Below are 44,930 nucleotides of genomic sequence, written 5' to 3' on the forward strand. Positions count from 1 at the left end.
GATCAGGAAAATATTTCTTAACTGATCGGCATTACACTTAGGTGCGGTTTTTTATTACTCGCTGACAGCGGTAGACTCGCGTACCACTAGCTCTGGAATAAACACTGGTTGTTTGTCTGATAACGTCTTGGTAGCGTTGGGCTTGGTATGACGAAATAACAACTCGGCAGCTTGTTGCGCTATGGTAACGTTTGGTTGGTGTGCCGTAGTTAGAGGTGGCCAGGTTTGGCGCGAAAACGGGCTATTTTCAAAGCCGGCAATAGCCAATTGCTGTGGTATGGCAATATTCATCAGCCTGGCACTAAACAAGGCACCTGCGGCAATTTCATCGTTACAGGCAAAAATGGCGCTGGGCTTTTTACTCAGTTCCATCAGTTTTTGCGCGCCTTTCACACCCGATTCAAATGAATAGCTACCCGGTACAATAAATTTAGGGTTAGCGGCAATGCCTCGCTTGGCCAGTGCGGCCTGATACCCGGCTAAACGTTCACCGCTGGAGCTATGCTCTTCGTCACCACATAAAAAAGCAATTTCGCTGTGGCCCAGCTCTAGCAAATGGTTAGTAATTTTAAATGCTGCAGTAAAGTCGTCTATTAACACGCAGTTACTCAGCTTGGGCGACGGCGTAGAGCCGGAAATAATGCGTACAAAATGCACACCAATTTTTTCCAGCGCCGCTGCGATTGAGGGCATTTCTGAGAATGGCGGTGTTAATACCAGCCCAGCTAAACGAGAGTGCTGCACTAAATCGATAACTTCCTGCACGATATCGGGTGATTTAGCATTGGTGGGGTGAATAAGGAGTTCATAACCATGTTTACGGCAGGCATCTAGTAAGCCTCGCTGCATATCAATAACGTAATAGGCGTTCGGGTTATCGTAAATATAACCAATACTGAACGAGCGACTACTGGCCAAATTGCGTGCTGCCGCATTCGGTTGGTATTGCAGTGCATTAACGGCAGCCATTACCTTATCAATAGTGTCTTTTCGTACTGAGGGCTCATTGTTCATTACCCTGGATACCGTTTTAATGGACACGCCGGCGTGGCGTGCGACATCATTGATGGTTATTTTCATGCTGTTAGTTGCCCCCCGAAACTGACGGTGCTGTATATAACTACGCTGTTCGGCCTTTAACTTAGAGAAAGTATGACAGCGCTAGTCAATAATTGTATCGTTTTGAACTAATGGATACCTTTTTTTTGTCTAAACGGCAATTACTAATTTTAAAAAAATACGTTAGCTTATACAACCTGACACTCCAATATGGCTTGGCTATGACTTAAATTGTTGATTTTTATGACTTAATTTTTAATTTGTTGAGTGATGTCAACCTGTGTTAATTCTTTGGCCGCTTTTCTTACCTTATTATGATTGTTCAGCTTCGCTTACAATTTTCGTTTAAAATTTCGTCGTATTTGGTTTGCAATGGTAATTTTTTTTGTGTATGTTGACTTCCAATGACAGCGTTGTCATAGGGTGTCCGGGAAGTGAAACATCAAAATTACAGATCAGGAACGGGAGAAGCATATGCAGCACAATAAAATAAATAAATGTGCCTTAGCAGTGAAACTGGGTTTGTTGGTGGGCAGTGCAGCATTATCAATGCCAGCATTTGCCGCCGATGAAGTTGAGAAAGCACAAGAAGTTGAAGTAATCGAGATACGTGGTATTCGTGCATCACAGGAAGCCAACTTAAACGCTAAGCGTTTTAATGATGGCACTGTTGATATGATCACTGCGGAAGATCTGGGTAAATTTCCAGATAAGAACGTTGCGGAGTCACTGCAGCGTATTCCAGGTATCACAATTCAGCGCCAGTTTGGTGAAGGCGCGGGTGTGTCGATTCGTGGTGCAGGTCTTGATTTAACGCTTACCACTCTCAACGGCCAGAATGTGGCTTCTACCGGTTGGTTTGTTTTGGAACCGGCAAAACGTAGCTTCAACTATGAATTATTACCTTCTGAATTAGTTGGCGATTTGGAAGTTTATAAAAGCTCTCAAGCTGACTTAGCTGAAGGTGGCGTTGGTGGTACGGTTATTGTTAACACCCGCAAGCCACTTGATCTGGACGCGCTGACCGCTTATGCGTCGGTTGAAGCTGCATATCAAACGGATTCAGGCGAGACTGACCCAATGTTTTCTGGCTTAGGTAGCTGGAAAAACGATGACGAAACCTTTGGTGTGTTAGTCGCAGGCGTTTTACAAAACCGCAGCCTGCAGCGCCAGGGTAATGAAGCTTTCTGGCAGTGGGGCGCAGGTCCGGTAGGTTTTGAACAAGACCGTGAACGCACCGCGCTAACTGCAACCTTTCAGTATCGGCCAACAGATGCTTTGAACATTGTTTTTAATGCCATGGATATGCAAATGGCAGCAAACAATACCAATTTCGCCTTATGGCTTACCCAGGCAGATACGACCTGGGGTGATACTTCAGCGACTGAAGCGTGGACAACCTACCCAGGTTTAGATACCAGAACACCGGTTAAAGGCCCATTAAATGTGGCATTTTGGCAGGCTCGTCCGCGTGAAGCGACAATGAAATCGAAAGTTTTCGATTTAAAAGTAGATTATCAGGGTGAGAACTACTTACTTGAATTCCAGCTGGGTGATACCTCTTCTACCGGTGGTACTGATTTTGAAATGGTGTTGGAAGATGGTACTGGCGGCACACCGATTCCAGGTGGCTCATACGACTTTACCGGTAATGTACAAACCTGGGATGTGAATGGTTTCGATTTAACAAACTATGATCCGGGCACGTTAGCCATGGGGACAGGTGCCAACTTTAATCGTACACCAAAAAGTGATGAAGAAACCTATGCTCAGGCAGATATCACTTTTGACGTAGATTACGGCCCAATAAATGCCGTTAAATTTGGCGCCAAGGTATCGCAACACAATACCTGGAGTCGCAAATTTGATTTTATTCAGGCTGATGGTTTTAACCCGGTTATTTCTACCGACGGTTTAAACACCGGTACGTTTGACATTGGTACGGCAAACTACCAAATGATACGGTTTGATCCTGATGCGTTAAAAGCGTGGGCTCGTTCTAGTATTGTTGGTGAAACTGAAGATTTAGGCGCGTACAGCGAAATTGATGAAGATAATTTCGCGATGTACGCGATGGCGAAATTCAGCACTGAAGGTATCCGTGGTAACTTTGGTCTGCGTTATGTTACAACCGATGCGAAATCGACATACTTCGTAGATGGCGTTCAGGGTTCAAGCAGCGCTGACTACGCAGAATTCTTACCAAGCTTTAACATCGCGTTTGATGTTGCGCCGGACGTAATTGTGCGAGCGTCGGCAGCTCGTGTTATGGCACGTCCACAGTATGCTGATATGTATGTAAACCCAAATGTGATGGGTATTGATGATGATGTGCCAAACAATCAGCGTTGGATTGTAGGTAACATTGGTTTAAAACCGTTCGTTGGCGACCAGTTCGATTTGGGTATTGAATGGTACTTTAATGCCAACTCGCTGTTATCAGCAGCCTTGTTTGCAAAAGATGTGAAGAACTTCGTTAATATCAGCACGAGCACCGCAACACCCGATCAGATCCCATTTGAGCTGGTACGTGAAGATGAGGGCGGCTTTGGTTGGATAGTTGAAGAGAAAGGTAACGGTAAAGATGCTCAAATCACGGGCATGGAATTACAATATCAGCAAGACTTCGGCAATGGTTTTGGTAGCATAGTTAACTATACCTATACCGACACATCAACTGATGCCGACACCTTTGCCGATTTAAACCCGGTACTGAGCGACAGCTCGCGTCACTCATATAACCTCAGTGGTTATTATGAAAATGACGTATTCCAGGCCCGTTTGTCATATAACTGGCGTAGTGAATATATGATCCGTGAAGCCGGCTCATATGGTAACCGCTTGCACGATGATTATGGCTCGTTGGATATGAGCATTGTTTGGTCAGTCACTGACAATATCGACATTAAAGTCGATGCGGTTAATTTACTGGAAGAAGGGTCTAAGCAAATTGGTCAGAACCGCAGCGCTGCAGGCAACAACTACAATGGTTTTGCCTGGCAGTTCCCTGTGTTTCAATATGACTTAGCGCGCCGTATTTCTGTAGGTGCAAGTTTCCGTTTTTAACGGAAACTGCTAAGTGAATAACGAGGGAAGTGCATGCACTTCCCTTTTTCATCTATACGCAACAGTGTATGTTATTCATACCTGTGAAGAACAAGAGCGCGAAGTATGAACGCTATTACCCCCTTAACAAAAGAAGTGCATGGTACGTTTAAGCTGGCAAGCGATACACGTTATCCTCAGGTTAAAACAGAACATTTATTGCCTGTGGTCGTGCATGAATTTACAGCTTTGGCATTAGAGTATGCCATTGTGTTTGTCAAAAATGCGGAAACTGGCGCATTTCAGTCGGTGTTGCTAACAGGGCTAAACACAGGGCAAAATCTCTATTTTAGTGAGAAGGGCTGGCAAGCTGATGCCGTGCCTCTGGTGGTGCGTAATTATCCTTTATTGCTGATCCAAGATCCTAATGATGAGCAACAATTGCTGGTTGGCGTTAACGAGAGTTCTACCTTATTGAATGCCAGTGAAGGTGACGCCTTGTTTGATGCTGACGGTAACGAAACACACTTTTTACAACAACGTAAGCAAAAACTAGCCGACTTTTTAAAATTCACCCAAGTTACCGCTGCCTTTATAACCAGCCTCACCGAACTAAACTTGCTCGCGCCACAGAAGCTAACCGTGACAGTGCAACAAAATAAGCAGGAATTAAACGGTCTGTATTTGCTAGACGAAGATAAGCTTAATGCGTTAGACACAGACAGCTTTTCAAGTTTACGCCAGCGTGGCTTTTTAGCGCCAATTTATGCGCATTTAATGTCGCTACGTAATATTGAACGCTTGGTGAAAAAGGCTGCCAAGCAAGGCGAGTAACCATGACAACATCTGCAAGCGCTGATGGCGCCGTAAAGCATATTTTAGTGGTTGGCGGCGGCACGGCAGGTTGGTTAACCGCGTGTCACCTGGCAAAGGCGCTTAGCTGTAAGGAACACACTGCGGTTCAGGTGACATTAGTTGAGTCACCTGACATTCCGACCATTGGTGTGGGCGAGGGCACCGTGCCCGCTATCCGGCAGAGTTTGCAGTATCTTGGTATCAGTGAAACCGATTTAATTCGCCATTGCGATGCCACTTTTAAGCAAAGTATCCGCTTTGTCGATTGGATGGCACCTACCGCAGGAAAAACGCATTACTACCATCATGTATTTGATTACCCTGAGCGGCAAGACTTTAAACTGACACCTTATTGGCTGCTGTCCCAACGTCAGCAGTCTTATGCTGATACTCTGGGTATCCAAAGCCGGATTTGTGATCTTGGTTTGGCTCCCAAGCTGATTACCCAGCCAGAATATGATGGCGTAACTAACTATGCGTATCATTTAGACGCAGCAAAGTTTGCTGCACTGCTTACCCGACATGGCACTAACGTACTGGGTGTGCACCATATTAAAGCCAATGTAAAGCAGGTTGAAACTAGCGCAGATGGTGCTATTGCAGCTATAGACACCGACACAGCGGGCAAGCTAACAGCCGATTTATATGTTGACTGCAGCGGTTTTCAGGCCTTGTTAATTGGCCAGGCGCTGGGCGTAAAATTTATTGCCAAAAACGACGTGTTGTTTTGTGATAGTGCGATTGCGGTACAGGTACCTTACACCGATCCCTCGGCGCCCATTGCCAGTAGTACATTGGCAACAGCACAATCTGCGGGCTGGATTTGGGATATAGGCCTGCCTACACGCCGTGGTGTGGGATATGTTTATAGTAGTAAATACTGCAGTAGCGCTGAAGCGGAAACGGCTTTACGGGCTTATATCGGTAAAGGCGCCGATGCACTAAGTTACCGGCAAATCCCAATGCATGTAGGGTATCGCGAGCACTTTTGGCAAAAAAATTGTGTGGCGATTGGTTTGTCACAAGGTTTTGTCGAGCCGCTAGAAGCGACGGGGCTATTGGTGTATGACGCCTGTGCCCGAATGCTGGCCGATACCTTACCCGCGCACTCTCAGCAGTTTGGCCTCGCGGCGGCGCGGTTTAATCAGCATGTGCGCAGTGCCTGGGACAATGTTATTGATTTTATTAAACTGCATTACTGTTTATCTGACCGACAAGACAGCGCATTTTGGCGTGACAATCGTGATGAAAATACCATTCCGCTTAGTTTGCAACATAAGTTAGCGCAGTGGCGGTGTCAGGTACCCAGTGCTTACGATTTCCCAGGCCGGTTCGATATTTTCCATGTCGACAATTATTTGTATGTGCTTTACGGCATGCACTTTGATACTGACATTAGCATGCTGCGTCACCGGTTAGTGCAACATGAACGTGCGTCGCAGTTAGTTGCCAGCAATCAACAGTATTTAAAGCAAGCCCTGCAGGTATTATTGCCACATCGCCAATTAATTGAGCGCATTAAGCAATATGGGCTGTCTGCTATCTAATTAAGGTTGCATTGGGAATAACTTGGCGATACGAACAATAAACTATGCGAAGAACAAACTAAGCGAAGAATAAAATAACTATGCAAACAGCAAAAAAACTCACCATTGTTGGCGGCGGCGCTGCAGGCTGGATGACGGCGATCTATCTGAATAAGTACTTTAACAGTCAGCAGATAAACTTTGCTATCAGCGTAATCGAAAGCCCTGATATCGGCATTATCGGTGTGGGTGAAGCTACGGTGCATAGTATTCGTTACTTCTTTGCCGCCATGGGGCTGGACGAAGCGGAACTGATGCGGCGTTCACATGGTACGTTAAAAACCGGTATTTTGTTTCGCAACTGGATGCAACCGGTGCAGGGGCAGATGCACGAGTATTTTCATCCGTTTGAGCAGCAGCAACTGGGACAAGATATAGATATCTCAAGCAGTTGGTTACTCACCGCCCGTTACAAACAAGAGCGTTACGATGAAGGTGTGAGCTTAAGTGCTCACCTGATTAAATCGCTAAAGAGCCCTAAAGCTGAGCGCTCGCTACCTTATCAGGGCGTTGTACCTTATGGCTATCACCTGGATGCGGTTTTGATGGCTCGCTATCTGCGTGAACATGCCATCGATGCCGGCGTTAACTATATCGAGGATACCATTAGCCGCGTTATTACCTCTGATGGCAATATATCGGCAGTATGCTCTTGCAGCAATACTTACACCGCCGATGTGTTTATTGATGCTACGGGCTTCTCTGGCCTGTTGATTGAATCGTTACAAAAGGATAATTGGCAGAGCTTTGCCGATGCCTTGCCTTGTAACCGTGCTGTGGCGTTGCAGCGCGAACATGGCGAAGGGTATACGCCTAAGCCTTACACCACGGCAACCGCGTTGAGCAATGGCTGGGTGTGGCAAATTGATTTATCGTCACGTCAGGGCACCGGTTACGTCTACGATGGTAACCGTTTAACCCCAGAGCAAGCTGAGCAAGAGCTAAGGGAGTTTTTAGGGCCAGAGTCAAAGGTATTAAAAACCCGCCATTTACATATGAAAGTAGGGTGTCGTAAAGCGTTTTGGCTGGGAAATTGTATTGCGATAGGCTTGTCAGGTGGCTTTATTGAACCACTGGAATCAACTGGCTTACATTTGATAAATTTAGGGGCGCGTTTACTTGGCACACATTTAAACACCGGGGTTATTGCACAGCCTGTGCGTGATGCTTATAACAAAACAATGAACGGTTTTTATGACGATTTAAAACAGTTTATTGTGCTGCATTATTGTTTGACCAATCGTGACGACACCGAGTTTTGGCGCAACGCTGCCAAGACTGCCGCAACATGTGATGGTTTGGTTGAAAAACTGGCGCTGTGGCAACACAAAATATGTGAGTATCATGACTTAGCAGGCGGTTTTGCCACCACCTTCACCGATGAAAATTATCGTTTTGTTTTGTATGGTATGCAGCACTATCCCGCATTGCAGATGCAGTTGGGTGATGCGGCACAAAAGCCGTTCAGTCTGTTGCAGCAGCGGGTGCAGCAAGCCTTGAATATGACCATGACGCATCAGCAATATCTCGCCGGTATTGGCGGATAGTGCGATATTGCTATTCGTGTTTTAACTAGCTTTGTGTCCGGTATTGCACTAGTGATGCGCCTTTTTGCCGCAGCTTTTCAAAACCAAGCAAGCATAGCAATACCGCGATTAACGACAAGGTAATACCCACGGCGCCAAGGCGTGAAAATTCCGCATACATGGTCCAGATAAATTGCAGCACACATAAAAATGCCACTACAAGTAATGTTGGTTTTCGGCCAACCAGCGCCACAATATACACGCCCAGGGGAGCACCTAGTGCCACAACAGGTGCTGCAGCCAGCCAGTTATCAAATACGCCCGGTTGCATGCCGGTGGTCAGGTTTTTTACAATGACACCCAGTACTGAGGTGAACGCCATAATAATTACTGAGGTGGGGATGGCGATTTTAAGATCTGTGCGACATAACAGTACCAGCGCAGTGTAAAGCACCATATCAATACCAACCCCCGTTACGGCTGCAACTGTACTACCCGCTAATAAACCAATCCAAATGCCGGCACGAAAATCCCAGCGCTCGTTAAACTCTGTCATACCATGGTGCCGGGCAATTTCTTGTAGTCGATATAAATGCAATAAGCCAAAACTGGCCCAGACAACAGCAAACACTAGTTTAATCAATAACTCAGGTATATAAGGGGCAATAAACCAAATGCCTAATGGTGTGCCTATTAAGCTGCCGAGCATAGCGCCTTTAAGCATGGCCCAGGCAATGGGCTGCCGCCGGGCCAGGATGAAAATGCTGGCGCTGGTCATGCCGATAGCTTGTACCGCAAAACTAAAATCACGTCCTAAGGTTGCCGGTAAGTCAAACAGCAGTACCAGCACAGGAAAACCTACCGTACCGCCACCCATAGGCGTGGACCCTGCGGCATAGCTACCAATTGCCATTGCAAGCGCAATGGGCCAATGTGCTTTAGTTTCTTGCCAGTAACCCAAACCCAACACCAAATACAGCCAAACAGCATAAAAAACGCCTAAAGCAAGTAGCCAGGGAAGTAACGGTTTTAAAGCTTTAAAGCGCATAGCTTTGCTCATAAATGTCAATAAGGTCTTGCAGTTGCGTTGCCGCTGGCTGCAGCTGCTCAGCATAATGCTGCCAGTATCCAATACTCTGAGAATACAACGGCTTACGAACCTGAGTACTGCTTACAGTGTACACGGCACGACTATTTTTATGAAATTGCAGGCAACTTGGATCCCACGATAGCCCTAAATGACACAATAACTCACGTGTTTCACGTTCTTGATGCCTGACTAATTGCTCATAGGTCACCACAATAATATCGTTTGGATATAGCGCTAGCCAGTGCTGCATTAAATTGTGATGCGATCTGTAGTAGCTTGCCAGTTCATCCAGTTGATAGCTAAAAGCGATGCCGTCGGCAAATAACTGCTTATAGCAACTGAACACAGTGTCCATCGGGTGGCGCTGGCAGTATACAATTTTTGCTTGTGGTAAAGCCTGACGAATAACGCCTATAGCTTTGTAATTTAACGGCATTTTATCAGTAAAGTAGGGCGTTTTTTGCAAACGTTCAGTTAACTGCAAATAGCGCTGTCCTATTGTTTGGTAAACGGCAGTATCTGCATGTTCTGCCCACAATGGGAATTTAATCTGGTTCAATTGTGCCGGTAGGCTATCAGCTGTCGCTTGTGCTAGTTCAAATAGCTCATCACCTGCGCTGACATCCGGGTGGCTTGACAGTATCTGCTCAACCAAGGTGGTGCCTGAACGTGGCAGGCCGCAAATAAACACCGGGGTTGAAATCTGCCGCGAGTTTGCTGTTGAGGTTATTGTTTTATTAAAAACACGGGCAATATGCTGATGTTCAGCAACATCTGTCTCGATGTTAAAGCGTAAGGTTCGACGTTTGGCATTAGCACCGCGGGTTAAAAAGCTAAAGATTTCACTGAAATCTTGGTTTTTTTCAAACGCTCTGGCAAGCGCATAGCAAAGCTGTGCATAACCGCGATCATCGGTGCAATGCTCCAGTTGCTGTTGCATCTGGTTAATGTCGACCTTGGAGGGTTTATTCAGGGTGTCAGCACGCAACCAATAGGCCTCGTATAATTTTTCGTCAAATGATAATGCCTGATTAAAGCTGACAAGTGCCATTGAAAACTGACCAATTTCTTTAAGTAATAAGCCTTTAAGCATAAACCAATCGGCCTTTGGCGCATCAGTTTTTAGCAGCGGGGCTAGTGCTGCGATGGCACGTTCATGCTGTTGCAGCGCTCGCAGGCAATTCACTTTCGCTAAGGTTGCTGCAATAAATTGTGGCATCAGGCTATTGGCATGTTCTGCCAACGTCAACAATGCTGGATACTGTCGTGCAGAACCTAGTAAGGCAAACATCATTTCATAGGCTGGCTGGCAGTATGGGGCTTGTTGCAGCAGTGTCTTAAGCTGTTGTTGTGCTATGTCAGTCTGCCCGCGGCGCCATGCCAATTGCGCGGTGGCGATAGTTGCTGATTCTTCTGCCGAAAGCGATGCAAGCATAACAACGAAATTCCTACAGTAGGTAGTAGTGTGTTGTGTTTATATTCGTAGTAACGAGTTGTATAGCGATATGACAACGTTGTCAAACGTAATTGCATAAACAAAATATTATGCAAACTCAATGTATTGTTGCGCGCAAACCCTGTGTTTATAATGCAGTGGTTGATCCTGTTTCCGACTTAGCGCATGATAAGCCCGCACTGCTGGTGGCTTAAGGCGTATGGAATTAGAACCACATTATTGCCATCAGCACTTTTCAAATCCTAGAACAGAATAATGAGCAGTTTATGACTTCAACACAAAAAATAGTGCCGTTAGACAAAAATCATCACGCAACGACTAAAATTAATAATACTAATGTCTTTTCTCATATCAACGATGAGCACATGTTGCCAGTTGTTGTTCACGAGTTTGCTGTTGCCGGTGCTGAGTTTCCAATTGTATTTATTAAAAATAATGATACTTATCAGCCAGTTGCTATGTTGGGCTTGGCGGCGAAGCAAAACTTGTTCTTACAAGATAATAAGTGGCAGGCGCTTTATGTACCACGTGCAGTGCGTCACTACCCGTTATTGTTGGTCAGAGATCAGGCAGATAATGAGCGCTTGTTAATCGGCTTAGACGAGAGTTCTGAGCGTGTTGGTTCAGACGAAGGATTCGAGCTGTTTAATGCTGATGGTAGTGAGAGCGAATTTTTAACTCAGCGTAAGCAGCAGATGGCTGAATATGTTGATATGGGACAGCGGACCCGTACCTTTGTTGAGCGACTGGTGAGTTTAGAGCTGATTCACGAACAAGTGCTTACGCTGAATGTTAATAACGAAGATCGTCGTATAAATGGTATTTTTCTAGTCGATGAGAAAAAGCTGAACGAACTTAGTGATGATGTGTTTTTAGAATTACGTAAAAACGGCTATTTGGCTGCTATTTACGCGCAATTGATGTCGCTACAGCATACTCAGAAACTGGTTAAGCGCATAGCTGAAGCGGGTTAATGCTCCTATCAGGCAGTAGTACTTCACTGCTGCCTGCTCTTACTTAATGATTGGCAGTCAAATTTAAACTTTTTATTGACCTGGTTAAAATACAATCATATCATCCCAAATGACAGCGTTGTCAGTGACTGCTTTGTCCGGTTATGTTTTAACCGTAGGGCCGCAGGAGGATTGCTGGATCCTGTAGATCTCTCCCCGCATCTTGGGTTATTTCGGTAGTTGTAATAGCTCGAATCAGCTGACAAGGATGTTGTATTTTATTTGCCAATCTTTTGGGTATGTTTGCCAGCTAACTTAGGTTAGCTGGCTTTTTTTGTGAAGGTTTAACCCTGAATGCTGACGATACGACTGACGATGTTGCCATGGCGGCTGCGTAACCATAACGTGCTCTGTTGTAAATTCGATGACGTACAGCTATGCCAGTTTTTTCCTTGATTAACTGAGCATTCTATTGTTAGGAAAGGTAATGCAGTATTTAATTGCCAGCCGTTGTTTGTTTTTGTTGCACCAGGCGGTGGTAAGTAAAAGCTGCTGTTGTTTTTGGCTAAGCGGTGTAATTCCACTTTGCCAACACGCGCCGCGAAACGTTGCCAGTCTTGCTTTCGTTTACTGGCATTGTTGGTTGTTTCCCAATCAGCTTTATGCCAGGCACGTTCTGCTAATGCCAATAGGCGAGGGTAGATCATTTGCTCCAATTGCTCTGCAGTCCTAATGGTCTCACTCCATACCTGTCCTTGAATACCCAGAATATTTTCCGGCCGGTGTAATTCGGGTAACTCTCTGCCAAGTAATGCAGCTAAGTCAGTAATGGGGGCTCCACTTCGGGTTGTGCTGGCATTGGCATATAAGTTATCTGGCATAAAACCAAACACTTTATCAATACCAATAAAACGCGTTGCCCAGTAATAGCCGCGTTCGTCTGGGTGGGCTTCATGTGGGTGGTCAAAATATAAATGGGTACCGGGCGATAAAACGACCTGATAGCCGTTATTTGCTAAGCGGTAGGCACGGTCAGCAACGCCCCATTCCCAAATATTATCCCAGGCATTAGCAATAACGTTGTTGTTACTAAACTGACTGCGGTCAAAGGTATTTTGCTGGTCATACATTAAACCATCTTCCCATCCAGCTAGCGCTAAACCCCGTTGCCTGGTGATAGCAGCAACTTTGCTGACAAAGTAAGGTTTTAAATCGTCTACGGTATTAATGCCATTACCTGATTGGCTAAACAGTAACTGACACGCCGGCGATCCTGACCACGAACCTTTAGCTACTTCATCGCCACCCATATGGTAGGTACTAAAGCGCACTCCAGCCTGTTTATACATATCTTGCAGTTCATGCAGGACTTTCTCAACAAAGGCGTAGGTTGACGGCAGGCAAACATTTGCTGAGTTGTCATTGTAGTTCTGCACGCTAAGGTAGCTGGAGGTGTCGGCGGCATCAGATAACAAATATTGCTCTGCCGCTTCGCGTTGGCCTTGTGCCATTAATCGGTTATACCGGGCTTTCATCGACACTATTGCTGCGCGGGCATGCCCTGGTAAATCTATTTCCGGGATCACTTCAATGTGACGCTCTGCCGCATAGCGTAAAATGTCGATAAAATCGGTGGTGCTGTAGTAACCGTTGCCTGTTCCATCAATATTTGGGCCGGTGCCTAACTGAGTCAGCAAGCAGTGCTGTTCGGTTAAATCAAAACACCGTTTTGCACCAATATCGGTAAGTTCAGGTAAGCCCGGTATTTGTAATCGCCAGCCTTCATCTTCTGTCAGATGCACATGCAGCTTGTTTAATTTATAGCGTGCCATCTGGTCAATTAGCCGCATCGTGACATCTTTGCCATGAAAATTCCGCGCCATGTCGTAGTGCATGCCTCGCCACGATGCTCGTGGTTGGTCATTAATTTTGCCAACGGGTAGCGTCAGTTTATTTTCAGAGTGCTGTGCTAACGATAAAAGCGATTGTATCGCATAAAAAGTCCCCGCTCGGTCTTTGCCGTGGAGGTTTATTTGGGCTGGTTTTATGCTTAATTGATAGCCTTCAGCACCTAGTTTTAAGCTCTTATCCAGTTTGAGAAATAACTTTGGCGTAGTGTCATTTGCATCAGCTTTTGCCGTATTAAGTGTAACGCCCAGTTGTATTAACTGCTGCTGTAAATAAGATGCTTCTGCAGCCAGTTCAGAGTCAAATTGTAGCTGCCAAGTGCTATTAAGCTGTATGGTCTCTCGGCTAAAAGAAGCGCTTAGCGGCGTTGGTATAATGGCTGTACTGACGTCAATATCTAACGTAGCAGGGGCTAATGTCGTGTTGTAAGCAAACCGTGAGGCCGCGTTGACTATTGGTACTTGATCAGGTTCATCAAAGTTACGCAGCAACTGCTGGGGTTCTGTCAGAGGTTTTACGAAATGACTAAAATCCTCCGTATTGGTATTGGCAAATACTTCTGCCTGCAACTGATCTGCAACAATAAATGCACGTGGCATAAAGTCACTGTAGCTGACTAACCATGGTGCCGAGCTAAAGGGTAGATTTAGCTGCTGGTGAGGCGCCAACCCCTTAAAGCTTTCTGTCGGGCTTATGCGATGTAAATCGCCTTGCACGTGTTCAATTTTAACGCCCTCGAGTTCTACCGTTTCAATGTGGCGAATCAAGTGGAAGTAAATGTGCCAGTCTGATATCCCTGCAGGTAATGCCTGTTCAGAGTTATTATCCAACGTAATTTTGGCGTTGAATCGCATGGGTTGATCCAGCTGATTGGACACCACCGAAAAATTTAAGGTGCTTTTACTGGCAAAATCAGCCAGTGCTTGTTGACTAAAGTGGGTGGCAGCCAAAACAGACTGACAATATAGCGCCAGCAGCAAAATAATATATCGCATTAAACATGTCTCCTCATCTAATACTGGCTTAGAAACCGCTACTGCCAGCTGGGGGGGGCACCCTACCGTGTTGTTATACAGTACAACAACTCTGATCTGTCATTTAACTGCATGATTAAAATAGTTTTTATCACTATTTTTTGAATGAAAAAACAAAAAGTCAGCTTGATTTTTAAACAAGATACTTGTTATTTGTCAGAATTATTATATGCTGAATTTCAAAAATGACAACGCTGTCAATTTTGTGGTAAAACAAATGCAGCAATAATAATGACTGCGTAAAGCGAGCAGGCTCAGGTCAGGCACACTTTTGCAACAGGATTAGAAGGATGAATAGTATGCTGAAGGCTGATACGCCTTTGTATTTGGGGATTGACGGAGGAGGCAGTAAATGTCGCGTCGTCATTGCGTCGTCAGATCAGCAAATTTTGGGCGAAGGCTTGTCTGGCCCGGCCAATCCATTGCGGGGTATGAAAATTGCGACAGATTCTATTCTTGCCGCGACTCAGCAGGCGTTAACCTGTGCCGGTTTGTCATTCAATGACATGTCACGTTTAATTGCTGGCGCCGGCTTGGCAGGTGTTAATGTTCCCAAGTATTTTCAATTGTTTAGTGACTGGCAACATCCGTTCCAAAGCTTATATCTTACCAGCGATTTACACATTGCTTGTGTGGGCGCGCATCAGGGACAGGATGGTGCTGTTGTCATTGTTGGAACCGGGTCTTGCGGTTTATCGTCTGTCAATGGCGTGCTCACTGAAATGGGTGGCCATGGTTTCCCTTATGGCGACAATGGCAGCGGTGCCTGGTTTGGCATGATGTTATTACACACGGTGTTACTGAGCATGGATGGGCTAGCTCCACCAACAATGATGACAAACTTGTTATTAAATGAGCTGGCAGTTTACGACAGTATGGGGCTGGTTTCATATTTTATGCACGCTACACCAACCACTTATGCAAAATTTGCTCCTCTGGTGTTTACAGCTGCCGAAGCAGGGGATGCTTCAGCCTTAAAGCTTGTGGAGCAGGGCGCTACATTTATTACTGCTATTGCACAGCGGTTATTAGCAACTAATCCTCCCCGACTGTCATTTATTGGTGGGTTAGCAGTAAAAATATTGCCCTATTTACCTGCAAAAGTGCAGCAAAAGGTTACTCCGGCCTTACAAGAGCCGGAACTCGGTGCGATCTGGTTTGCTCATCAGCAAAATCAGGCGCAATCTATCGCCAAGTCGTTATAGGTATTGATCAATGAACAACAGTATTATGGCGTTGGAAGCCACAGAAGCCCCTCAACGTATTGCAGAGCAACTTGCGGCTAATGCAGCAACGGTGCAACAGGTCGTGGAACACATTCGCCAACGCGCGCCTAAGTTTGTCTATATGGTTGGCCGGGGTTCGTCAGATCATGCTGGCGTATTTGCCAAGTATCTTATTGAAATTGAGGTAGGTCTGCCGGTCGCAGCAGCGGCTCCGTCTATTGCCAGTGTGTATAATAAGTCTTTGCAGTTACAAGATGCTTTAGTCTTGGTTATTTCTCAATCAGGCCGCAGCCCCGATATTTTAGCCCAGGTAGACATGGCCAAGCGCAGTGGTGCCATGGTGGTGGCACTGGTTAATGATACAACATCGCCATTAGCCGAGCAGGCGCATTTTACTTTACCGCTGCATGTTGGCGCGGAAAAAGCTGTTGCGGCTACAAAAAGCTATCTGGCAACCTTAAGTGCCATTTTGCAACTGGTTTCGGTTTGGTCAGGCAATGTGGCATTGCAACAAGCGGTGGCGCAGCTACCAGATAGTCTGCAGCAGGCTATCGCTTTACCACAACAATTAACAGCACATGCGCTAGAGCGGGTTGCCCACTTGGTCGTCTTGGGGCGTGGTTTGGGTTACGCTATATCGCGTGAAATTGCGCTAAAACTGAAAGAAGTGTGTGGTATTCATGCCGAAGCCTTTTCCAGTGCGGAGTTTTTACATGGCCCGGTAACACTGGTAAAAAATCAGTTTGCGATAGTCGATGTTACCGTTGAAGACGAAAGTCTGACGGCGCATCGTAATCAAATAGATGATGTTCGCAGCCGGGGGGCTGCTATCGTGCAATTGCATCATAGCGGTATTGACGCCCATGCGCGGATCTTACCGCTGTTAATATTACAGCGTTTTTATTTAGATGTAGAAGTTGTTGCGCGTAGCCGCGGGATAAACCCTGATGCCCCTCCGGGCTTAAATAAAGTAACTAAAACGGTGTAATGCAGATGCAGCAGTTAAGTGTCAGCCGGCTATTTGACGGTGAGCAATGGTTTGACAACGTCAGCGTTAATATTGATAACGGCATAATTCACTCGGTGGTACCGGCAAGCGGTAACGTGCAGCCTGGGTTGTTAGTGCCGGGGTTTATCGATGTTCAGGTTAACGGTGGCGGTGGTGCGTTGTTCAATACAGCACCAAACCGGCAATCGTTACGCACCATGTTACGTGCTCATGCGCGTTTTGGTACTACGGCCATGTTACCAACGGTAATTACTGATAGCGTCAGCGTAATGCACCAAGCGGCGGATGCCATTGCCGCGGCTATTGCTGACAATGAGCCAGGTATTATAGGTGTGCACTTTGAAGGGCCGCATTTATCGGTACCCAAGAAGGGCGTTCACCCACAGCAACATATCAGGCAGCTTACGGCAGCAGAATTAGCGATATATTCCCGTAGTGACTTGGGTATCAAGCTGGTTACGGTTGCACCAGAAAATATCAGTGCTGAGCAAATTCGCCAGCTGGTGGCACTTAATGTCATTGTTTGTCTTGGGCATTCAAATGCTGATGCCGCAATGGTGCAAGCAGCATTAGCGGCTGGAGCAACCGGCTTTACGCATCTATACAATGCAATGTCACCGTTAACATCACGTGAGCCGGGTATGGTCGGCGTCGCATTGGCTGATCCTGACAGTTGGTGCGGCGTCATTTTCGACGGACATCATATACACCCTGTCGCAGCCAAAGTTGCATTAGCCGCTAAGCCTAAAGGCAAGCTGCTGATTGTTACCGATGCGATGTCTCCGGTGGGAACTGATGACACCGAGTTTGATTTTTTTGCCGGTAAAGTGATGCGTGACGGTAGCAAATTAACCAATGAAGCTGGCGCGTTGGCCGGGTCGGTATTAGACATGGCAGGCGCAGTGCAATATGCCGTGCAGCAACTCGATGTCAGCCCGGACGAGGCGTTACGTATGGCGTCGTTATATCCGGCCCAGTTTTTAGCCCGTAGCAACAGTGGACGCATTATCGCTGGAGCCGCGGCAGATTTAGTACTTCTTAATAATAACTGGCAGGTAGAGGCAAACTGGATTCACGGTGAGCCAATATTTACTGCCGAATAAAAAGCGAATAACAACGGGGAAGAAACATGGAAATGACAGCTGAACAGGCGAGATCACGCAGCAGCGTGTTACCTATGGCGATTGTCGCCATATTGTTTTTTGTACTGGGCTTTGCAACGTGGCTAAATGGCTCGTTAATGCCTTATTTAAAGCAGATGCTTACGCTTACCCCCTTTCAAGCTTCTTTGGTGTTGTTTTCTTTTTATATCGCAGTAACGTTTACCGCACTGCCCTCGGCCTGGCTAATCCGCAAGGTGGGCTATAAAAACGGTATGGCACTGGGTATGGCAACGATGATGCTAGCCGGTTTGTTGTATATCCCGGCGGCGCAAACGCAAACCTTTGCCTTGTTCCTATTGGCTCAGCTGGTTATTGGTACTGGCCAAACGTTGCTGCAAACTGCTGTTAACCCTTACGTAGTTAAAATAGGGCCAGAGGAAACGGCAGCTGTGCGTATCAGTATCATGGGAATATTAAATAAAACGGCTGGTGTTGTAGCACCAATCGTGTTTACGGCATTAATGGCGAGCAGCTTTGTGGCAACGCCAGACACCGCGTTAACAACCGCACAAATTGACGAAATGGCGGCAGGTTTGGTCTTACCATACCTGGGGTTAGCCGCTTTTTTGGGTTTGCTGGCATTAGCGGTAAAATTTTCACCGTTACCCGAGTTGGCAAAAGAGGCGGACGATAATAGTCATGCCGGGCAGATTAAAGCGGCGCTGGCAAAGCCCAGTCTGGCACTGGGTGTCGTAGCGTTGTTTGTATATGTTGCAGTAGAAGTTATTGCTGGAGATACCATCGGCTTGTTTGCCTTGTCGCTGGGCGTAGAGCGCTATACGGTGATGACGTCCTACACTATGGGGTGTATGGTTTTGGGTTATGTGCTGGGTATTTTGCTCATCCCGCGGCTACTGTCGCAACAAACCGCGTTAGCGATTTCTGCCGTACTGGGCTTACTGTTAGTAATGGCTATTGTACTGGGTGACACCTCTTCCTACGCTATTGCCAATACCGTACTGGTGCCTTTCGGGGGTACTGCGTTGCCGGATACGTTGTTATATATCGCGATACTAGGCCTGGCGAATGCCATTGTCTGGCCAGCTGTTTGGCCTTTAGCGTTATCAGGTTTAGGCGCGTTAACCAGCACCGGTTCGGCGTTGTTAATAATGGGTATTGCCGGTGGGGCTTTTGGCCCGCTGTTCTGGGGCTTGGCCAGCGGCACTGGGTTGGGCCAGCAAGGGGCTTACATCGTTATGCTGCCATGCTATTTGTTTATTCTGTTTTATGCCGTTAAAGGTCATAAAATGCTCAGCTGGAAATAAACATGACGGCACAACGCTTTGTTGCGCTGGATGCGCTGCGCGGCCTGGCTATTGCGCTAATGATCCTGGTGAATACACCAGGATCATGGCAGCACGTTTATCCCAGTTTGCTGCATGCTTCCTGGGACGGTTTTACTTTTGCCGATATCGTGTTTCCAGGGTTTTTGTTTGTTGTCGGCGCAGCCATGTTTTATGCCTTACGCCATAGCACCTTCAACGGAGCCACATTGGGGCGCATTGCCAAGCGCAGTGCTCTGCTGTTTGCCATTGGCGTGTTGCTTAATTGGTACCCATTTACCACTGATATTTCCGAGTTGCGCATTCCCGGCGTGTTACAGCGTATTGGTTTGTGTTATGCCATAGCTGCGATATTGGTACTGCTGTTGCGAGGCCGTTATCTGCTGTTTGTTAGTACAGCTATTTTGGTCGCATATTGGGTATTACTTACGTTGTTTGGTAATGCTGAACCCTTTAGTCTTACCGGCAATGCCGTACTTAAGCTGGATCTGTTGTTATTGGGCCCGGCGCACTTGTACCAGGGCCTTGGTCTTGCGTTTGACCCGGAAGGATTGCTCAGCTCGTTACCCGCGGTAGTGTCGGTATTAGTAGGGTATTACGTTGCACAGCAACTTAGTCAGCACAATGCAAAAGACGGTGCGCGTTGGTTGCTGCTGGCGGCTTTCGCTTTACTTGCTTTAAGCTGGGTTTGCGCTGGTTTTTGGCCACTGAACAAAGCACTATGGAGTGGCAGCTACGTTATGTTATCCAGTGCTATTTTAATGGTGTTGTTGGCCGTGTTAGTTGGCTTGTCAGATGTTCTTAAGCAGCACCGTTTAGTTCAGCCGCTGGTAACCTATGGGACTAATCCGCTGTTTATTTACATTTTGTCCTGGCTTTGGGCTGCCACACTGATGCGTATCCCGTTTGCAGGCAGCAATGTGTATCAGGTGGCATTTGAGTTTATAGCGACAATGATGCCCGCTAAACTTGCCTCACTTGTTTTTGCGTTACTACATGTGGTGTTATTCTGGTGGTTATCACGTTTACTCTACCGGCGTAATATCATAATTCGCCTTTAACATAGCCTGCTTCTAACCTTGTTAGAAGCGGTACTCCCATGTCGCGGCCAAACTGCCACGTTTTATGTTGAGCTCAGGCTGGGGTGACTTATCAAACACCCGGCCTTCAACACTTAATAATCCGTCCAGCAGGGGTTGGCGATATTCCAGACGTAACTGCCAGTTTTTTAAATCAGAACTGGCAGCCAAAAACTCACCGCGTAACACACTTACCGCCCAGCTAACACCATCAAAGGTTTGAAACCGGTAGCCTGCGGACAGTACTTTAGCATCGGCACCGTAACCACTGCCTATAACCCTGTCGTAACGTCGGTAGCCTTGCGGATATATATTGCCTTCATAAGCACAATTTCCCGCCAACGTAGCTCCCTCGCAACGAATGTAGGTATCTGACCACTCTAGGTTAAGTGTGTGTATGGTACTGTTATTCCCCAAAAAAGTGCGTATCCCATATAGCTGCAGGGGCTTACTCAGGTTGTCGCTGCTGTTGTCGTCTGCCAGCTCGGTGTAAAGGCTAAACGGCATATCAAACATATTAAAATGCAGGGTTACATCTATTGCAGCCAAATTGTCAGAATTAGAATCGGCCTTGTTATTAAGCAGTAACATGTCAGAAAAAGCGGCTAAGCCGTTATCTAAGCTGTCGCCACCCCATTGGCTAACGCGGGATAAGCCAAGTTCAAGTTGCGGTAACGGCCTGGCACTAAAACGGGCGCCAAAGTGTTTTATTTGTCGGGGTATGCTGCTGTGTTCACCCTGGCCAACAAAGCTGGTAAAGCTCCATGGGCCAAGCCAGTTGAAAAACATGTTCTCGCTTGCTTGCCAGCTATGCCGACTTAACCGCAGTGATGGTATGGGTCTGGCATTATTGCTAATTAGTAAGGCAGTTTGCTGGCCCGGGCCCCACCATAATGGCTGTTGATCCACTGCCAGCACCCAGTTGCCCAGGATGACAGCCATATAGCTGCCATCAAGGGTTATTTTTTGTTCGTTACTGCCGTCTTCGCGATTACGGTAATTAATTTGTGTTTTACCTGCCCAATCGTCGCCAACATACTCATCAAATACCGATACGCTGGCAGTTTCAAAGTAATTTTCACCAAAACTTTGAAATAGCGATGGGTCACTACTGGCTTTGAGCTTTACACCTGAAATATACCCTTGCTTGTTCGCGCGAATAGCAGAACGCACATGAGCAAGAGCAAAGCGTAGTTCTGGCGTGCGTTGAGCCTTTGCCCTGGCTAAATCAGCAATAATATTGTTCCACATCAGTGGGTAGGTATTAACCGGGCCGGTAATGACGCCGGCATGAGCCAGTGTTTGTAATGACTGGCGCAGATAATTATCCGTTGTATCTACCCATGGTGCTGCACTGGCAGGCAAGGCTAACAGTAGTGCAGCTATAACGCTTAGTTTAAAGGTCATAAGTTAAATTTGGCTCTTAACGCAAGTTCAACATGTTCAGGGACAAAGCTGGAGATATTGCCACCATGGCGGCACACTTCTTTAACTAACGTAGATGAAATAAACGTGTTTTTCTCAGACGGTGTCATAAAAATACTGTCCAACGCCGGGTTTAATTGCCGGTTCATACTAGCCAGTTGAAATTCATACTCAAAATCAGCCACGGCACGAACACCGCGGATCAGTATTGCTGCACCTTGATCCTCAGCAAATTTTGCCAGTAAGCCTGAAAAACCAATAACACTGACATTGGTAATGCCAGCAAAAGCTTGCTGTGCCAATGCAACACGTTCTGGCAAACTAAACAGCGGTTGTTTACTTGGGTTAGCAGCAACACCGACGATGACAGTGTCAAACATACGGGCGGCACGTTGGACTAAATCGGCATGGCCGTTGGTAAGGGGGTCAAAAGTACCTGGATAAATAGCTTTATTTTTCATTATGTTAATAGCATTCCTGGGCGGCTTGGACCTACCGCTTGCACTGCGACTAGAGTTTTTAGTCAATTTGGCGTTACTATAGCAAATTAATTTAGCTAACCATAAGCCTGTTTCGCAGATGGAAAAGAAGTTAAGAACAAAAGATAAAATTCTGCAAGCCAGTGTCGAATTGTTTAATCAAGTTGGAGAGCGGCAGGTTACCACCAATCATATTGCTGCTCATTTAGGCATTAGTCCGGGTAATTTGTATTATCATTTTCGCAATAAAGAAGACATCGTCCGGCAAATATTTAAAGAGTACGCCAAACTACTAGAAACGCGTATTAAGCCACCCACGGATAAAGCCGAAGCATTAGATGCCCTGGCCAGTTACCTGGACGCCGTGTTTGAGTTGATGTGGCGCTTTCACTTCTTCTATGCCAATTTACCCGATATTTTATCGCGTGATCCGGCGTTGCAACAAGACTACCAACATGTACAGCAAGGTGTGTTGGCGCGTGTTACCGCGGTGCTCAAGGCGCTGAAACAATCGGATATTATTCAGATTGAAGATGAAGACATCACTGATCTGGCGCATAGCATAAAATTGCTGGTGACCTTTTGGATAAGCTACCTGAAAACGCAAGCACCGGACAAAGACATTGATCAGGCCAGCGTGTATCAGGGGGTATTAAAAGTTCTGTTGCTCTTTAAACCTTATGCTACAGCACAAGCCCAACCTCGCATTGCGCGCTTACAGCAACACTATGCCGCTCTGGCTGGCGATGCAACGTTGGTGTAGGCCGATATTTACACTGTTCAGGTCTGAACAGTGCTTTCTATTTTGCAAAAGCACTGCAGGCCTTGCCCATTCACTATACAATGGCGCCGTTTTTTCTATTCTCTTACCTCAGTAATAGGAGGCTTTATGCGCAGCAGCGCTTTTCTGCAACACCTACAACAACAAATAGATGATGTCAAAGCAGAAGGTCTATACAAAGCAGAACGTATTATTACCTCTCAACAGCAGGCTAGCGTTAACGTCGCGGGTGAGCAGGTACTGAATTTTTGTGCGAACAACTATTTAGGTTTGGCAAACCACCCTGATCTTATCGCGGCGGCACAACAAGGTTTAAGCAGCCATGGTTTTGGTGTGGCGTCTGTGCGCTTTATTTGCGGTACCCAGGATATTCACAAAACGTTGGAACATGATATCAGTGCATTTTTAGGTACTGAAGACACTATTTTGTACTCGTCATGTTTTGATGCCAACGGCGGGTTATTTGAGACATTGTTAGGCGCTGAAGATGCCATTATTTCGGACGCATTAAACCACGCTTCTATTATTGATGGTGTTCGGCTGTGTAAAGCCAAACGCTATCGTTATGCTAATAATGATATGGCAGAGCTGGAAGCACAGTTAAAACAAGCTGATGCAGATGGTGCCCGCTTCAAGCTTATTGCTACCGACGGTGTTTTTTCCATGGACGGCGTTATAGCAGATTTAAAATCAGTCTGTGATCTGGCTGATAAATATGGCGCTATGGTGATGGTTGATGATAGCCATGCGGTTGGGTTTGTCGGTAAAAATGGTCGCGGTACGCATGAATACTGTGACGTATTGGACCGTGTCGATATTATTACCGGTACTTTAGGTAAGGCACTGGGCGGCGCATCTGGTGGCTATACCTCGGGTAAAAAAGAGGTTATTGAGTGGTTACGTCAGCGTTCGCGGCCTTATTTATTTTCAAACTCTCTGGCACCCTCAATTGTTACAGCCTCTATTAAAGTATTGCAAATGCTGCAGCAGGGTGATGCCCTGCGGGCTACACTATGGGAAAACGCCAACTACTTCCGTGAAAAAATGTCTGCCGCTGGTTTTACCTTGGCCGGCAAAGACCATGCGATTATTCCGGTTATGTTAGGCGATGCTAAAATCGCGGCGGAAATGGCCAAACGCATGCTTGAAGCAGGCATCTATGTTGTAGGATTTTCTTTTCCTGTAGTGCCTAAAGGTCAAGCGCGGATCCGGACACAAATTTCTGCTGCACATACCAAGGCACAGTTGGATAAGGCTATCGATGCCTTTATTCGTATAGGTAAAGATATGGGCGTGATCGCATAAGGGCGGGGCGTTAAAATGAAAGCATTAGCAAAGTTAAAAGCAGAACCAGGTATATGGCAAACTGAGGTTGAGAAACCGGTAGTTGGGCCAAATGACGTGTTAATCCGCATTAAAAAAACCGCGATTTGTGGCACTGATGTACACATATACAAGTGGGATGAGTGGGCACAGAACACCATTCCACATGGTATGGTTGTCGGCCATGAATATGTTGGCATTGTTGAAGGTATGGGCTCTGAAGTGCGCGGTTTTAATGTTGGCGATCGTGTGTCTGGTGAGGGTCATATCACCTGTGGTTATTGCCGTAACTGCCGTGCAGGTAGAGTACATTTATGCCGAAATACTATTGGCGTAGGGGTGAATAGACCGGGGTCTTTTGCCGAATATTTGGTGATACCGGCCTATAACGCTTTTAAGCTGCCAGATAATATTCCGGATAATATTGCCGCAATATTCGACCCCTTCGGTAACGCAGTGCACACGGCATTGTCATTCGATTTAGTCGGTGAAGATGTACTCATTACCGGTGCGGGTCCCATCGGCATTATGGCTGCGGCGGTAGCACGCCATGTAGGTGCCCGTCACGTGGTCATTACTGACGTAAACCCTTATCGCTTAGATTTAGCGATGAAAATGGGCGCGACGCGAGCGGTAGATGTTAGTAAGCAATCACTTAAAGACGTGATGAAAGAGCTTGGCATGACAGAAGGCTTTGACGTCGGGTTAGAAATGTCAGGCGTGCCTGCTGCATTTCGGGGCATGCTAGATACGATGAATCACGGTGGCAAGATTGCCCTGTTAGGTATTCCACCATCAGATATGGCCATCGATTGGAATAAAGTTATTTTCAAAGGCTTAGTCATTAAAGGCATATACGGCCGTGAGATGTTTGAAACCTGGTACAAGATGGCCAGTTTGATTCAATCCGGGCTCGATTTAACGCCAATGATTACCCACGAAATGCCCATGGCAGAGTTTCAGCAAGGTTTTGACATCATGTGTTCTGGTCAATCAGGTAAAGTAATACTGAACTGGTCGTAGTTGAGCACGGATAATAAAAAAAGCGAACTTAGGTTCGCTTTTTTTATGTCGTCATCAGTCGCAAGACAGAAATAATTTTTCAGTGTCATATTACTGCAATAAAAATGCAGCAAACTATGCCCGTACATTAATCGGATGACCGAGGAATTAAAATGAAACTGAATAAAATCTCTAACCTGTTGCTGGCCACTACCATTGCATTAACGGTATCAGCTGCTGCTCAGGCGCAAAGCCGTGACACGATCCAAATTGCGGGTTCATCAACTGTACTGCCATTTTCGTCAGTAGTAGCAGAAGAGTTTGGTAATAACTTTGCTCAGTTTCGCACGCCGGTAGTCGGCTCTGGTGGTTCTTCTGGTGGTTTGCGTCAATTTTGTCAAGGTGTTGGTGCCAACACCATTGATGTCGCTAACTCATCACGTAAAATTCGTCCTAACGAAGTTGAAGCATGTAAAGAGAACGGCGTTAAAGAAATCATTGAAGTAAAAATTGGCTACGACGGTATTGTGTTTGCTTCACGTACTGATGCTGCATTATTTAAATTGGAGCCTCAGCATGTCTTTTTAGCCCAGGCAGCTGAAGTACCACAAAACGGTAAGTTGGTGGCTAATATATACACCCGTTGGAATCAAATAGATAAAAACTTACCAGATCAAGAAATCTTGCTAGCCATTCCGGGTTCAAACCACGGTACGCGCGAAGTTTATGAAGAAAAAGTCGTCATTCCTGGTTGTGAAACGTTGCCACTGGTGCAAGCAATGGAAAAAGACGCCGCGAAGAAAGTCTGTACAGCTATGCGTACCGACGGCCGGGTGGTTGAAATCGCGGGTGATTACACTGAAACGTTAGCACGCTTGACGGCACAAAAAGATGCTATAGGCGTATTTGGTTTAAGCTTCTACGAAGCTAACCGTGACCGCATCAAAGTTGCAACTGTGTCAGGTGTTGAACCTAATCTGGATACTATTATATCTGGTGAATACCCGGTATCACGCCCATTGTTTATCTATGTTAAAGGCGCGCATATTGGTGTGATCCCAGGTCTACAGGAATATGCTCAGTTCCATGTGAGTGAAGGCATGTCAGGCTTCGGTAGTGTGTTGGAAAGCGCAGGCTTAATTCCATTATCTGACGATGAGCGTGCTCAGATGACACAGAACATTAAGTTGAAAAAGTCGCTATAATAAGCTCCGAGCTTTTAAAGAGAACCTGGCATGGTTCTCTTTTTTTGCTTTGCCTTTGTCATAAAAGTGAAATATAAGTCGCTTACACTGCGCTCTTTAACTAGCAACAACGTGTAAGCCGATTACGGAGCAACCATGAGTAACTTTTCGTTAATTGTAGTGCTGTTAGTGCTGTTGGCACTGGGATACCAGCTTGGTATGACCCGCAGCCGCAAAGTGGCTACAGTTAACTCCGATTTGCGCATGCATTCCAGACCACATCATTACGGCATGATGGTGGGGCTCTGGGCGGTATTACCAGCCTTTTTAATATTGATACTTTGGTTATGGCTATCACCGGCAGTGATCAATGCCATGATGGTGTCACATCTACCGACAGAGGTGAGTAGCCCAAGCACAGAGCAGCTTCGCGTCGTATCACAACGTATAAGCAATTTGGCAGATAATTTTGGTGTTGTCGCTGATGCTGAAGCCTGGGAGCTTAGCGCAGCCGATCATCTACGCCAGCTTAAAGCCAACAGCGCCATTATGTTAACTGCGCTGATGGCAGTGATTGCTGCCGTTGGTATGCTCATTAGCCTGCTGAAAATTACACCCCGGTTAAAAGCTCGACATCAGGTAGAACGTGTGGTTAAAGGGCTGCTGGTGCTCTGTTCTACTGTTGCTATCCTTACGACCATCGGTATCGTGTTATCGATGGTGGGGGAAACATTAAAGTTCTTTAGTTACATTCCGCCGACAGAGTTTTTCTTCGGTACTACCTGGAATCCGCGTTTTTCTACTGTTGGCGTGGGTGAGCAGGGTGATTTTGGCTTGGTACCATTACTGGCCGGTACGACTATGATAGCCGGAATCGCAATGCTAGTGGCCATACCGCTGGGGTTAATGGTTGCTGTGTATTTGGCAGAATATGCGCCGGTAAAATTGCGCAACACGGCTAAACCGTTGATTGAAGTGTTAGCGGGTATTCCTACCATTGTTTATGGCTTCTTTGCTTTAGTCACCGTAGGTCCATTTCTGCGCGACCTGGGGGCCTCTATCGGGTTGGATATTAATGCCACTTCTGCATTAACCGCTGGCGTAGTGATGGGTATTATGATTATCCCGTTTATCTCGTCGCTGTCAGATGACATCATTACGCAAGTGCCAAAGTCGATGCGAGATGGCTCTCTTGGTCTGGGTGCAACGAAATCTGAAACCATTTTAAAGGTTGTTTTACCTGCAGCCTTACCGGGTATTGTTGGCGCGGTACTGCTTGCTGCCAGTCGCGCTATTGGTGAGACGATGATCGTAGTGCTTGCAGCCGGTAACAGCCCTGCACTAACAGCTAATCCGTTTGAAGCGGTATCAACCGTTACCGTTACCATTGTTAATCAGCTTACTGGCGACAATGACTTCTCCAGCCCGCAATCGTTGGTAGCCTTTGCCCTGGGCTTAACCCTGTTCGTTATTACCTTGCTACTTAATGTGGTGGCATTGGTAATCGTGCGTAAATATCGTGAGCAATACGAGTAAGCTATGACAATTATTGCAGAAAATCCGATTAAAGCGGTTGCTACACCCAGCTTGGTGCAGCAAAAAGTGATCGCCTCGCTGTCGAAGCGGCATCGCAAAGAAAAGCTGTTCCGTCGTTTAGGGCTCAGTGCAGTATTGATTAGTCTGGGGCTGGTTGCAGTGCTGTTTATCAATATATTTTCTCGTGGTGTACCAGCGTTCTGGCAGTCTGCTATCACGCTGGATATTTATTTTGACCCGGCAATAATTAAGATCCCGGCTAAACCAGAGCAGCAGGCTGAGGAGTCTGATAACGATTTTCGTCAACGCTATCTGGCATGGCAGACCGACGTGGGTTTTGTTAACTTCAACCGGTTGATTACAGACAGCTTGCAAACTATTTTGCCTGATGCCAGCAAACACAGACGTGATTTAGCGCGCTTTGTGACGTCGGGTGAGCGTTTCGCCTTACGTGATATGGTGGTGGCTGATCCCAGCATTATTGGTCAGCGTCGCACACTTCATTTACTGACAGATGCCAACATTGATGTTTGGTTAAAAGGTAATATTGACCGCAGTTTGCCAGATGAGCAGCAACAGCTAAGCCCAATTACTCGTCAGTGGGCCGATAAATTGTCGGCAGACGGCATTATTCAGAATCGCTTTAGCTTCGCCTTGTTTATGAACCCTGACTCACGCAGTTCACTCGCGTCAGCTGGTTTGGCAGGTGCCTTTATGGGATCGTTTTACATGATGCTAGTGGTGATTTTGCTGGCGGTACCAATGGGTGTTGCTGCGGCAATCTATCTGGAAGAGTTTGCCCCACGTAACAAAATTACCGATTTGGTTGAAGTTAACATTAATAACCTGGCTGCTGTGCCGTCTATTGTATTCGGTTTGTTGGGGGCATCGGTGTTAATTGGCTGGTTTAATTTGCCGATGTCTGCACCTATTGTTGGTGGCCTGGTGTTGTCCTTAATGACGCTACCCACAGTGATTATTGCTACTCGCTCTACGTTAAAAGCTATACCCCCTTCCATACGTCAAGCTGCACTGGGATTGGGAGCGTCAAAAATGCAGGCTATCTTCCACCATGTACTGCCACTGGCGATACCCGGTATTTTAACGGGGGCTATTTTAGGTGTCGCGCAGGCGTTGGGTGAGACAGCACCACTGTTGCTTATCGGTATGAAATCCTTTGTTGCTTCGGTGCCGGCATCGCCGTTTGACCAAGCCAGTGCTTTGCCAGTGCAAATTTATCTGTGGCAAGGCAACGAGCTACGTAACTTCTTCGAAGCGCGTACATCGGCAGCCATAATCGTATTGTTGATGATGATGATTAGCTTAAATGGCATGGCAATTTGGCTACGGAAAAAATACGAAAAGCGTTGGTAACCTTTTGCCAGTAGGCAGGCTACGCTAAACAGATTTAATTTTTAAGGTAACGGATAAAAGCATGAGTAACTCAGCCCCGGTTAAAATTAGTGCGACAGATGTGAAGGTGTTTTATGGCGACAATCAGGCGCTGCATGGCATCAACATGGACGTATATCAGAATGAAGTTATCTCTTTTATCGGCCCGTCTGGCTGCGGTAAGTCAACCTTTTTACGTTGCATGAACCGGATGAACGATACAATTGATCAGTGCCGGGTTAATGGCAGCATTTTGCTTGATGGGCGTGATATCCATGACCCTTCGCTGGATGTTGTGCAGTTGCGGGCACAGGTTGGCATGGTGTTTCAAAAGCCTAACCCGTTTCCCAAGTCGATCTACGAAAACATCGCTTATGGCCCTAAATTACATGGCTTGGCAGAGCGCAAAGCCGATCTGGACGATATTGTTGAGTCGAGTTTACGCCGTGCCGGCTTGTGGAACGAAGTAAAAGACCGTCTGGATCAACCCGGTACCGGATTGTCAGGTGGTCAACAACAGCGTTTGTGTATTGCCCGCAGTATTGCGGTAAGCCCGGAAGTTATTCTGATGGATGAACCTTGTTCTGCATTAGACCCCATTGCAACCTCAATTATTGAAGAGTTGATAGATGAATTAAAGCAGAACTTCACCATTGTTATTGTGACACACAATATGCAACAGGCGGCGAGGGTATCGGATCGTACTGCATTCTTCCATCTGGGGAATCTCATCGAGATTGGTAATACCAACGATATTTTTACTAATCCGCAGCAAAAACGAACCGAAGACTATATTACCGGTCGTTACGGTTAATAGTATTGCCGTCCAGGGTGCAGACAATTTCAGGAGACTGGCGTTATGCCAAATAATAAAATCGGCGGCCATTATTCACAGGCTTATGATGAAGAGTTACAACAAGCCGTTATGCGCTTATTGCAAATGGCGGGCTTAGCACAACAACAACTGAGCGACGCTTTAACGGCGTTTACCTCGGCAGATCTTGCTCTGGCAAAGCAGGTAAAAGCGGCTGATCGCAAGGTAAACAATTTTGAAGTCGACATCAGCGAGCATTGCCTGGATATATTGGCCCGGCGACAGCCCGCTGCAGGTGATTTACGCTTAGTATTAGCTGTGCTGAAAAGTATCAATGATGTCGAGCGAATAGGTGACCTTGCTAAGCGCATTGGTAAGGTTCTACTAAAAGAAGAGCCGGGTAACCGCCCACAGCAATCTCAGTTAGATGAGCTGGCCGTTATGGGACAAAAAGCCCTGCAAATGCTACAGCGCGCCTTGGTGGCATTTGAAAAAATTGATGCTGATGAAGCCTTAGATGTTCTGCGTGAAGATAGATCCATTGATGACGACTATGCCCGCATTATGCAGCAAAGCCTTACTATGATGATGCATGACGCACGTCAAATTAGTATTAGTCTGCAGGTGTCGCACGTTGCCAAAGCGTTGGAGCGTGTTGGCGATCACGCACGCAACATTTGCGAGCACACCATATTTTTGAGTAAGGGACGAAATGTTGCTCATCTTAGTGACGCTGAATTGCAGCAAGTCGTCGACAAGAAACGTGACTGAGTAGCAAACAATGAAAAAGGAGCGAAAGCTCCTTTTTTTATGCGCTTTTTTTACGAAAAACTGGCTATCCCATTATTTTAGTAGATACTTTTCGTTATTAAGACAAGTGCTTAGCCGTGCGGGGTCATAAAAGTATCATTTAATAGTCACAAAAAATCCATGTTGTCATTTTAGTGTCATAAATTAGCCATATTATGGCGCGGTCATCAACAGCATAGGTCGTAAACGGCCACAACGAATAACGGTAATTACTCAGGTGCAGAATATGAAGAAATCAATTTTAGTTTTAGCGGTAGCGTTGGCCAGTACAAGCACATTACAAGCGAAAGAGTTGGAAGTGTACGGCAAAATTAATGTTACTGCACAATCTAGTGATGATGGCGAAGGCCGCTTTACCGAACTGAAAAGTAATGCCTCACGTTTTGGCCTCAAAGGTGATTATGCACTTGAAGATGGCTTAAGTGTGACGTATCAGCTGGAATGGGAAGTTGATCCTTCAGATGAAGCAAATGAGAAAAATATCAAAGCACGTAATCAATATCTTGGTTTGGCTGGCAGTTTTGGTGAAGTGCGTGTTGGGCGCCATGATTCTGCCCTTAAAATGTCGCAAGGTAAGATTGACCTGTTTAATGATTACGAAGCCGATGTAAAAGTGCTGTGGAAAGGCGAAAACCGTGTGAGTAACTCTATCAGTTACTTTACGCCATCATTTTCTGGCTTTAGTGCTCAGGTGACCTATGTAGTTGAAGATAGTCAGGCTGGAGAAGATGGTATTTCAGCGGCGCTGATGTATGGTGACGACGGTTTAAAAAACAGCAACGTTTATGCAGCGCTGGCGTATGACGCAGAAGTAAATGGTTATGATACTGTGCGGGCTAGTGGTCAGGTCAAAGTGGCTGGTTTTAAATTAGGTGCTATGTACCAAACACAGGAATCAACCAGCACCACAGTTGAACGCGATGGTTATTTGGTGAGCGTTGCTTACCCTATGGGTAAGGCTGAACTTAAAGGCCAATATCAGGTGATGGAAGATGACAACGGTTTTAGCGCCGGCGTGGACTACAAACTGGGCAAAAACACCAAAGTATTTGCTTGGTATTCTAGCTTTGATTTCGACGAAGCCTTAGATAAAGACTATCTAGCCGTGGGTTTAGAGCACAAGTTTTAATGCTTAATTAAATGAATTAATAAAAAACGCCGGTCATTGACCGGCGTTTTTTTTATTTGGTTAATCGGTGTTAGTACTTATACGAGAAACTTAAACTGTAACTCTGGCCTTCAATACGCTTTTGCAGCACTTCACCCTGCTGCAAAATTTCCACGTCTTCGTCCAGTAAGTTTTTCAGCCCCAGTTTTACCGTCATACTTTCCTGCGGCATGTAGCTGTAGGTGAAATCCAATGAGTGGAACGGCTGCTCAAAGGCGTCATCTTTGTCATTCACACCGGCGAATGCAATACGTTTACCAAATACGTTATAGGTTAACGTTGCATTATGCTGGTTGTTGTCTGAATCAAAACCTAACTGCAGGTTAGCAACATACTTAGAGTGACCGCTTAAACTGCGTTTAAGGTTAGTCAGGTTTGCGCCAGGAAAGCGCTGTATATTGATTTCTGATTCACTTACCGTCAGGTTACCGGCAACAAAGAAGTTATTTGCCAGCTGACCAAAGTCGCCGCCAAACATGTCCAGTTGTTGCAGGAATTCAGCTTCAGCACCATAGACTTTGCCATCTTGTGCATTACGGAACGACATTAACAGGTTACCGTCTGAGCCCGACAACTCTACAGCTTCTATTGGGTTTTTTAAATCTTTGTAAAATAAACCCAGACTGTAATTGCTGTTATCGTAGTACCACTCTAATCGCACGTCAGCACTGTTAATATCAGTGCTTTGTAAGCCAGAGAAACCAGTTACTTTAAAATCAGTTAATGGGTCGACATAAAGTACTGGCGTAACTTCACGTAAGTCAGGGCGAACTACCGTTTGGCTGTAACCAAAGCGGGCTTGTAAGTCATCAGTAACAAACCAGGTAAGCGACAAGGCCGGATAAAAACCATCTTCCAGCAGCACCGAATCGGTAACTTCACCGCTTAACTCACCTTCTGCGGTTAGTGGCAGTGAAATTTGTTTAAAGTCTTCATAGCGTACGCCCAGATTCAGGCGGAATTTGTAATCGTAGTTTACTTCCAGCGCAGCGTAACCGGCGTCAATCATTTGCGCAGCCAGATAATCGTCGGCCTGTGTTGTCACGTTTGATATTTTAAAGCCATTTGCGGCATCTAAAATATTGCTGTCTGAGAATATCTCTGAGAAGCTGCCCGATAACTGCTCCAGGCTGTATCCGACAGTGTCAAAGTTAAAACGGTCAGTTTGCGCATTGCGGCTACGTTCAAAGTAGGCATAACCGCCGCTTAACGTCATTTCTGCTTTGCCCAATGTTAGCGGCAGTTTGGCGTTCCAGCTTAGGTTTTCAGTGTTATCTTTCATATCACCGAAACTGTAGTTCACCGCATTTTGGTTACGACGCAAAAATGAGAATACCGAGCCATCGCTCTGCGTTTCGTTCAGATAACGATACTCAATTTCTCCCGGCGCATAGCGGCGTGCTTTTGCGTCGGTGTACTGCCAGTCTAAGGCTAAGTCCATTAAGTATGGAAAGTTGTGTCGGCCACGTAATTGATTGCTGAGCATGGTGCGCTCTTCATACGTGATGCTGGTATCAGTGTTTGAACGGTTGTTTTCGTTGATGGTTTCTATACTATCGCCGTTCTTTATTTTAACTTCGTCTTTGGTATCGCTAAGGTAAATGGTTGAGCTTTCTATACGGTGATCAACACCAAGCTCTAAACCAAAGTTCAACATGCCAGACATTTTGATCTGATGTTCTGTGCCTTTGATATCGTCATAACGGTTAAGTGGCACCAGACTGTCGCCTGATACAGAGTAGTAACGCTCTTGCTCTTCGATATTCTGCGTTGAACGGTCATAGCTCAGGCCCGTCATTACGCCAAACACTACATTTTTCGCTAAATCAAAGCGACTACCAAAAGACACACTGCCATCAAAATCTGGTTTTACGCTGTCACGGCTAACATCAACATCGCGGTTAAACGCGGTGCCAAGTTCACGGACTATGGTTTCAGCCTGTGCCAGGTTGCCCGCATTGATGCCTCCAAGGGCTTCGGCAATATTAACCGGTGTTAATATGCCGTATTGCTGCTGCGCTGCAGCCAGTTCAGGTGAAATACTACGACGGCCATCATCTTTGCCGCGCCAATCATCACCACCACCTGCATAATCAAAACCATCGTCGCTATTCAGGCTGCTATAGCCTGTGCCAACGGCGACGTTAAAGCTGGTTTGCAATGGAATTGCCGTAGTGCGGATATTAACGTTACCACCACCAAAGGCCGCGGGTAATTCAGGCGAATACGCTTTTTGTACTACCAAACTTTCAATAATGCCGGCGGGAAACATGTCCAGTGGAATAACATTACGCGTAGGATCCGGGCTTGGCACCTGAGCGCCATTGAGTAAGGTGCTGGAGTAGCGCTCACCTAACCCGCGTACATAAATAAATTTGTCTTTAACCAGCGTCAGGCCGGTTACACGACGTAGTGCGGTGGCGGCATTACTGTCACCAGCGCGTGAAATTTGCTCCATACCCAGGAGTTCGGCAACATAAGGTTGTTCGCGGCGCTCTGCGGCTGCAGAGGCGGCTGAGCTCATCAGACGGCCGGATACAGAAATACGTTCAACATCGGCTTCACTCTGTGGTGCTGGCTCAGTGGCGTCTTGCGCGACGGCGCCCAATGACACCAAGGCGGTTGCCGTGCTCAGGGCCAGCAACACACTGCGGCCAACACGACTGAAATTAAACTTTTGCATGCTGCTCATCTGAACTTTGTCCTATCAGCTTAATTCTGTTACATCTGCGTAGCGTTAAGCGGCAACGCGGCGCTTAACCTGGTGAAATAAAAAAAACACTGCCAGCTCGCACCGGCAGTGTTGATATGGCTTAGTCGTCTAAGCCAACAGCCCAGCCTGCAGTCCAATCGTTGCCAGCTTTAATGGCACCGATAAAATCAACTGCTTCAAAAAAGCTGTCTTGCGCTGACATGTCTTTTGGCGTGGTGGTGTCGATGGTAAAAATACCATCTACTACGTCTGACATACTGGCTGCGGTGCTGTTGCCTGTTTGTGCTAAGAACCACTGTTCTGTGGTTGTGCCGTTGCCTAAGTCACCTTTAAAGGCTTCAGGGCAGGCAATCACAGAGTGAGTCATGGTTAAGGTGCCGGCTGCTGCCAGTGCCTTGGTTTCTGCCGAGTCGAATTCTAAACATTCACCCATGCCGGTTGGGCCAGTTACCACAAAGTTTGCCAGCTGGGCATTGGTACCAGCACGTAACAGTAAGCCTTCAGAATCATCATCACCGTCAAAGGTGTTACCGATAATGGTCATGTTAGAAATCATTGGGTTAGAAACAGGCAGTGCTGTAAAGTTACCTGACTGGTTGTCACCTTCAATGCCGCGGTTGGCTTTAGCGCCATCAGCTGCATGCTTAACCAGTACGAACTGTAACTTACCGTTCCAACCGTCAGCCCAGTCAACTGAGTCATCACCGTTGGCGGTTAACACCACGTTTTTACAGCTCACGCTGCCACCGAACATTTCGATACCGTCATCCACGTTCTGGTGAACCTGAATGTTTGAGCACTTAGTGCCTGAACCCACACCTGCGAAGGTAATACCGTTTAACTCATTGTCAGGAATAACTTCAAAACCAGCATGTTTTACTACGACATAATTCAATGTGCCGCTGTTGTCAGCCGGGTTAGCACCACCGTAGTTACCTGCGTCACCTTCTGCGGCTACCTGGCAGTTAGCTAAATCAGCTTGGTCACATTTGTTTGTTGGTGCCTTACCCAGTAACACTAAACCACCCCATTGTCCGGCAGCGGTAGGTGAACCAATGATGTCCTGTACTGATGTCATGACGATTGGGTTAGCAGCAGTGCCGTTAGCTTCAATTTTTGAACCACGGGTAACAACCAGGAAATCTGCACCAGATTTACCGTAAATGCGCACGCCAGGTTGTACTGTTAAGGTGGCGGCAGTGGTGTTATCTATCCCCACGCGTACCCGGCCATTTAATACGTAGTCAGCACCCGCTAGCAGGGTAACATTTGAGGTAATATCACCGCTTAATTGACAATTTAACCGGCCAGACAAGCTGTTAACTTCGCTGGTGCCGGCAGGGCAGGCCGCTAAGTCGTCTTCTGGGTGAATACCTACTGTCCAACCTTCAGTCCAGTCTGTTGTGCCATTGAAAGCCCCCACGTAGTCAACGTTATCAAACCAGCTGTCTACATTGTTTGCTACGTTGTAACCGTTACCCAGCGCCGGTGAGTTTGGTGCGGGGATATAACCGCCCAGCAAGGCATCGGTTACCATGTTGCCCGGTTGTGCACGGAACCAAACGCCCGCATCCAGCGTCACGTTATTGTTGCCATCTACGCTATTTTTAAACGGCTCAGCACAATCGATAATAGAGTTGCGAAACACGATTTCGCCATTACCGGTGTTGGTAACCGACTCATCGCTATTGATTTCAAAACACTCACCCATGCCAGCAGAGCCGGTGATGATCATGTTGTACAGTTCGCCAGCGGTACCTGCGCGTAACAACACACCCTCTGAGTCGTCTTCGCCGTCAAAGTCGTTACCAATAATCGTTACGTTAGCGATTTGTGGCTTACTTACCGGCTCAGCTGTGAAGTTGCCAGACTGGTTATCCGCTTCAATGGCGCGGTTGGCTTTGCTGTTATTTGGGTTATGACGAATAAGTACGTGTTGCATACGGCCAGTCCAGCCATCTGCCCAGTCTAAAGAGTCGTCGCGGTTGCCGGTTAATACCACATACTTGGCATCAACCGTACCGCCGAAAAACTCAACGCCGTCATCCAGGTTATTGTGTACCTGAATGTATTCAACGGTAGTGCCACGACCAACACCCGCAAAGGTGATGCCGTTTAATTCATTGTCCGGAATAACTTCGAAACCGGCATAACGCACTTGAACATATTTCAACGCACCGCTGTTATCATCCGGGTTATCACCGCCGTATGGGCCGGCTTCACCTTCAGCTTCTACCTGACAGCTGGCTAAATTAGCCTGATCACATTTATTAGTAGGTGCTTTACCCAGTATTACCAGGCCACCCCACTCTGCAGATGACTCTTCGTCAGATAATCCCAGCATATCGTTTACTGATGTCATCACGATTGGCGCAGTTTCAGTACCTACTGCCTGAATTTTTGAGCCGCGGGCAACAACCAGATAATCAGCACCACTTTTACCGTATACATAAGTACCTGGTTCAATTGTCAGCGTAGCGCTGTTGCTGTTGTCATTACCTACCGTAACTTTACCGTTTAACGACCAGGCGATGTCAGCTGTTAACCGCGTGTCGCTGGTAATGGTACCGGTAACTTCACAAACGGCTTTACTTACACCGGCCAGGCTAGCACCTTCTGTTGCAAAGCTAGGGCACTTACTGGTTACTGGTGGCGTACCACCGCCGTTATCTCCACCGTCGCTGCCAGAACCAGCATTAATGACTAAGTCACCACCACAGCCAGCCAGCGCTACCGCTGACGCTATTGCGCTTAGTTTTAACAGTTTGCGTAAAGCCATTACCATCTCTCCGTTGAGTTGTTTTAGGTCGTGCGAATAAGTTGCACGCACCCTAACGCAGAGAAATGACGCTTTTATTACATTGATGTGGCTGTAACATAACAGTCATGTTTACCCTTGATAAGACTGGGGTTGCAGCGTGGTGTGTCAAAAAAAGTTCACTGTACTGTCATAAATTAGCGGCCTGCAAAGGTTTAAATCTGGTAAATGATGTTGCGTAAATGTGTGTTTTTATTTTGGGTGCAGGCCAAAAAAAGATTAACCTTACGTTTTCATAAAAATGTCATAAACTGCAGCAATACTTTGCGCAGTAAATAGTTACAGTAGCCCGGCATCCAAGTCGGAAAACAGAATGTGGTGAGTGCTATGGCAAGAAAAATCCTGGTAGTTGAAGACGAAGCGCCGATTCGCGATATGTTGTGTTTTGTGTTGGAGCAAAATGGTTATCAAGCCACAACGGCAGAAGATTACGATTCTGCTGTTAATGCTTTAATGGAACCCTATCCTGACTTAGTGTTGCTGGATTGGATGTTGCCCGGTGGTAGCGGCATTCAGGTAGCGAAAAAAATGAAGCAGCATGAACTGACGCGTAATATTCCCATTATTATGATTACGGCGCGCGGTGAAGAAGAAGATAAAGTACGGGGTTTAGAAGTAGGCGCTGACGATTACGTCACCAAGCCGTTTTCACCGAAAGAGCTCATGGCGCGTATTAAGGCGGTAATTCGCCGTGTATCGCCGACCAGCCTGGACGAAGTCATTGAAGTGCAGGGTTTGAAACTGGACCCAGTGTCACATCGCGTTATGGCGCAAGAGCAAGCGCTGGATATGGGGCCGACAGAATTTCGTTTGCTGCATTTCTTTATGACACACCCAGAACGGGTATATAGCCGGGAACAGCTATTGGACCACGTATGGGGCACGAATGTTTACGTAGAAGACCGTACAGTGGATGTGCATATCCGCCGCTTACGTAAAGCGATTTCTATCGCCGGTCATGATAGATTAGTGCAAACCGTGCGTGGCTCCGGCTACCGTTTTTCTGCTAAGTAAGGTTAATTGCCACTGCTATGCGCCAGCTGCTATCAAAAAGGAAGGTATACACCAGACTCTTCCTTTTTTACTGTTTTATTGCTCTGGTGGGGCTAATTTCCAACAGTTTACTGCTGGCATTGCTTATATTCACCGTTGCGTTATTGCTTTGGCATTATCACCATTTATTTTTAATGGATAAATGGTTATGGCGTGACCGTAAATTGTCCCCGCCCATTAGTGAGGGTATTTGGGGTCATTTATTCGAAGGTATTTATTACCTGCAACGGCGCGACAGACGCAAGCGCCGTGAGTTGCGTAATGTGGTTAGGCGTTTTCGCGATGGCGCAGAAGCATTGCCAGAAGCAGTCGTAGTGCTGCGCGATGATTGGTCTATTATCTGGAGCAATAAGCTGGCACAAATTCTGGTTGGCTTGCATTGGCCGGCAGATGAAGGCTTGCGTTTGGACAACCTTATTCGACACCCCGACTTTTTAAACTATCTTCATGCCGCTCAGTTTGACATACCTATAGAGTTACCGTCACCGGTGAACGACCAGCTCACACTGGAATTTAATATTATGCCGTACGGTATTGAACAGTATTTGTTGATCGTACGCGATGTTACTCAGCTAAAACAGCTGGAGCAAATTCGTAAAGATTTTGTCGCTAATGTGTCTCATGAACTGCGCACGCCGCTTACTGTTTTGCAAGGCTACCTGGAGGTGATGGACGATGAGAACCTGCCTGACAAACTAATGTGGAAAAAAGCCCATAACGTGATGCTTGATCAAACTAAACGCATGGATGCTTTGGTACAACAGTTACTTACCTTATCCCGCATTGAAGCCTCGGCGCGGGTACATTTTGATGATGCAGTCGACGTGCCAGCCATGTTGCATAAATTAGAGCAAGAAGCGCAGGCGTTAAATCGTGATAAACAACATAATTTAACGTTTGATATTGACGCTGAGTTAAAAGTGACGGGTGTTACAGAAGAGCTGCGCAGTGCATTTTCAAACCTGGTTATTAACGCAATTAAGTACACGCAAAATGGCGGCGACATTCAGATCAGCTGGCAGCGTCAGCACAAAAAAGCGGTATTTGCGGTAAATGACAATGGGCCGGGGATCGCGCCGCAACATGTTAAACGGCTCACCGAACGTTTTTATCGTGTTGATGAAGCACGCGCACGCAATACCGGCGGCACAGGCCTTGGCTTGGCGATTGTTAAGCACGTATTATCGCGCCACAACAGCCGGTTAATGATTTTCAGCGAGCCGGGCAAAGGTAGTAGCTTCTCGTTCACATTGCCACCTGAATTGGTGTTGAGCAACACTGCCAAACGAAGTAGCAAAAAAGCTGCAAACTAAGGGCAACGCTGATCAATTACGCAGAGACAATGTGTTGATTTTAGTAGGGTGCATAGTTATTTGATATTGCTGTACAGCAGATTTACCCTGCTTCTCTTGTTCTTGGCGTTCACGATTGCCATTGGCTGCTTCTATCAATCCTTGTAGTGCTTCGCCAAATTGGTCTATTTTGGCATCCAGCGCAGTTATTTTATTATCACGCTCCGAGCTTGGCGGTAGTTGAGTCAGACTGTCTTTTTCAGCCATAGCTTTTTCAATTTGCAATAGTATTTCATTATACTTTTGTCTATCTAATCCTAAACGGTTAGCCAGCATCTGGTCCATTAGGCTGGTTAAAAAAGCGTCTTGGTTTGCGCTGTCTTTGTCTATCTGTTGCGCAGGTGGTCGTGTTGCCGGTTTTACCGTTGATTGTGCCGTAGCGGCAAGTTCTTGCCGGTGCGAGATGTCATTTGCCGTTTGCTCAGATTGCACTCGCTGCTGATATTGTTGCTGATAACCATTAATAAGCTTTACTGACATTGACATCAAAATCTGTCCACGTTGAGGATGTATTTTAATGTGAAAAATAAAGCAGAAACTATGCCAATTGCTAATTTAGTGTTATTAAGTGGCGAAAGTGACAACGATATCGCTTCAAGCATAGCCTTGCACAGTTGTACTCTGTTAACATTTGTACAAAGCATATGCAGTTAAGAGGTAGGATGATGAACTGGTTACGTCAGTGGTTTGAATATCCGGCCGATCCTATGTTGCTTGCAGGTAGTTATGACCCTGGTTTGGTACTGCTATCATTTTTGATTGCTGTTTTTTCCTCAGCTATTGCAATCCATGTTACTGCGCAAGCGATAAGTGTTAAGAATAAAAACATAAGAATGTTGATGCTGGGCAGTGGCAGTATTGCCTTAGGTGGTGGTGTCTGGTCTATGCACTTTATTGGCATGTTAGCGTTTGCGTTGTGCACCAGCGTTGAGTATCACCCCGGACTAACTTTTTTATCTATGTTGCCCAGTATTGCTGCATCTTGGGTGGCATTGGAGCTGATTAGTAAAAAGCATTTGCATCGCATGCAATTGCTAATTGGTGGCGTATTAGTTGGTGCGGGTATTGGCACTATGCATTATATGGGCATGGCGGCTATGCAGATGTCGGTTGCGCTGCGGTACGATTTACTCATATTTTCCTTATCGATTGTCGTGGCGGTAGTGCTGGCTATTGTGGCACTGTGGGTGCGCTTTGGTTTGCGTCGTTTTAACTTGCGGCCGCATTGGCTTACCCTAATAAGCAGTCTGGTAATGGGCGCCGCAATAAGCGGTATGCATTATACCGGCATGGCAGCCGCGCGTTTTGTGCCACCACAGGGGTTTACTGCAACAAATGACAGCAGCGATATTTCCTGGCTATTGGCGCTGGGTGTAGCTTTTACCACGCTATTGATTACCGGATTAGTGGTCGTGCTAAATTTACTGCTGAAATATCGTGAGCTTAATCAGCAGGTTAAGGCTAATGAAACCCGGCTGCTGGCGATGATGGATACTGCCGTTGACGGCATTGTTACCATTAGCAGCAAAGGCTTGATTCAGGGCATTAATAAAGCGGCTGAAAAAATTCTTGGCTGGAAAGAGTCAGAGTTACTGCAGAAAAACGTTAACATCCTGACTCCTGCACTTATTCGTTCAGAACACGACTCTTATCTGCAAAATTATTTACGTACCGGCATTGCTAAGATTATTGGTGTGGGTCGCGATGAGGATGCTCTTCATAAGAATGGTTATACCGTACCAATACGCCTGGCAATTGGACATGCCAAATTGGCAGAAGAGGATATTTTTGTCGCCTTTATCACTGACATTAGCGCACGGTTGCAAATGGAAACGGCGCTGCGTGAAAATGAGGCTAAGTTCCGCTCTCTCATCGGTAATATACCCGGCGCAGCCTACCGCTGTTTGTTCAATGACAGCTGGGACATGCTGTTTATAAGTGATGCAGTGGAGTGGTTGTCAGGCTATCCGGCGAGTGATTTTATGCTGCCATCGGCGCAGCGTAGCTGGTCTGATTTAGTTCATCAGGCTGATAAAGCCACAACCACCCAGTTAGACTTGTATCAAGGCAGCTTTACGGTTGAGTACCGTATACGTCACAAAGACGGCAGTTGGCGCTGGATTTTAGAGCATGGCGAAGCGATAAAAACGGATACGGGCGATGTCGTTTGGCTGGACGGTTTCTTAATGGATATCAGTGCTCGTAAGCAGATGGAGCAAGAGTTGGTTCAGGCTAAAAACATTGCAGAACAAGCTGCTGAAGCCCGTTCAGCTTTTCTTGCCAATATGAGTCACGAAATTCGCACGCCGATGAATGCGATTATTGGTTTTAGTGATTTAATGTTGTCATCCGGTTTGCCCGAACAGCAACAAAAACACCTGCAAACTATTCATAGTGCCGCCCGTTCCTTATTGCATCTGCTTAACGACATTCTTGATAGTGCCAAGCTGGAAAAAGGCAAAGTTGAGTTGGAATATGCTGATTTTTCTTTACCGGCGCTGTTGGATACTGTGGTGTCTACCTTGTGGTTGCAGGCCCGTAAGAAACAATTACAACTCACGTTAGAGCTAGATGCTGCCGCGGCTGAGTTTTACTACGGCGCGCCAGATAGGTTGCGTCAGGTGTTAACAAACCTGTTGGGTAATGCGATTAAATTTACCGAGCAGGGCAGTGTAACGGTGAAAGTGCAGCTTGATGCGCCATCTGAACTCACATTTAGCATTATTGACAGCGGCATTGGTATTTCACCACAACGTTTGCCGTACATTTTTGATGCCTTCACCCAGGCTGATGCGTCGATGAGCCGTCGCTTCGGTGGCACTGGTCTTGGCACCACCATAAGTAAGCAGCTTGTTGAATTGATGGGTGGCCATATTAGTGTGCAAAGTACAGAAGGTGTTGGTAGCTGCTTTAGCTTTACCTTGCCACTTAAACCGGGCACAGCACTACCACAACGCAATATTGATCATGCGTGTGCATTACCGCCGTTGTCGGTGTTAATAGCGGATGATATACCGCAAAATTTAGAATTATTACAGCTGTTGTTGGAGCGTGCCTGACACAAAGTGGTGGCTGTATCAGATGGCGGGCAAGCGCTTGTAGCGGTGCAGCAACAACCGTTTGATGTGGTGTTGATGGACATTCAAATGCCAGTAATGGACGGTTTACAAGCCTGCAAGTTGATTCGGCAGTGGGAGCAGTCACTACCGCGAGAGCCGTTGGCCATTATCGCACTGACCGCAAGTGTGCTGGATGAAGATAAAGAGGCAGCTAAAGAAGCCGGTATGCAGGGGTTTGCCAGTAAACCCGTTGATTTTGAAATGTTAAGTGCAGAAATTGCCCGCGTATTGGATTTAGATGTTGGTGCGCTACCCTCGGTTATAGCCGCAGAGGCTCAGCCACTGCAAGTACTCAATTTGTCCAAAGCGTTGCTGTTGTGGGGCTCGCTTACGCATTACCTGCCCCAACTGGAACAGTTTTTACAGCAGCAAGAGCCCGTGTTGGCGCAAGCGGCAGTAAACCTGAAAGCAGCTCAATTAGATGAATTACAAAAAGCGGCGCATGCTATCAAAGGGGTGAGTGCTAATTTGGCGCTGGAGCAATTAAGCAAACTGTGTGGTGAGTTAGAGCAGGCAGCTCGTCAGCAGCAGCAAGATCGCGCAGAAAACACGCTGCAACAAATATTGCAAAGCTGGCCTGAACACCTGGCAGCTTGCCAACAGTTGCAGCAACAACCAGACAGTGTTTCAACAAAGACGTTGCAACCGCTCGATGATGTCGCCCTTGCAGCTTTGCTTAGCCCTTTATCTCAGGCCCTGCAAAGACATGAAATTAATGACAGCGTACTGGCACAGTTAGAACGTTATACTGGAATACATGAAACACTGATCCTATCTTTGCTTGATGCAGTAAACGATGATGCAGTAAACGAATTTGACTTTGCCAGCGCTATGGCAACCCTAAATCAAATACAACAGCGGATAAACGCAGGATAACACCGATGGCCGAGAAGCAAACCCTACTGCTGGTAGACGATGAGCCCACCAACTTGCGCGTGCTGCGGACGGTGTTGCAAGACGAGTATCGGTTGTTATTTGCCAAAAGTGGTGAAGAAGCGTTGCAATTGATACAGCAACAGCAACCTGATCTTATTTTACTCGATGTAATGATGCCGGGTATGACGGGCTATGACGTTTGCGCCCGGTTAAAAGCCGATCCTGCTACACAGCGATTGCCAGTTATTTTTGTTACCGCATTAAAAGACGAAGTGGATGAAGCAAAAGGCTTTGAGGTGGGCGCAGTAGATTATATTGCCAAGCCCATTTCGCCGGCTATTGTACGCGCCAGAGTCAAAACGCATTTATCATTGGTGCGTGCGGATGAACTAAAACAAACCCGGCTACAGGTTATCCAGCGGCTTGGCCGCGCGGCAGAGTATAAAGATAACGAAACAGGGCTACACGTTATGCGAATGAGCCATTACGCTCAAGTCCTGGCGAGCGCTTATGGTTTATCTGCACAACATGCTGAAGATTTACTGCATGCCGCACCCATGCATGATATTGGCAAAATAGGCATCGCCGACAGTATTTTGCTCAAGCCAGGCAAGCTTACCCCAGAAGAGTTTCGCGACATGCAGCGACACCCGCTAATTGGTGCGGAGATTATCGGTAACTGTGACTCTGAACTATTGCGAATGGCAAAAGTGGTGGCGTTAGTGCGTCAAGCAAAGCTTGATGCATCTTGCAGGGTGTAAGTCCCTGTCGGGTAAGGTGTAACTGACCACCCGTATCGAGTGTTGCGCCTAT

33 protein-coding genes are annotated in these 44,930 nt (G+C 46.5%); 24 read left to right on the plus strand and 9 right to left on the minus strand.

Translation table 11 applies throughout. The features are described from left to right. Positions 1-54: 54 nt before the first annotated feature. Positions 55-1,080, minus strand: a complete 1,026-nt coding sequence (locus H595_RS0112070) for a LacI family DNA-binding transcriptional regulator (protein WP_027671448.1) — start codon at positions 1,078-1,080, stop codon at positions 55-57. Positions 1,081-1,533: 453 nt separating this feature from the next. Between H595_RS0112070 and H595_RS0112075 the strand changes: the two genes are divergently transcribed. The 4 genes from H595_RS0112075 (at position 1,534) to H595_RS0112090 (ending at position 8,092) form a co-directional block, all read left to right on the plus strand. Next, positions 1,534-4,125: a TonB-dependent receptor gene (locus tag H595_RS0112075; protein ID WP_027671449.1), complete on the plus strand. Its 2,592-nt coding sequence runs from the start codon at positions 1,534-1,536 to the stop codon at positions 4,123-4,125. A gap of 105 nt (positions 4,126-4,230) precedes the next feature. Next, the gene (locus H595_RS0112080) at positions 4,231-4,938 is read left to right on the plus strand and encodes a SapC family protein (protein ID WP_027671450.1); all 708 of its coding nucleotides are present in this window, start codon (positions 4,231-4,233) and stop codon (positions 4,936-4,938) included. Positions 4,939-4,940: 2 nt separating this feature from the next. Further along, on the plus strand, positions 4,941-6,506 hold the full coding sequence (locus H595_RS0112085) for a tryptophan halogenase family protein (RefSeq protein ID WP_027671451.1): 1,566 nt from the start codon (positions 4,941-4,943) through the stop codon (positions 6,504-6,506). 80 nt (positions 6,507-6,586) lie between these two features. Further along, positions 6,587-8,092 (plus strand): tryptophan halogenase family protein, encoded by a 1,506-nt coding sequence (locus tag H595_RS0112090; RefSeq protein WP_037054676.1) that lies wholly within the window; start codon positions 6,587-6,589, stop codon positions 8,090-8,092. Positions 8,093-8,117: 25 nt separating this feature from the next. Here the strand turns inward: H595_RS0112090 and H595_RS0112095 are convergent, their stop codons facing one another. Both H595_RS0112095 and H595_RS0112100 read right to left on the minus strand, forming a co-directional pair. Continuing rightward, positions 8,118-9,119 (minus strand): sulfite exporter TauE/SafE family protein, encoded by a 1,002-nt coding sequence (locus H595_RS0112095; RefSeq protein WP_027671453.1) that lies wholly within the window; start codon positions 9,117-9,119, stop codon positions 8,118-8,120. Continuing rightward, on the minus strand, positions 9,109-10,596 hold the full coding sequence (locus H595_RS0112100) for a tetratricopeptide repeat-containing sulfotransferase family protein (protein WP_027671454.1): 1,488 nt from the start codon (positions 10,594-10,596) through the stop codon (positions 9,109-9,111). The genes H595_RS0112095 and H595_RS0112100 overlap by 11 nt, the downstream gene beginning before the upstream one ends. Before the next feature lie 287 nt (positions 10,597-10,883). Here H595_RS0112100 and H595_RS0112110 point away from each other — a divergent pair, with 287 nt between their 5' ends. Then, the gene (locus H595_RS0112110) at positions 10,884-11,591 is read left to right on the plus strand and encodes a SapC family protein (protein ID WP_027671455.1); all 708 of its coding nucleotides are present in this window, start codon (positions 10,884-10,886) and stop codon (positions 11,589-11,591) included. A 323-nt stretch (positions 11,592-11,914) separates the two neighbouring features. Here H595_RS0112110 and H595_RS0112115 read toward each other — a convergent pair whose 3' ends face one another. Then, entirely contained in the window at positions 11,915-14,473 is a 2,559-nt protein-coding gene (locus tag H595_RS0112115; RefSeq protein WP_027671456.1) for a family 20 glycosylhydrolase, read from the minus strand. Between the two features lie 329 nt (positions 14,474-14,802). On the opposite strand from H595_RS0112115, the gene nagK reads away from it, so the two are divergent. Genes nagK through H595_RS0112145 form a run of 5 tightly spaced genes read left to right on the plus strand, consistent with a single transcriptional unit; the run spans position 14,803 to position 20,254 of the window. Continuing rightward, positions 14,803-15,717 (plus strand): N-acetylglucosamine kinase, encoded by a 915-nt coding sequence (gene nagK, locus H595_RS0112125; protein ID WP_027671457.1) that lies wholly within the window; start codon positions 14,803-14,805, stop codon positions 15,715-15,717. 10 nt (positions 15,718-15,727) lie between these two features. Continuing rightward, positions 15,728-16,726 carry a glucosamine-6-phosphate deaminase NagB-II gene (nagB-II, locus tag H595_RS0112130; protein WP_027671458.1) on the plus strand — a complete coding sequence of 333 codons (999 nt, stop codon included), beginning with the start codon at positions 15,728-15,730 and terminating at the stop codon, positions 16,724-16,726. Between the two features lie 5 nt (positions 16,727-16,731). Further along, the gene (gene nagA / locus H595_RS0112135; RefSeq protein WP_027671459.1) at positions 16,732-17,850 is read left to right on the plus strand and encodes an N-acetylglucosamine-6-phosphate deacetylase; all 1,119 of its coding nucleotides are present in this window, start codon (positions 16,732-16,734) and stop codon (positions 17,848-17,850) included. Between the two features lie 26 nt (positions 17,851-17,876). Continuing rightward, positions 17,877-19,175, plus strand: a complete 1,299-nt coding sequence (nagP, locus tag H595_RS0112140; protein WP_205623216.1) for an N-acetylglucosamine MFS transporter NagP — start codon at positions 17,877-17,879, stop codon at positions 19,173-19,175. A 2-nt stretch (positions 19,176-19,177) separates the two neighbouring features. After that, a complete protein-coding gene (locus H595_RS0112145) occupies positions 19,178-20,254 on the plus strand; it encodes an acyltransferase family protein (protein ID WP_027671461.1) in 1,077 nt (358 codons plus the stop codon). A gap of 21 nt (positions 20,255-20,275) precedes the next feature. On the opposite strand, the gene H595_RS0112150 is transcribed toward H595_RS0112145, so the two are convergent. Beyond that, on the minus strand, positions 20,276-21,679 hold the full coding sequence (locus tag H595_RS0112150; RefSeq protein WP_027671462.1) for a capsule assembly Wzi family protein: 1,404 nt from the start codon (positions 21,677-21,679) through the stop codon (positions 20,276-20,278). Next, positions 21,676-22,158 carry a pantetheine-phosphate adenylyltransferase gene (gene coaD, locus H595_RS0112155; protein WP_027671463.1) on the minus strand — a complete coding sequence of 161 codons (483 nt, stop codon included), beginning with the start codon at positions 22,156-22,158 and terminating at the stop codon, positions 21,676-21,678. Before coaD ends, H595_RS0112150 begins: the two co-directional genes overlap by 4 nt. A 118-nt stretch (positions 22,159-22,276) precedes the next feature. On the opposite strand from coaD, the gene H595_RS0112160 reads away from it, so the two are divergent. The 9 genes from H595_RS0112160 to H595_RS0112200 all read left to right on the plus strand — a co-directional run bounded on the left by H595_RS0112160 (position 22,277) and on the right by H595_RS0112200 (position 32,147). Next, positions 22,277-22,939, plus strand: coding sequence for a TetR/AcrR family transcriptional regulator (locus H595_RS0112160; RefSeq protein WP_027671464.1), 663 nt, complete (start codon positions 22,277-22,279; stop codon positions 22,937-22,939). Between the two features lie 126 nt (positions 22,940-23,065). Then, positions 23,066-24,262, plus strand: coding sequence for a glycine C-acetyltransferase (locus H595_RS0112165; protein WP_027671465.1), 1,197 nt, complete (start codon positions 23,066-23,068; stop codon positions 24,260-24,262). A 15-nt stretch (positions 24,263-24,277) separates the two neighbouring features. Continuing rightward, complete coding sequence (gene tdh / locus H595_RS0112170) at positions 24,278-25,303, plus strand: L-threonine 3-dehydrogenase (protein ID WP_027671466.1); 1,026 nt, start codon at positions 24,278-24,280, stop codon at positions 25,301-25,303. A gap of 152 nt (positions 25,304-25,455) precedes the next feature. Continuing rightward, complete coding sequence (locus H595_RS0112175) at positions 25,456-26,487, plus strand: substrate-binding domain-containing protein (protein WP_027671467.1); 1,032 nt, start codon at positions 25,456-25,458, stop codon at positions 26,485-26,487. A 135-nt stretch (positions 26,488-26,622) separates the two neighbouring features. Beyond that, positions 26,623-28,002 carry a phosphate ABC transporter permease subunit PstC gene (gene pstC, locus H595_RS0112180; RefSeq protein WP_027671468.1) on the plus strand — a complete coding sequence of 460 codons (1,380 nt, stop codon included), beginning with the start codon at positions 26,623-26,625 and terminating at the stop codon, positions 28,000-28,002. Positions 28,003-28,005: 3 nt separating this feature from the next. Further along, positions 28,006-29,376, plus strand: coding sequence for a phosphate ABC transporter permease PstA (gene pstA, locus H595_RS0112185; protein ID WP_051219868.1), 1,371 nt, complete (start codon positions 28,006-28,008; stop codon positions 29,374-29,376). Between the two features lie 61 nt (positions 29,377-29,437). Continuing rightward, entirely contained in the window at positions 29,438-30,208 is a 771-nt protein-coding gene (gene pstB, locus H595_RS0112190; protein WP_027671470.1) for a phosphate ABC transporter ATP-binding protein PstB, read from the plus strand. Positions 30,209-30,253: 45 nt separating this feature from the next. Further along, positions 30,254-30,979, plus strand: a complete 726-nt coding sequence (gene phoU / locus H595_RS0112195) for a phosphate signaling complex protein PhoU (RefSeq protein ID WP_027671471.1) — start codon at positions 30,254-30,256, stop codon at positions 30,977-30,979. Positions 30,980-31,244: 265 nt separating this feature from the next. After that, the gene (locus tag H595_RS0112200; protein ID WP_037054680.1) at positions 31,245-32,147 is read left to right on the plus strand and encodes a porin; all 903 of its coding nucleotides are present in this window, start codon (positions 31,245-31,247) and stop codon (positions 32,145-32,147) included. 70 nt (positions 32,148-32,217) lie between these two features. Here the strand turns inward: H595_RS0112200 and H595_RS0112205 are convergent, their stop codons facing one another. Together H595_RS0112205 and H595_RS0112210 are read right to left on the minus strand one after the other, a co-directional pair. After that, on the minus strand, positions 32,218-34,869 hold the full coding sequence (locus H595_RS0112205; RefSeq protein WP_240474882.1) for a TonB-dependent receptor domain-containing protein: 2,652 nt from the start codon (positions 34,867-34,869) through the stop codon (positions 32,218-32,220). 130 nt (positions 34,870-34,999) lie between these two features. Further along, on the minus strand, positions 35,000-37,678 hold the full coding sequence (locus tag H595_RS0112210; RefSeq protein WP_027671474.1) for a hypothetical protein: 2,679 nt from the start codon (positions 37,676-37,678) through the stop codon (positions 35,000-35,002). 366 nt (positions 37,679-38,044) lie between these two features. Here H595_RS0112210 and phoB point away from each other — a divergent pair, with 366 nt between their 5' ends. Both phoB and phoR read left to right on the plus strand, forming a co-directional pair. Then, positions 38,045-38,731 (plus strand): phosphate regulon transcriptional regulator PhoB, encoded by a 687-nt coding sequence (phoB, locus tag H595_RS0112220; RefSeq protein ID WP_027671475.1) that lies wholly within the window; start codon positions 38,045-38,047, stop codon positions 38,729-38,731. Between the two features lie 17 nt (positions 38,732-38,748). Then, positions 38,749-40,083 (plus strand): phosphate regulon sensor histidine kinase PhoR, encoded by a 1,335-nt coding sequence (gene phoR, locus H595_RS0112225; RefSeq protein ID WP_027671476.1) that lies wholly within the window; start codon positions 38,749-38,751, stop codon positions 40,081-40,083. Between the two features lie 12 nt (positions 40,084-40,095). On the opposite strand, the gene H595_RS0112230 is transcribed toward phoR, so the two are convergent. Further along, positions 40,096-40,608, minus strand: a complete 513-nt coding sequence (locus H595_RS0112230; protein ID WP_027671477.1) for a hypothetical protein — start codon at positions 40,606-40,608, stop codon at positions 40,096-40,098. A 176-nt stretch (positions 40,609-40,784) separates the two neighbouring features. Between H595_RS0112230 and H595_RS22250 the strand changes: the two genes are divergently transcribed. The 3 genes from H595_RS22250 to H595_RS22255 are packed head-to-tail and all read left to right on the plus strand — an operon-like array spanning position 40,785 to position 44,878. Beyond that, a complete protein-coding gene (locus tag H595_RS22250; RefSeq protein WP_205623217.1) occupies positions 40,785-43,181 on the plus strand; it encodes an MHYT domain-containing protein in 2,397 nt (798 codons plus the stop codon). A 6-nt stretch (positions 43,182-43,187) separates the two neighbouring features. Continuing rightward, the gene (locus H595_RS24405) at positions 43,188-44,117 is read left to right on the plus strand and encodes a response regulator (protein ID WP_205623218.1); all 930 of its coding nucleotides are present in this window, start codon (positions 43,188-43,190) and stop codon (positions 44,115-44,117) included. Between the two features lie 5 nt (positions 44,118-44,122). Beyond that, the gene (locus tag H595_RS22255) at positions 44,123-44,878 is read left to right on the plus strand and encodes a response regulator (protein WP_205623219.1); all 756 of its coding nucleotides are present in this window, start codon (positions 44,123-44,125) and stop codon (positions 44,876-44,878) included. Positions 44,879-44,930: the final 52 nt, after the last annotated feature.

Origin of the sequence: Rheinheimera baltica DSM 14885, assembly GCF_000425345.1 — a bacterium.
GTDB classification, from domain to species: Bacteria; Pseudomonadota; Gammaproteobacteria; order Enterobacterales; family Alteromonadaceae; genus Alishewanella; species Alishewanella baltica.

What these genes read in the sequence shown, in the direction of transcription:
- H595_RS0112150 (WP_027671462.1), bottom strand. Translation starts at nt 21,679, where the DNA reads ATGACCTTTAAACTAAGCGTTATAGCTGCACTACTGTTAGCCTTGCCT.
- H595_RS0112070 (WP_027671448.1), bottom strand. Translation starts at nt 1,080, where the DNA reads ATGAAAATAACCATCAATGATGTCGCACGCCACGCCGGCGTGTCCATT.
- pstA (WP_051219868.1), top strand. Translation starts at nt 28,006, where the DNA reads ATGACAATTATTGCAGAAAATCCGATTAAAGCGGTTGCTACACCCAGC.
- H595_RS0112200 (WP_037054680.1), top strand. Translation starts at nt 31,245, where the DNA reads ATGAAGAAATCAATTTTAGTTTTAGCGGTAGCGTTGGCCAGTACAAGC.
- nagA (WP_027671459.1), top strand. Translation starts at nt 16,732, where the DNA reads ATGCAGCAGTTAAGTGTCAGCCGGCTATTTGACGGTGAGCAATGGTTT.
- phoB (WP_027671475.1), top strand. Translation starts at nt 38,045, where the DNA reads ATGGCAAGAAAAATCCTGGTAGTTGAAGACGAAGCGCCGATTCGCGAT.
- H595_RS0112090 (WP_037054676.1), top strand. Translation starts at nt 6,587, where the DNA reads ATGCAAACAGCAAAAAAACTCACCATTGTTGGCGGCGGCGCTGCAGGC.
- H595_RS22250 (WP_205623217.1), top strand. Translation starts at nt 40,785, where the DNA reads ATGATGAACTGGTTACGTCAGTGGTTTGAATATCCGGCCGATCCTATG.
- H595_RS0112145 (WP_027671461.1), top strand. Translation starts at nt 19,178, where the DNA reads ATGACGGCACAACGCTTTGTTGCGCTGGATGCGCTGCGCGGCCTGGCT.
- H595_RS0112175 (WP_027671467.1), top strand. Translation starts at nt 25,456, where the DNA reads ATGAAACTGAATAAAATCTCTAACCTGTTGCTGGCCACTACCATTGCA.
- H595_RS0112165 (WP_027671465.1), top strand. Translation starts at nt 23,066, where the DNA reads ATGCGCAGCAGCGCTTTTCTGCAACACCTACAACAACAAATAGATGAT.
- H595_RS0112230 (WP_027671477.1), bottom strand. Translation starts at nt 40,608, where the DNA reads ATGTCAATGTCAGTAAAGCTTATTAATGGTTATCAGCAACAATATCAG.
- H595_RS0112110 (WP_027671455.1), top strand. Translation starts at nt 10,884, where the DNA reads ATGACTTCAACACAAAAAATAGTGCCGTTAGACAAAAATCATCACGCA.
- H595_RS0112115 (WP_027671456.1), bottom strand. Translation starts at nt 14,473, where the DNA reads ATGCGATATATTATTTTGCTGCTGGCGCTATATTGTCAGTCTGTTTTG.
- nagK (WP_027671457.1), top strand. Translation starts at nt 14,803, where the DNA reads ATGAATAGTATGCTGAAGGCTGATACGCCTTTGTATTTGGGGATTGAC.
- H595_RS0112210 (WP_027671474.1), bottom strand. Translation starts at nt 37,678, where the DNA reads ATGGCTTTACGCAAACTGTTAAAACTAAGCGCAATAGCGTCAGCGGTA.
- nagP (WP_205623216.1), top strand. Translation starts at nt 17,877, where the DNA reads ATGGAAATGACAGCTGAACAGGCGAGATCACGCAGCAGCGTGTTACCT.
- tdh (WP_027671466.1), top strand. Translation starts at nt 24,278, where the DNA reads ATGAAAGCATTAGCAAAGTTAAAAGCAGAACCAGGTATATGGCAAACT.
- phoU (WP_027671471.1), top strand. Translation starts at nt 30,254, where the DNA reads ATGCCAAATAATAAAATCGGCGGCCATTATTCACAGGCTTATGATGAA.
- phoR (WP_027671476.1), top strand. Translation starts at nt 38,749, where the DNA reads ATGCGCCAGCTGCTATCAAAAAGGAAGGTATACACCAGACTCTTCCTT.
- H595_RS22255 (WP_205623219.1), top strand. Translation starts at nt 44,123, where the DNA reads ATGGCCGAGAAGCAAACCCTACTGCTGGTAGACGATGAGCCCACCAAC.
- H595_RS0112075 (WP_027671449.1), top strand. Translation starts at nt 1,534, where the DNA reads ATGCAGCACAATAAAATAAATAAATGTGCCTTAGCAGTGAAACTGGGT.
- pstB (WP_027671470.1), top strand. Translation starts at nt 29,438, where the DNA reads ATGAGTAACTCAGCCCCGGTTAAAATTAGTGCGACAGATGTGAAGGTG.
- H595_RS0112085 (WP_027671451.1), top strand. Translation starts at nt 4,941, where the DNA reads ATGACAACATCTGCAAGCGCTGATGGCGCCGTAAAGCATATTTTAGTG.
- H595_RS0112205 (WP_240474882.1), bottom strand. Translation starts at nt 34,869, where the DNA reads ATGCAAAAGTTTAATTTCAGTCGTGTTGGCCGCAGTGTGTTGCTGGCC.
- H595_RS0112080 (WP_027671450.1), top strand. Translation starts at nt 4,231, where the DNA reads ATGAACGCTATTACCCCCTTAACAAAAGAAGTGCATGGTACGTTTAAG.
- pstC (WP_027671468.1), top strand. Translation starts at nt 26,623, where the DNA reads ATGAGTAACTTTTCGTTAATTGTAGTGCTGTTAGTGCTGTTGGCACTG.
- H595_RS0112160 (WP_027671464.1), top strand. Translation starts at nt 22,277, where the DNA reads ATGGAAAAGAAGTTAAGAACAAAAGATAAAATTCTGCAAGCCAGTGTC.
- H595_RS0112095 (WP_027671453.1), bottom strand. Translation starts at nt 9,119, where the DNA reads ATGCGCTTTAAAGCTTTAAAACCGTTACTTCCCTGGCTACTTGCTTTA.
- nagB-II (WP_027671458.1), top strand. Translation starts at nt 15,728, where the DNA reads ATGAACAACAGTATTATGGCGTTGGAAGCCACAGAAGCCCCTCAACGT.
- coaD (WP_027671463.1), bottom strand. Translation starts at nt 22,158, where the DNA reads ATGAAAAATAAAGCTATTTATCCAGGTACTTTTGACCCCCTTACCAAC.
- H595_RS0112100 (WP_027671454.1), bottom strand. Translation starts at nt 10,596, where the DNA reads ATGCTTGCATCGCTTTCGGCAGAAGAATCAGCAACTATCGCCACCGCG.